The organism is Thermoflexus sp. (assembly GCF_034432235.1).
In the GTDB taxonomy this organism is placed as follows: domain Bacteria; phylum Chloroflexota; class Anaerolineae; order Thermoflexales; family Thermoflexaceae; genus Thermoflexus.
On the sequence record NZ_DAOUCJ010000065.1, the window covers coordinates 57,672 to 101,372 of the forward strand.

36 protein-coding genes (1 of these 36 cut by a window edge) are annotated in these 43,701 nt (G+C 65.9%); 12 read left to right on the forward strand and 24 right to left on the reverse strand.

Annotated features, from left to right (window positions below):
* Nucleotides 1-39: the final stretch of an imidazoleglycerol-phosphate dehydratase HisB gene (hisB, locus tag VAE54_RS07990; RefSeq protein WP_322801425.1), read on the forward strand. It extends 558 nt beyond the left edge of the window; 39 of the gene's 597 nt are visible here — the last part of the coding sequence; its start codon lies beyond the left edge, outside the window; the stop codon is at nt 37-39.
* A gap of 176 nt (nt 40-215) precedes the next feature.
* Entirely contained in the window at nt 216-1,475 is a 1,260-nt protein-coding gene (locus VAE54_RS07995) for an ABC transporter permease (RefSeq protein ID WP_322801426.1), read from the forward strand.
* Here the strand turns inward: VAE54_RS07995 and VAE54_RS08000 are convergent.
* Genes VAE54_RS08000 through VAE54_RS08010 form a run of 3 tightly spaced genes read right to left on the reverse strand, consistent with a single transcriptional unit; the run spans nt 1,461 to nt 3,561 of the window.
* Nucleotides 1,461-2,054: a YkoP family protein gene (locus VAE54_RS08000; RefSeq protein WP_322801427.1), complete on the reverse strand. Its 594-nt coding sequence runs from the start codon at nt 2,052-2,054 to the stop codon at nt 1,461-1,463. The genes VAE54_RS07995 and VAE54_RS08000 overlap by 15 nt on opposite strands.
* A gap of 3 nt (nt 2,055-2,057) precedes the next feature.
* Entirely contained in the window at nt 2,058-2,411 is a 354-nt protein-coding gene (locus tag VAE54_RS08005; RefSeq protein ID WP_322801428.1) for a hypothetical protein, read from the reverse strand.
* Nucleotides 2,412-2,448: 37 nt separating this feature from the next.
* Nucleotides 2,449-3,561, reverse strand: coding sequence for a DUF763 domain-containing protein (locus VAE54_RS08010; protein ID WP_322801429.1), 1,113 nt, complete (start codon nt 3,559-3,561; stop codon nt 2,449-2,451).
* A 356-nt stretch (nt 3,562-3,917) separates the two neighbouring features.
* Here VAE54_RS08010 and rpsO point away from each other — a divergent pair, with 356 nt between their 5' ends.
* Nucleotides 3,918-4,187: a 30S ribosomal protein S15 gene (rpsO, locus tag VAE54_RS08015; RefSeq protein ID WP_322801430.1), complete on the forward strand. Its 270-nt coding sequence runs from the start codon at nt 3,918-3,920 to the stop codon at nt 4,185-4,187.
* Nucleotides 4,188-4,421: 234 nt separating this feature from the next.
* Nucleotides 4,422-6,659, forward strand: coding sequence for a polyribonucleotide nucleotidyltransferase (locus VAE54_RS08020; RefSeq protein ID WP_416223786.1), 2,238 nt, complete (start codon nt 4,422-4,424; stop codon nt 6,657-6,659).
* 70 nt (nt 6,660-6,729) lie between these two features.
* Here the strand turns inward: VAE54_RS08020 and VAE54_RS08025 are convergent, their stop codons facing one another.
* Both VAE54_RS08025 and VAE54_RS08030 read right to left on the reverse strand, forming a co-directional pair.
* On the reverse strand, nt 6,730-7,680 hold the full coding sequence (locus tag VAE54_RS08025; protein ID WP_322801432.1) for a 2-hydroxy-3-oxopropionate reductase: 951 nt from the start codon (nt 7,678-7,680) through the stop codon (nt 6,730-6,732).
* Nucleotides 7,655-8,206, reverse strand: coding sequence for a DUF2726 domain-containing protein (locus VAE54_RS08030; RefSeq protein WP_322801433.1), 552 nt, complete (start codon nt 8,204-8,206; stop codon nt 7,655-7,657). The genes VAE54_RS08025 and VAE54_RS08030 overlap by 26 nt, the downstream gene beginning before the upstream one ends.
* Before the next feature lie 127 nt (nt 8,207-8,333).
* Between VAE54_RS08030 and VAE54_RS08035 the strand changes: the two genes are divergently transcribed.
* The 5 genes from VAE54_RS08035 to VAE54_RS08055 are packed head-to-tail and all read left to right on the forward strand — an operon-like array spanning nt 8,334 to nt 12,690.
* Nucleotides 8,334-9,329: an acetoacetate decarboxylase family protein gene (locus VAE54_RS08035; RefSeq protein WP_322801434.1), complete on the forward strand. Its 996-nt coding sequence runs from the start codon at nt 8,334-8,336 to the stop codon at nt 9,327-9,329.
* Entirely contained in the window at nt 9,319-10,446 is a 1,128-nt protein-coding gene (locus VAE54_RS08040; protein ID WP_322801435.1) for an acyl-CoA dehydrogenase family protein, read from the forward strand. Before VAE54_RS08035 ends, VAE54_RS08040 begins: the two co-directional genes overlap by 11 nt.
* 27 nt (nt 10,447-10,473) lie before the next feature.
* On the forward strand, nt 10,474-11,835 hold the full coding sequence (locus tag VAE54_RS08045; protein ID WP_322801436.1) for an acyl-CoA dehydrogenase family protein: 1,362 nt from the start codon (nt 10,474-10,476) through the stop codon (nt 11,833-11,835).
* A 47-nt stretch (nt 11,836-11,882) separates the two neighbouring features.
* A complete protein-coding gene (locus tag VAE54_RS08050; protein WP_322801437.1) occupies nt 11,883-12,290 on the forward strand; it encodes a HEPN domain-containing protein in 408 nt (135 codons plus the stop codon).
* Nucleotides 12,247-12,690: a nucleotidyltransferase domain-containing protein gene (locus VAE54_RS08055; RefSeq protein WP_322801438.1), complete on the forward strand. Its 444-nt coding sequence runs from the start codon at nt 12,247-12,249 to the stop codon at nt 12,688-12,690. The genes VAE54_RS08050 and VAE54_RS08055 overlap by 44 nt, the downstream gene beginning before the upstream one ends.
* Before the next feature lie 10 nt (nt 12,691-12,700).
* Here VAE54_RS08055 and iolO read toward each other — a convergent pair whose 3' ends face one another.
* The 17 genes from iolO to VAE54_RS08140 form a co-directional block, all read right to left on the reverse strand.
* Complete coding sequence (gene iolO / locus VAE54_RS08060; protein WP_322801439.1) at nt 12,701-13,525, reverse strand: 5-keto-L-gluconate epimerase; 825 nt, start codon at nt 13,523-13,525, stop codon at nt 12,701-12,703.
* A 4-nt stretch (nt 13,526-13,529) separates the two neighbouring features.
* Nucleotides 13,530-14,351 carry an SDR family oxidoreductase gene (locus VAE54_RS08065; RefSeq protein ID WP_322801440.1) on the reverse strand — a complete coding sequence of 274 codons (822 nt, stop codon included), beginning with the start codon at nt 14,349-14,351 and terminating at the stop codon, nt 13,530-13,532.
* Between the two features lie 75 nt (nt 14,352-14,426).
* A complete protein-coding gene (gene gndA, locus VAE54_RS08070; RefSeq protein ID WP_322801441.1) occupies nt 14,427-15,839 on the reverse strand; it encodes an NADP-dependent phosphogluconate dehydrogenase in 1,413 nt (470 codons plus the stop codon).
* Nucleotides 15,840-16,010: 171 nt separating this feature from the next.
* Nucleotides 16,011-17,498 (reverse strand): gluconokinase, encoded by a 1,488-nt coding sequence (locus tag VAE54_RS08075; protein ID WP_322801442.1) that lies wholly within the window; start codon nt 17,496-17,498, stop codon nt 16,011-16,013.
* A gap of 30 nt (nt 17,499-17,528) precedes the next feature.
* Nucleotides 17,529-18,539, reverse strand: coding sequence for a D-isomer specific 2-hydroxyacid dehydrogenase family protein (locus VAE54_RS08080; RefSeq protein WP_322801443.1), 1,011 nt, complete (start codon nt 18,537-18,539; stop codon nt 17,529-17,531).
* Nucleotides 18,540-18,638: 99 nt separating this feature from the next.
* Nucleotides 18,639-20,066, reverse strand: a complete 1,428-nt coding sequence (locus VAE54_RS08085) for a tagaturonate epimerase family protein (RefSeq protein ID WP_322801444.1) — start codon at nt 20,064-20,066, stop codon at nt 18,639-18,641.
* A gap of 47 nt (nt 20,067-20,113) precedes the next feature.
* On the reverse strand, nt 20,114-21,088 hold the full coding sequence (iolN, locus tag VAE54_RS08090; RefSeq protein ID WP_322801445.1) for a 3-dehydro-scyllo-inosose hydrolase: 975 nt from the start codon (nt 21,086-21,088) through the stop codon (nt 20,114-20,116).
* Nucleotides 21,089-21,162: 74 nt separating this feature from the next.
* Nucleotides 21,163-22,188, reverse strand: a complete 1,026-nt coding sequence (locus VAE54_RS08095) for an alcohol dehydrogenase catalytic domain-containing protein (RefSeq protein WP_322801446.1) — start codon at nt 22,186-22,188, stop codon at nt 21,163-21,165.
* 15 nt (nt 22,189-22,203) lie between these two features.
* Nucleotides 22,204-23,406, reverse strand: coding sequence for a scyllo-inosose 3-dehydrogenase (iolM, locus tag VAE54_RS08100; protein ID WP_322801447.1), 1,203 nt, complete (start codon nt 23,404-23,406; stop codon nt 22,204-22,206).
* Nucleotides 23,403-24,173, reverse strand: coding sequence for an ATP-binding cassette domain-containing protein (locus VAE54_RS08105; RefSeq protein WP_322801448.1), 771 nt, complete (start codon nt 24,171-24,173; stop codon nt 23,403-23,405). Before VAE54_RS08105 ends, iolM begins: the two co-directional genes overlap by 4 nt.
* Nucleotides 24,174-24,181: 8 nt before the next feature.
* The gene (locus VAE54_RS08110; protein WP_322801449.1) at nt 24,182-25,186 is read right to left on the reverse strand and encodes an ABC transporter permease; all 1,005 of its coding nucleotides are present in this window, start codon (nt 25,184-25,186) and stop codon (nt 24,182-24,184) included.
* A gap of 238 nt (nt 25,187-25,424) precedes the next feature.
* A complete protein-coding gene (locus tag VAE54_RS08115; RefSeq protein ID WP_322801450.1) occupies nt 25,425-26,405 on the reverse strand; it encodes a sugar ABC transporter substrate-binding protein in 981 nt (326 codons plus the stop codon).
* Entirely contained in the window at nt 26,402-27,472 is a 1,071-nt protein-coding gene (locus VAE54_RS08120) for a LacI family DNA-binding transcriptional regulator (protein WP_322801451.1), read from the reverse strand. Before VAE54_RS08120 ends, VAE54_RS08115 begins: the two co-directional genes overlap by 4 nt.
* A gap of 175 nt (nt 27,473-27,647) precedes the next feature.
* Complete coding sequence (locus VAE54_RS08125; RefSeq protein ID WP_322801452.1) at nt 27,648-29,252, reverse strand: FAD-binding oxidoreductase; 1,605 nt, start codon at nt 29,250-29,252, stop codon at nt 27,648-27,650.
* 114 nt (nt 29,253-29,366) lie between these two features.
* Nucleotides 29,367-30,326: a glycosyltransferase gene (locus VAE54_RS08130; RefSeq protein ID WP_322801453.1), complete on the reverse strand. Its 960-nt coding sequence runs from the start codon at nt 30,324-30,326 to the stop codon at nt 29,367-29,369.
* A 46-nt stretch (nt 30,327-30,372) separates the two neighbouring features.
* Complete coding sequence (locus tag VAE54_RS08135; RefSeq protein WP_322801454.1) at nt 30,373-31,047, reverse strand: hypothetical protein; 675 nt, start codon at nt 31,045-31,047, stop codon at nt 30,373-30,375.
* 205 nt (nt 31,048-31,252) lie between these two features.
* Complete coding sequence (locus VAE54_RS08140) at nt 31,253-35,992, reverse strand: GAF domain-containing protein (protein ID WP_322801455.1); 4,740 nt, start codon at nt 35,990-35,992, stop codon at nt 31,253-31,255.
* A 312-nt stretch (nt 35,993-36,304) separates the two neighbouring features.
* On the opposite strand from VAE54_RS08140, the gene VAE54_RS08145 reads away from it, so the two are divergent.
* Both VAE54_RS08145 and VAE54_RS08150 read left to right on the forward strand, forming a co-directional pair.
* Nucleotides 36,305-37,570 carry an ABC transporter permease gene (locus tag VAE54_RS08145; protein WP_322801456.1) on the forward strand — a complete coding sequence of 422 codons (1,266 nt, stop codon included), beginning with the start codon at nt 36,305-36,307 and terminating at the stop codon, nt 37,568-37,570.
* A 308-nt stretch (nt 37,571-37,878) separates the two neighbouring features.
* On the forward strand, nt 37,879-38,457 hold the full coding sequence (locus VAE54_RS08150) for a hypothetical protein (RefSeq protein WP_322801457.1): 579 nt from the start codon (nt 37,879-37,881) through the stop codon (nt 38,455-38,457).
* A gap of 84 nt (nt 38,458-38,541) precedes the next feature.
* On the opposite strand, the gene lpdA is transcribed toward VAE54_RS08150, so the two are convergent.
* Both lpdA and VAE54_RS08160 read right to left on the reverse strand, forming a co-directional pair.
* Entirely contained in the window at nt 38,542-39,957 is a 1,416-nt protein-coding gene (lpdA, locus tag VAE54_RS08155; protein WP_322801458.1) for a dihydrolipoyl dehydrogenase, read from the reverse strand.
* 123 nt (nt 39,958-40,080) lie between these two features.
* Nucleotides 40,081-41,148, reverse strand: coding sequence for a bifunctional phosphoglucose/phosphomannose isomerase (locus tag VAE54_RS08160; RefSeq protein WP_322801459.1), 1,068 nt, complete (start codon nt 41,146-41,148; stop codon nt 40,081-40,083).
* Between the two features lie 385 nt (nt 41,149-41,533).
* On the opposite strand from VAE54_RS08160, the gene glgP reads away from it, so the two are divergent.
* The coding region (gene glgP, locus VAE54_RS08165; RefSeq protein WP_322801460.1) for an alpha-glucan family phosphorylase at nt 41,534-43,701 on the forward strand (2,168 nt) is incomplete at its 3' end.

A 43,701-nucleotide genomic window follows, 5' to 3' on the forward strand; every position in this document is an offset into this window, starting at 1 on the left:
CACGATGTTCCCTCCACGAAAGGAACCCTGGGTCCATAGAATAGATAAAGGGCCGGTCGGCTTCGCTGAAGGTCGCCGCCGAAGCGGCTCCTACCGGCAGCTTCTGCTCTCAGCCGGTCGGCGAAGGCCATCTACCGAACCCGAATAGAAAAGGGGGAGGGAGCCGCCCGGTCTTCCCGATTAGAACTCGACCCCACGAAGTATGGAGGGTCACATTGCGAGCCGATTTCTGGATGGAGAACATCCGCCAGGCCCTGGATACCTTAGCCTCAAACCGGCTGCGGGCCGCCCTGACGCTGCTGGGCATCCTGATCGGCGTCGCCGCAGTCATCGCCATGGTGGCCATCGGCCGGGGCGTGCAGCATTACATCAATGCCCAGTTCGCCGCCATCGGCACCAATCTCGTTTTCGTGATCCCCCGGGCAGCTGCCGAGGGGAATTCCGCTGGAGCTGCCCTCCGGGACGTCTCATCGCTGACCATGCGGGACGTCCGGGCTATTGAACAGGCGGTGCGAGGGCGAGCCGTCGCGGTGGTCCCGGTCATCCAGCGCTTCGGGCCGGTGGAAAGCGAAGGCCGCGAGGCGGTGACCGTCATCCTGGGCACCACCCCGGGCTATGCCCCGGCCCGCAACTGGCGCCCCCTTTATGGGAGCTTCCTGGAGGAAAGCCATATTCTGAACCGATCCCGGGTGATCGTGCTGGGCCTGACCCCGGCCCGTCGTCTTTTCCCCGATGTGCCCAACCCGATCGGGCGGACCGTCCGCATCAACGGCATCCCCTTCCGGGTGATCGGGGTGATGTCGGATAAAGGGGGAAGCGCCTTCGGCGATTACAACGATCTGGCCTTCATCCCGCTTCCCGTGGCCCAGGAAATGCTCTATGACGCGCGGGATCCGCGCACCGGCGAGCCGCTGGTGACCGGCATCATGCTCCAGGTCGCGCGAGCGGAATACACCGACGGGGTGGTTCGGGCGATCACGGAAACCCTGCGAGAACAGCATCGGATCCGCTTCCAGGACGAGGATGATTTCTCCGTCCTGACCCAGTTCGAGCTGGTCTCGATCTTCGGGCAGATCTCCAGCGTGCTGACCGTGTTCCTGGGGGCGTTAGGGGCCATTTCGCTGCTGGTGGGCGGCATCGGGATTATGAACATCATGCTGGTTTCCGTCACGGAGCGGACGCGGGAGATCGGCCTGCGAAAAGCCGTGGGCGCCCGGCGTCGGGACATCATGATTCAGTTCCTCGCCGAGGCCACGCTGATCACCCTGCTGGGAGGCGGGATGGGCACAGCGGTAGGGGTGGCCCTCGCCTCCCTGATCGGCATCCTCAGCCGGGGGGAAGTCCAGGCCGTCATCGGGGTGGACACGGTGCTCCTGGCGGTTGGGGTGAGCGCAGCCGTGGGGCTCTTCTTCGGTCTCTACCCGGCCTGGCGCGCCGCCCGGTTGGATCCCATCGTCGCGTTACGATACGAATGAAAAGTCGCCGTAGCGTCTGAAGAAAGCCTCCCGCGATATCCAGAATTGAACACGCTCCAGCTGATGGAGAGGTCGGTTCCGCAAGCTAACGGGGTTATATGCGCGAATCAATAGCCACACATAGAGGTCATCCATTCGATAACGCAGCCGCCGCCATCCCCGGGCTTCCTGCTCCAGCCGGATGAGATCAAACCCGAGCGCCTGGATCAGCCTTCGGGCAGGATCCACCATCGAGGTCTCTCCCCGCAGCGCCCGGGCCTGTCGAGCTTCGGGATGTTGCGCCATCCACCGGGCGACCAGCCGGAGCGAGGCCACCAGACGTCGATAAAACCGAAGGCTCCAGATCAGATCCGGCCCCTCCGGAGGCATCCGCGGGATCCGTTCGTTCCACAGATGCAATTCCACGATCGGATCCCCCCGTCGGATCCATGTCCCATCGGAGAGCTGGAGATCCCGATCGGAGAAGCCCAGCGCCACCCGAAGCAAGCATTGTGGGTCCTCCGTGAACTCCCGAACCCGATGAGCTCTCCGAAGGATGGGATCCAGCTGATGGACAAACGCTTCGATGATGGTCTGCATCGCTCAGCGCCCCCTCGCGATCAGGGCGACGCCCAGCACCACCAGCGCGGTCCCGATCCATTTCCAGATCCCGATCGGCTCCCGGAAAATCAGCCATGCCGTGAAGACCTGAATGCTGGCAAACCCCAATCCCATGGTGGGGCTCACTGCGATGTGAACAGGCAGCCAGCGGAGCAGAGCAGTATAGGTCAGCACGCTGAGAAACCCGGAGAGATTGCCCAGGATCTGCCATGCCAGAAAAGTCAGAGCGGTCGTGCTCTCCGCGGACCGCTTGAATCCGAAGTTCGCGATCACCACCAGGCCCTGATAGAGCAGAACCAGCAGAGGAATCCCGAGCGGATGGGGAGGGCGCGACATGGGCCACCTCAAGGCGGAACGAGTTGAGGGCCAGCAGTCAATGGGCTGCCGGTGGATCTTCGGGAAAGCCCGATCGCCGTCGCTGCCATTCCGCCAGGCGACGCAGGGCTTCCAGCCGCTCCCGATCCCCCAGACGAGCCCGCTCCACCGCCTCGTGGAGGATGCGGATGGAACGATCATACAGCGTGCGATCCACCGGGAACGGATAACGGTCCTTCCCACCGTGGGCGAACGCGAAACGCGCTGGATCCCGGAAGGAGAGGGGTGTCCCGTAGAGCAATTCCGCCAGAAGAGCGAGCGCGCGGATGGTTTTAGCGCCAACCTGGGGGAGTCCCAGAAGCTCCGAGAAGGAGGAGGGCTGAGCCTCATAGGTTTTGACGAAGATCGAGGCCAGATGGTCTGGGTGGATATCCTGAATCAGGATCTCATGGTGGGGTGGAAGGCGCAATCGCTGGAGACGCCTCAGCTCCTGGAGCAAGCGCCACGGCTTCTCGCGAGAGAGCTCCGCCACAGCCCGGCGGGCGGCCTCCGCCTCCGCGGCCACCATATTGAGGGGGCGCGTCTGTTCGTCACAGCAAACAGCGGCGTGGGGCTCATGGACAAAATCCGTCAGCGCCTCGCTCAGCCAGTGATAGCGGCGCGCGTAGCGGTTGTCCAGATTCATCCCCTGCTGGATGACCGCCCAGCGCCCCTCCCGATCGAAAACCATCACGTGATGATAAATCTGATAACCGTCCTGGAGCGCATGGTTATCCACCTTCGCTGCCATGCGGCTGGCGTAGATCAGAGCCGCCGGATCGGCATGGAGATAGCGGGAGGCAGCCTCGATCTCCTCGGGGGTTCGACGGGAGGCTTTCCCTTTCCCCCCGGCCACGAAGAGACCCAGATCCCGCCCTGTGTCTTTCAGGGCTTCCTTGAGGGCCCCGCAGACCACCGTGGTCACCCCGCTGGAGTGCCAGTCGTAGCCCAGGAGGCATCCGAAGGCCTGGAACCAGTAGGGATCGCTCAGGCGACGGAGCACCTCCGCCGTCCCGAATTCATCCACCAGGATGGTCACGATCTCCCGGGCCAGGGCGGTCATCCGCACGAACAGCCAGCGCGGGGCCCGGCCGGTATGCAGAGGCAGATCTGCGAAACCAGTGCGGGGCATCCGCTTCGCTCTCCGATCCAGCAAATGACGCGGAGATCCCGCGTTCGATCGCTTCGCAAATCCCCGGCGGCGGTGGAGTAACCGACGGAGCGGCTTACCTCACCACCCCGGAAAGAGGCCCACCTGAGCTCTTCGACAAAATTCTACCGGAACGGATCCCGGGATGCCAGCGCCAGCAGGATGATCCCTCATCCAAACAGACCGGCGGCCTCCGATCATCCCCTCTTCTGGGAACAGGTAGGCATGCCCATCTCATCTCTCGCAGATGGTTTGCGGAACCCATCCGGATTTGTTACAATATAAAACCTGGAAGTCAGCTTCCCAAATCCCACGATCCTGGCCAGGAGGAAGGCGCAGTGAGCCTTTCGAAGGAAGAGAAACAGCAGCTGATCGAGATGTTCCGACGCCACGAGGCCGATACGGGCTCTCCGGAGGTGCAGATCGCGATTTTAACTGAGCGGATCCATCGTCTGACCGAACATCTGAAGCAGCATAAGCATGATGAGCACTCCCGGGTGGGACTGCTCAAGCTGGTCGGTAAACGCCGGCGACAGCTGGAATATCTCGCCCGGGTGGATCCTCAGCGCTATCGCATGGTGCTGGAACGGCTGGGCCTGCGGAAGTGAAGCAGCCCTCCAGGCCACGGAGGGAAAGGACCCTTCTGGGCCTCAAAGGCAGCGAGGTAACCCGCTTGTTTCTCCGCCATGACCATGTCGGAGATCACGGGATTGGCTTCCTTTGTGTAGAGAGCCGCGCGGGGCGCCGAAGGTGCCCCGCGCGGCTTCCCAATCGGGGAAAGGGCCATACTGTCTTCTGGATGGAAGCCGAACGGCGCAAGCCTTAATCCTCTGTCCGAGGGAGTGAAACGAAACGTGAGGCGAGAAAAGCATGTTTTCAAAACTGTTGTAGGCGATAAAGAGATTACAATTGAAACCGGCTACTTCGCCTGGCAGGCCAATGGGGCTGTGATCGTCCGGATCGGAGACACGATGATCCTGGCCACGGCCACGATGGCGAAGGAGCCGCGGGAGGGCATCGATTTCTTCCCCCTGAGCGTGGATTTCGAGGAACGGCTCTACGCCGCCGGCCGGATCCCCGGCAGCTTCCAGCGCCGGGAAGGTAAGCCCTCCGAGAATGCCATCCTCACCGCCCGCCTGGTGGATCGACCCCTCCGCCCGTTGTTCCCGAAAGATCTCCGCAACGACGTCCAGATCATCCTGACCAGCCTCTCCGCCGATCCCGAATATCACCTGGATATCCCTTCCATTATCGCCGCCTCCGCTGCCCTGACCATCTCGGATATCCCATGGTCCGGGCCCATCGGCGCAGTCCGGGTGGGATACATCGATGGGCAGTTCGTGATCAACCCGACGGTCAGCCAGATGGAACACAGCCGGCTGGACCTGCGCCTCGCGGGGACAGCGGATGCGGTGATCATGGTGGAGGCGGGAGCGAACGAGATCCCGGAGGACCTGATGGTGGAGGCGATCCGGCTGGGCCATGAGGCCATGCAGCCGCTGATCGCCCTCCAGGAGGAGATGCGGACGGCGATCGGCAAGCCCAAGGCTCCCTACCGCTCCTTCACCATCTCTGAAGAGGTCCGCCAGGCGGTCCGCGCCCGCCTCGATCATCAGATCGCCGAAATCCTGGACACATACTTTGATAAAGACCGGAGGAACGAGGCGCTGGACGAGCTGGAGGAGGAAATCCTCCATGCGCTCTCGGAGTATGAGCAGGCCCAGGTAAAGGAAAGCTTCCACGAGGCGCTGCGGGAGGAGGTCCGCCGCCGGATCCTGGAGGAGGGCCGCCGGCCGGATGGGCGAGGGCCGAAGGACATCCGGCCGATCTGGTGCGAGGTCGATGTGGCGCCCCGCGCCCATGGCTCCGCCATCTTCACCCGCGGCGATACCCAGGTCCTCTCTGTCGCGACCCTGGCCACGCTGGCGGAGCAACAGGAGCTGGACACCCTCGCCCCGGAGGAGACCAAGCGCTATATCCATCACTACAACTTCCCGCCGTTCTCCACCGGCGAGGTTCGGGTGCTCCGCGGCGCCTCCCGGCGGGAGATCGGCCACGGGGCCCTGGCTGAACGGGCGCTGCTCCCGGTGATCCCGCCGGAAGACGAATTCCCCTATACCATCCGGGTGGTAAGCGAGGTTCTCTCCTCTAACGGCTCCACCTCCATGGCCAGCGTGTGCGGCTCCACCCTGGCCCTGATGGACGCCGGCGTGCCGATCCGCAAGCCGGTATCCGGCGTGGCCATGGGCCTGGTGACGGCGGATGAGACTTGGCAGAAATACGTGATCCTCACCGACATCCAGGGGATGGAAGACCACCTGGGCGATATGGACTTCAAAGTGGCCGGCACGGCGGATGGGATCACCGCCCTGCAGATGGATGTGAAGATCCGGGGGCTGCCTTACCACGTGCTGGCCGAGGCGCTGCACCAGGCCCGCGAGGCTCGCCTCTATATCCTGGAGAAGATGCTGGAGGTCCTGCCCGCGCCGCGGCCCGAGCTCAAGCCGCACGCCCCGCGGATCTTCACCGTCCACATCCCGGTGGAGAAAATCGGCGCCCTGATCGGCCCTGGCGGCAAGACCATCCGCAAGATCCAGGAGGAGACGAACACCCAGATCGATATCGAGGAGGATGGGACCGTTCATATCGCCGCCACCAGCCTGGCGGACGCCGAAAGCGCCCGTCTGAAGATCGAAGCCTACGCCGAGGAGCCTCAGGTGGGCAAGATCTACCTGGGGAAAGTCATCCGGATCACCGACTTCGGGGCCTTTGTGGAGATCCTGCCCGGTGAGGTGGGGATGGTTCACATCTCCCAGATCGCCGATCAGAAGGTGAACCGCATCGAGGACGTGGTGCGGGTGGGAGACCAGATCCTGGTGATGGTCACCCACATCGATGAGGACGGCAAAATCCGCCTCTCCCGCCAGGCGGTCCTGGAGGGGCTCTCGGTGGAAGAGGCGCAACAGCGAGACCGCCTGCTTTCCAGCAAGGCGGCGCCCAAAGGCAAAGGCAAGCCGGGTGAGGAACGCCCCCTGGCCGGCCGGGTGAAAATCGTGAAGCGGATATCCGGCGAGCGTTGAGCAGGGAGACAGGCCGTGGTCCTCCTTCGGAGGACTTTCAGGGCCGGGGCGGATGCCCCGGCCCTGACCTTTACATCGGGCGCACCTCGGTTTGAGCCCATTCCTCAAACAGCGTCACCAGGGCCGAGTGATCCAGCTCCCCATGCCCCCGCGTGACCATGGCCCCCAACCATTCGTGGATCAGGGCCGTGAGGGGAAGGCTGGCCCCGACCGCGCGGCCCAGCCCCAGGGCGATCCGAAGATCCTTGTGGTGCAGGCGGATCCGGAACCCCGGTCGGAAGTTTCGCTCCAGGATCCGCTGGCCGTGAACTTCCAGGACGCGGCTGCTGGCGAAGCCTCCGAGAAGTGCCTGACGCACCCTCGCCGGATCCACGCCCGCTTTGGCCGCCAGGGCCAGCGCCTCACTGACGGCGGCGATGGTGAGCGCTACTACGATCTGATTGGCCGCCTTGGTGACCTGGCCCGCGCCCGGGCCGCCCATATAGACGATATTCCGGCCCATCGCCTGGAGGATCGGAAGACAACGCTCGAAAGCCGATACCTCCCCCCCGACCATGATGGAAAGCGTCCCCTGGATCGCCCCGATCTCCCCTCCCGAGACCGGAGCGTCCAGCATGGCGATCCCCCGCTCCGCCGCCTGGGCGGCGAGGCGCCGCGCGGCGATCGGATCGATGGTGCTCATGTCGATCACGATCAGCCCGGGCCGTCCGCCCTCGAAGACCCCGTTGGGCCCGGCCAGCACCTGCTCCACATCCGGAGTATCGGGAAGCATCGTGATCACCACATCGCTGCGTTGCGCGACCTCTTTCGGGGAGCCCGCCGCCTCCGCCCCTTCCGCGGCCAGCTCTTCCACAGGCGCGCGGCTGCGGTTGTAAACCACCAGCGGGTATCCGGCCTTCATCAGGTTGCGGGCCATGGGCTTCCCCATCACGCCCAGGCCGATGAAACCGATGCGCTCCATGGCGGCCTCCGATCGGTGGAGATGGGATCCCCGCTCAACCCTGGGCTTTTCGAGCCGCATTCAGGGCGGCACTCACCCGTGTGGCGATCTCCTCCACATCCCAGCGTTCGCTCATGCTCCAGCGGAGCAGGGGCAGGCCCGCTGCCCGAAACAGCGCCTCCTTGCGGCGATCCCGTTCCCGCCGGGTGGGACTGTGATGCGTGCTGTCGTCCAGCTCGATCCCGCAGACCGGTTCCCAGGAGCGCGGATGCACCAGGAGGAAATCCACCTCGCCGTTCTCCAGCATGGTATACATCTCCCGGGGCAGATGTTCGATGCGGCGGAACACGCGATGAAGGGGAACCCTGGGGAGGATCACCCACCGATCGCCGACGGCCCGCTTCAGCGCCCAGTAGAAGGCAGCCTCGGCGTCCGAGAGCATCCGTCGGATCTGCAAGGAGCCCTCCCGGAGAGCCTCCGGTCTCTTCACAGCCCGAGCCGGCGTTCCCCTCTGGATAGAGGGATTCAACAGCCATACAACGGCGAGGACCAGGAGGAGGCCCAGCCCGCACGCCGCAGCGATCAGGATCCCTCCCAGCTGCTCCATGATCCGACTCCTTGCTGCGGTTTGCCCCGAGGGCTCCGAAGCGCGGATGCGACGATTTCGGCCAGAATTATAACATAGAGCGTTGCTCCTGAGCTTTCTCCCCTAGCATACCGGAGGGAGGCTGGCGATGGGACGCAGGGGATGGTGGCTTGCGGGGATGGGCGTTGCCGCCCTGGGGTATATGGGCGTGCGAGGCCTTCGGGCGCTCCTCGGCTGGAGGCCGGACGCGGCCGAGGAGTTCCTCCGCTGGACCGGACCCACCGCCACCGGGATCGATGTGGGCTCCGGCCGGGTTGATCTTCCGATTTTCTACTACCGGGATGATAGCTTCCTGGGGATCTTCACCGCCGATCGGGAGGCGGTGCGGGCCTTGCTCCCTTCCGACCGCCTTCACCCGGTGATGACCCCCGGCGGCCGGGCGCTGGTGGGGATCGCCGCTTTCCATTACATCCACACCACCATCGGCCCGTATGGGGAGGTGGCCATCGCCCTCCTGTGCACCTATGGACGGCCCGCCCCGCCCGGGCTCCCGGTGCTCCTGGAAAGCCGCTTCCCGGGGTGGGGGGCTTTCATCCTCCATCTGCCGGTGACCACCCGCATCGCCCGGGACGCCGGGCGAGTGATCTATGGCTACGCCAAGTTCCTCGCCGACATGGACTTCGAGAAAACTCCGGCCTTCCAGCGGGTGCGCCTCAGCGAGGGCGACCGTCATATCCTCACCCTGACGGTCCGTTCCGGCGGGCCGGTGATCCGGGACCTGCGCCCGCTGGTGACCTTCAGCGTCCGCGACGGCGCGCTGATCCGCACCACCATCCCGGTCTACGCGGTCTACCAGCTGGGCCTGCGCCCGGGATCCGGCGCGCTGATCCTGGGCGATCACCCGGTGGCGGATCAGCTCCGGAGCCTGGATCTCTCCCCTGTGGCCGTCGCGACGAAGAACTACCTGGTCCGCTACGCCATCCTCCCAGCTGGGGAGGCCATCGACTCGGCGGCGCGGCCGCACGCGCCGTATCCGGGAGCGGATCGCCCCGTGGCCCGTCTCACGGTTCGCTATGGGGAAGCCGCCACGCCGGTGATCATCCATTCCCCTTCGGAAGATCCGGGAGGGCTCCGTGAGCGTTGAAGAAGAAGCGCAGCTCCTGGAGGTCGCGCTCCGCCGCTTCCTCCAGCGGCTGGAGGCCGAGGATCCGGAGGCGGATCCGGCGCGCCGAGAGGCCCTGCTGAAAGAGGCGGAGGCGATCGGTCTGCTTACGGATCCGGATCCCGAAGCACCGGGCTTCGCGACGGGCATCTGGGGGCGCTGGGTGTGGGCGGAACGCCTCGGCCTCTCCCTGCATGTGCTGGCTCGGCTGGGCGAGGCCTGTGCGGGGTTCGCCCTCGCCCTCCACGCCCAGGGGATCGCCTGCGCCGCCCTGGAGGGCGCTCGGGTCTTCCCCCGGGGCACTCGGCTGGCCCTGGGCGGACTGCTGACCGATGGGATCTCCCCGAGCCCCTTCGCCGGGGAGGAGGAGGATGGGCTGCGCCTCACCGGGCCGCATGACCATCTCCTTCTGGAAGGTCGCTCCTGGTTTCTGATCTCGGCCGGCCCTCCCCAGGGCCTCCTGCTCTTCGCCCGCGCCGCAGAGGATTCTTCCTGGGCGCTGATCGCCCTCCCCGCAGACCTCCCGGGGGTCCGACTCGAACCCCTTCCGGAGCGCCTGGGGCTTCGAGGGGCGTGGATGGGCCATCTGCACGCAGGCGGGGTTCTCATCGCTCGGGAGGGTGTCGCCCGGATCCTCGCTCGGGGGGAGGAAGCCCATCGGCGTCTGCGGCGGCTCCTTGCCCTGGACTGGCTGGGCCATGCGGCCATCGCCCTGGGCGTCGCCCGACGGTCCCTGGATCAAGCGCGGGCATATGCCCGGACCCGTTATCAGGGGGGACGCCGGATCATCGCCCATGGGCCGGTGCGCAGCCTGCTGGGGACGGCGGCCGCGGATGTGATGACCCTGGAGCTCCTGTTGAAGGCCCACGCGGAGCAGCCTCTGGCGGCGCTGTCCGAGGACGTCCTGGAACGCTGGGCCGCCATCGCCAAGCTGGCCATCGCCGAGCACGCCTGGCGGGCGGTCTCGAACAGCCTGCAGGTGATGGGGGGATACGGCTATATGGAGGACCACGGCTTGGCCGGGCGCCTGCGGGATGTCTCCACCCTGCGCGTGCTCCACGGGTCGCCCGACCGGATCCGGTTGCGTTACGCCGAGTGATCTTTTTTCTGAGGAACAGGAGGCGCGATGCATCCGGAGCTGCTCGATGCCATTCAGCGCCTGAAGCCCTTGGGGCGCTGGCTGTATGACCATTCCACGGAAACCATGTGGGAGCGGGACACGCGCACGCTGCCCCGGGATCTGCAGCGGCGTCGCCGGGCCTACCGGCGCTTCGCGGAGCAGTTCATTGCGCCCCTCGCCCGGGAGGCGGATCGAGATCCGGAAGGGGTGGATCTCGGGCCGCTGTATCGAGAGGCCGGCCGTCGGGGTTTCCTCTCCGAGGCCGCGCCGTGGCCCATCGGCACCATGCCCTGGCGGGCGATCTCCGGGCGGCATATCTTCCATTTCGCCTTGAAAGCGGAGGAGTTCTGCGCCGCCTGCGGGGGCATCGGGCTGGCGTTACTGTTCCACGACCTGGGGATGGCCCCGCTGTTGCTCTGCGGCGACCTGGGGGTCTGGCGCCGGTGGCTGTGGCCGATCTGCCGCGCCAACCGGCGCGGGGAGATCCGCTTGGTCGCTTATGCCATCACGGAGCCGGAGGCGGGCTCCGATGTGGAGGAGAGCGAGGGCGCCACCTCCGCCCGCTTCTGCACCGTTGCCCGCAAGGTTCGCGGGGGCTATGTGATCCAGGGCCAGAAGGTCTTCATCTCCGGCGGAAGCCGCGCGGACTACGTGGTGGTGTTCGCGGTGCTGGAGCGGGAGGACGGCCAGCCGCCGCGGGTGGATCGGGATTTCACCGCCTTCATCGTCGAGCGGGGACGGGAAGGGTTCCGGACCGGGCGACGGGAGCGCAAGCTGGGCCAGCGGGCCTGCGATGCCACCCAGTTGTTCTTCGACCAGGTGTTCGTCCCGGAGACCCATCGCATCGGGCCGGAGCGCTCGGGCTGGGCCCTGAACCGGAACGTCCTCAATTACTCGCGGGCGGTGGTGGGGGCCATCGCCCTGGGGATCGCCCGTGGGGCAGTGGAGGCCGCCACCCGCTTCGCCCGGGAAACCCGCCTGGGGAACCGCCCCCTGCTGGCGTATCCGGAGGTGCAGGTCGCCCTGGCCGAGCTGTGGGCCCTGACGATGGCGATGCGGGCGATGGTCTGGCAGAGCGCCCGGTATCGACGCCCCGTTCAGGGGATCGCCGCCGCCACCAAAGCCCTGTGCGCCGATCTCGGGGTTTACATCACCACCCGCGCGCTGGACCTGATGGGGGACTGGGGCTACATGCCAGCCTGGGGGGTGGAGAAGGCCCTGCGGGACGTTCGGCTGAACCCGATCTACGAAGGCACCAACCAGATCAACATGCTGGCCCTGGTGGAATCCTTTTGGGCCTCGGATCTGGCCGGCGTCCCTTACCCCCAGATCCCCTCTGAAGATCGCTCATTCGGCCGGAGCCTCTGATCAAGATTAGAATAAAGCGGAAGATCTTCCGGGGATGTGGCGCAACAATGCAACGAGCGGATGACTGGTTGCGGGAGGCTCAGGCCGAATGGCAGGCAGCCCAGGATCTGTTTCGAAACGGGCATTGGTCCTGGTGCTGTTTCACATGCCAGCAGGCGGCTGAGAAGGCCTTGAAGGCATTGGGGGAGCATTTCCGTCATCCTCTGTTCGGGCATAACCTGAATATATTACTGGACGCCCTGGCCGTTTACGCAGATATCCCTTCTGAGATTCGGGAGGCCTGCGCGCGCCTGAACCGCTTCTATATTCCCACCCGTTATCCGAACGCCTTCGACCGGGGCGCACCCGTCGATCAGTTCCTGGAATCGGACGCCCGGCAAGCCCTCCAGGATGCAGCGGAGGTGATTCGCTTTGCAGAATCTTCCATCCGGCCTTCCGGATCAGGAGCGCTTTGAGCGGACTGTTCAGCGGCTCCTCCGAGAGCGGGGAGAAGAGATCGAGTTCCTGGTTCTGTTCGGCTCCATCGCCCGGGGAGACTGGTCCTGGCGCAGCGATTATGATCTCCTCCTGGGCCTTCGGGGGGCAGATGGCCTGCGCCTGATCGATCGAATCCTCCACTTCACCCCGCTCCTTGAGGGGAACGTGGACCTCTTCCCATATAGCCGCCCGGAATGGGAGCGGATGTTCGAAGAACGCCATCCGCTGCTTCTGGAGGCTCTGGACCATGGCATCGTCCTCTGGGATCGCGGGGCCTTCGCCCGGATGCGATCGATCTTCCAACAATGGAAAGCCCGCGGGGAGGTGGAACGCCTGCCCTCCGGATGGCGGATCCGATGGCCCCGGGAGGGAGAATGAGACTACAGCGCTACTTGGGGGAACGGTTCAGCGCGATACGCGCCCATCGGGCGACCTGCGCCATCGCCTCCTCCAGCGAAGGCTGAGGCAGCACCTCGGCGGAGAGCCACCCCCGGTAGCCCGCCTCTCGAAGCGCCTTCAGGACAGACTCAAAATCCAGATGCCCCCACCCGGGCGCCCGGCGGTTGGAGTCCGCGATATGCACATGGAACAGCCGGTCCCCCGCGCGAGCGATGGCCCTCTCCAGGGAAGCTTCCTCTATGTTGGCGTGGAACGTGTCCAGCAGCACGCCCACCTGGGATCGCCCCACCCGCTCGATGAGGGAAAGCGCCTCCTCGACCGTGTTCAACAGGTCCGTTTCGTAGCGGTTTAAAGGCTCCAGCGCCAGTCGAACGGGGTAGGCGGCCCGGTCCGCCAGGCGGGCGATGGCTTCGCTCAGCCATTCGAGCGCCTGGGCCCGATCGACGCCAGCCATCAGGCGCCCGCGGATCAACCCGATGATCACCAGGCTTCCCCATTCCGCCGCCAGCTCCAGGTGGGCCTCCAGCCGGGCGAGGGCTGCCCGGCGCACGGCGGCATCCGGATGGGTGAGGGATAACCCTTCCTCGACCCACGCCTGACCGGTGCCGATGGCCGGGACCCGCAGTCCATAGCGTTCCAGGAGGGCCCGCAACGGTGAAGCCGGGACGGTCGCCGGATCCCGAACGGCCAGTTCCACCCCGGCGTATCCCAGCGCCCGCAGCTGCGCCAGGGTGGCCTCCAGCTCCTCGATGGCGGCAACGGCTTCAAAGCGGGTAGGTTGCCAGGAAAGCACAAACGCCAGCGGCCATCCCATCCCTTCAAACCCCTGCGTAAGCGTTGAATCCCCCGTCGATCGGCACCACCACCCCGGTCACAAAAGCGCTGGCCGGAGAAGCCAGCCAGATCACCGTGCCGATCAGATCCTCCGGATCCCCGAACCGACCCATGGGCGTATGATCCAGGATCGCCCGGCCTCGAGGGGTCAGGTTCCCATGCTCATCCAGGAGCAGATATCGATTCTGCTGGGTGAGGAAGAACCCCGGGGCAATGGCGTTCACCCGGATCTTTGGGGAGTATTCCTGGGCCAGATGCACCGCCAGCCACTGGGTGAAATTGCTCACTGCCGCCTTGGCCGCGGCATACCCCACCACACGGGTCAGAGGGCGGAAGGCCGCCATGGAGGAGACGTTAATAATGACCCCCTCGCCCGCCTCGACCATCTGTCGGGCGAAAACCTGGCTGGGGAGGATCGCCCCGCCGAAAAGGTTGAGGGCCACCACTTTCTCCAGGGCCTCCAGGGGCAGATCGAAGAACGATCGTTCCGGCCCGACGGTGGCCTCCGGCATATTCCCCCCGGCCAGGTTGATCAGGATGCTCACCGGCCCCGCCTCCTGCCGGACCCGTTCCGCGACCGCCTCGATCTCCGCCCGGTTGAGCACATCCATCCGGTAGCCGCAAGCCTCCAGGCCCTCCGCCTGCAACTCCGCCAGGCGGCCCTCCAGAGGATGGATATCGGTGAGCACCAGGCGGGCCCCCGCCCGGCCCAGGCCGCGAGCGATCGCGCCGGCCAGAACCCCAGCACCCCCCGTCAGCAAGGCGACTTTCCCCTTCAGGGAAAACAAGGTTTCCAGATAGCTCATCAGGTTCCTCCTGAACGCCTCGCCTTCGGAAATTGGAAAGAAGAGAGCTCCCTTCCCCGTCCATGAGATACTTTCTCAATCCAGCCACTCCGTATGGAAAACGCCGGGCCGATCGATCCGCTCGTAGGTATGGGCCCCGAAGGCATCCCGCTGGGCCTGGATGAGGTTGGCCGGCAACCGGGAACGGCGCATGGAGAGCACATAATCCACGGCCGTGCTCAGCGCGGGCATCGGGATCCCCGCCTCGAAAGCCCAGCGCAAGATCCGCCCGGCCGCCGGCAGGCGCTGCTGCAGCTCGGCCCGGAAGCGCGCGCTGAACAGAAGATGCGGATCCTCCGGGTCCTCCCGCACGATCTCCCGAAGGAACCCCAGCCAGCGGGCGCGGATGATACAGCCGGCCCGCCAGATCCGCAGGACCTCCGCTCGATCCGTTCCATAGTGATAGACCTGAGAGGCTTCGCTTAGCAGCCAGAGCCCCTGAGAGAAAGCCGCAAGCAACACCAGATTCAGCGCCGCCTCCAGATCCGCCAGGATGCCTTCTGAGGAAGACCCGGGACGCGGATCCGGCCATGGGAACCCGGCCCCGATTCGCTCCCGATCCGCCTTGAAATGGGAGAGGGTCCGCGCGATCACCGCCGCGGTGAGGGTGGGAACGGGCACGCCCAGCTCCAGCGCGCTCTGGGCCGCCCACCGCCCTGTCCCTTTCTGCTCCGCGCGATCCATGATCCGCTCCACCAGTGGTTCCCCGCTCTCGGGATCCCGGTAGCGCAGGACGCGGGCGGCCAGCTCCGTGAGGAAGGCGTTTAACGTCCCCTCGTTCCAGCGCTCGAAGGTTTCCGCGATCGCTTCGACGGGCATCCCCATGGCCGTCTTCATAAAATCATAGGCCTCGGCGATGCCCTGCATGAAGGCGTATTCGATGGCGTTATGCACCATCTTCACGTAATGCCCGGCCCCGCCCCGACCCATATAGGCGCAGCAGGGGCCCTCCTCGCTCTGCGCGGCGATACCGATGAGCATCCCCTCGACCATGGCATAGGCTTCAGGGGACCCACCCGGCATGATCGAGGGGCCCAGCAAGGCCCCTTTCTCCCCCCCGCTGATCCCCACCCCCAGGAACCGGATCCCATGGGCGGCCAGCTCCTGCATGCGACGTTCGGTATCCGCGTAATGGGAGTTTCCGCCATCCATCACCAGATCCCCCGGCTCCAGGAGGGGAAGCAACGCCTCGATCATCTGATCCACCGCCGACCCGGCCTGGACCATCAGCAGGATCCGGCGGGGGCGTTCCAGGCACTGCACGAATTCCTGCAGGGTGTAGGCGGGGATGATCGGCTCGTCCCGCACGCGATCCCGCAGGAACGCCTCGGTCCGCTCCCGGGTCCGGTTGTAGACGCACACCCGGAATCCGTGCCGCGCGAAATTCAGGGCCAGGTTCTGGCCCATCACCGCCAGACCGACGATCCCGATCTCGCCACTGTTCCGCATGATCGTTTGCTCCGTGGGGGACAAATCTTGGTATTACACCGAATTTACGGACGCTCACCACATGGAGCAAGACTACCGGGAACCCCACCCATGAACGCTCCATCCGGCTGCCAAATATACGAGCAAACACCCACTTGCGCGTTTGGGCGCGAGCGGAACACAACCCGGGCCTCATCGGAGGTCCATGGCCTCCTGATGGCGGCGGAACGCCGCCTCCAGATCCTCCAGCAAAGCCTGAAAGCGCTCGAACTGCCGCTCATATGTGGGAACCCAATCCGCCACCGGTTCGTAGATCCGCACGGGCATCTCCCGGACCGCGGATCGCAGATCCGGGGCCGCGCCGATCGCGAACCGGGCCAGGGCAGCGCTTCCTGTCAGAGCCGGCTCCAGAACCTCCGGGATCTCCACCGGGATCTGGAGCACGGAAGCCAGGATGCGCACCCAGAGGGCCGAACGGGTTCCCCCGCCGCCCGCCCGAAGCCGAAATGGGGGCAAACCGCTGGCCCGCAGCGCCTCCAGGATCAGCCGGAGGGCGAAGGCCACGCCTTCCATAGCGGCCCGGATGAGATGCCCCCGGCTGTGATGAGCCCGCAAGCCGAAGATCACCCCGGAGGCCAGATGGCTGATCCCTGGATACCGCTCGCCAGTTAAAAAGGGAAGAAACAGAAGCCCGGTCGGCCTCCCGACGGCCTCGGCCAGAGCATCCTGTTCCGCATACTCCAGGCCCAGCAATGCCTCCCGCAACCACCGCAGAACGCCTCCCGCGTTGTTAATGGCCCCGCCCGGAAACCAGCGACCTCCGGCCAGATAATACGTCTGCAGGCGCATCTGCGGAAAGCGATCCAGAATCGGGCGATCGGCGACCAGACGGATCATGGCCGTGGTCCCCAGGTTCATCGCCCCGACACCGGACGCCACAGCCCCCAGTCCCAGGCCCACTGCTCCCCCATCATAGACTCCCGCGATCACCTCCACGTCCGGGCGGAGGCCAAGCGCCCTGGCGGCTTCGGGGCGCAAGGGGCCGATCCGGGTTTCTGGAGGGACCACCTCCGGCAGGCGATCTTCCGTCAGCTCCACAAGGGAGAGGATCTCGGGATCCCATCGGAGAGTGTGCACATTCATCAGCTGCGTCGCGGTAGCCAGGGAGGGCTCCGTCAGGAACCTTCCCAGAAGACGGAAGAGGAGGAAATCTTTCGCCCCCACAAACCAGCGGGCCTGATGGAAGATCTCCGGCCGGCGAACCCGAAGCCATTCCAGCTTGGCCAGCGGATATTGAAAGAGGGGCGGGCACCCGGTCCGCTGGTAGATCCTTCCGATATCCATACGGGCCAGCAACCCCGGGAACGTCTCCTGGGGCCGGGTGTCCAGGAGGGTCATCATCCCCATCAAGGGGCGACCCGCCGCATCGACCGGCATCAGGCCGAGCTGATAAGCGGAAAGGACCAGCCACCGGATCTCATCCGAGGCCTCTCCAGCGGCCTCCCGCACGGCCTCCACCCATTGATCCCACAGGATCTCCGGGTCATGCTCTGCCCGTCCGGTCTCGTCCCGGATCAGCGGGAGCTCCCGGACGACCACCTGATGGAGCTGCCCATCCCATCCGAAGCGCCCGGCCTTGAGATGGGTGGTGCCGATATCCACCGCGAGAATCTGGGCCATATCTGCGGTTCCCTCATGACTCCGGGGGGATTACTTCTGAAACGCCCGGGCGCGGGGAAGGACTTCGGGGTTTACCACTTCCTCCGGGATCTCCCCTCGCAGCACCCGCTCCACATCGGCGATCACCTTCTCCCCCATACGCCGGAGCGTCTCGTGGGTATAAGCGGCGATGTGGGGGACGATCAGCACATTGGGGAAACGGAGAAGGGGATGATCCGGGCCGATGGGTTCCCCTTCCACCACATCCAGGGCGGCCCCGGCCACGCGCCCGGATTCCAGGGCCGCCATCAGCGCGGTCTCATCGATGAGCTCCCCCCGCGCCGTGTTCACCAGGATCACCCCCGGCTTCATCGCTGCGAAGGCCTCGTGGGAGAGCATATGGAAGTTTTCCTCGGTGAGGTCCGCATGCAGCGAGATGATGTCGGCCTCCCGGAGCAGTTCCTCCAGAGCCACAGGCTCTGCCCCCGCCTCTCGAATCGCTTCGGAGGGCACGCCGGGATCGAAGGCCAGAACCCGGGCGTGGAAGCCCCGCGCCAGGATCTCCCCTACCCGGCTTCCGATGTTCCCGAAGCCGATGAGCCCTACGGTCTTGCCCCGAAGCTCCCATCCGACAAAGGCCGCCCGCTCGGCCCAGCGTCCCTCCCGCACGGCGGCGGCGGCCTCCGGGATCCGACGGAGGACGGCGAGCAGCAGGGCGATCGTCAGCTCCGCCACAGCGTCCCGCTCCATCCAGGGGGTGACCCGGGTCACCAGCACTCCGTGGGCGGTTGCGGAAGGAAGGTGGATGTTATCCACCCCGATGCCGTGGCGAGCGATCAGCCAGGTCTCATCCTTGTGGGCGAAGAACTCAGGGCCGAACCGTGGGGTGACGCTCACGATGAGGATCTGGAAGCCGCGGAGCCCCGCCGCCAGGGACCGGCCGTCGATCTGCGAGGGGAAGTCCAGCCGATGAACCTCTCCCATGGCGGCCAGGCGCTCCAGGTGTTCCGGGAAGTGTCGACCGAAGCTGCTGGAGTTCACGACGGCGATGCGCGGTCGCACCGCGGGCGCTCTCCTCACAGAGGATGGGAAGGTCTCGTGTCTTCTGCCGATGCGCACCCGGGCGAGGGCAGGCGATAAAACGCTCCCTTGACCTCCGGGCTATTTTAGCAGGGTTTCCAGATGGCGCTCCAGGTTCTCCCGGACGGCGGCATCGTGTTCCGCCTCGTGGCTTTCCAGGAGCTCCCGGATCGCCATCCCACGCTCGCGCAGCAATACGCCATAAGAGATATGGAAGAGCTGTCGCACCGCGCGATCGGCCAGCGCAGCTTCCGGATCGCCGGGAAGAGCGGTGGGGAGGTCCTCCGGCCGCAACGCGATCGGGTAATCCCGGCGGCTTTCCTCCAGATGCGCGCGGGCGATGGCGTAGAGCTCAGCGAAGAGCTCCGGGCGCACACGGGCAATGACCCGCACCGCCTGCAGCCATGTGGTCCCCGAGGTTTTCACATGGAAACATCCACCCGTCGCCTCCCGGAAGATGGAGAGGATACGGAACTTCTCGCTTCCGGAGTGGAGGCTCAAGCGATGGCCGCCGAAGGCCCGGGCCACCGCCGCATGCAGGGTCACGGCGCGGGCAAAGCGCGCCACGTCTCCTTCATAATCGACCGCCTTCTCGAAGATCCCCGGGAACCGGGGGGCCAGGCTCCAGAGAGCGGCTCCTCGCCGTTGCAGATACACGGCGATGAAGGCGTGGGCTTCCGGAGGGGTTTCCTCCTCCGTCTCGTCCACCGACACCTCCAGGTCGGCCTCGATCCCCTGATCGCGGAGGATCCCGGCCCAGCGAACCACGTCCTCGAGGGCCGGCGTATACCGGCAGGCCGCCTCATGCAGGGCAGATTCCTGGAGGATCCAGGAGCCCCTCGGCGTCTCGATCCGACGTCCGGCCAGCTCGGCAACCACGGATCGGGCACGGGCGGGGAGCTCCTCCCAGGGGTGGGGGCCCCGGGCCAGAGCCCGGCGGAGGTCGAAGGTGTAAAGAGAGTAACCGGCGGCGGCCGCCGCGTGGAGCTGCTCCTCCTCCTGCAGGTGATCGGCATCCGCTCCGAAAGGACCCGTGTAGCCGGCCTCCAGCACCCCCCATGCGGCATCCAGCAGGACGGACTGGAAATCCCGGCCGGTGCGGGCCAGCTCCCGGGGCGACTGCTGGGCCAGCACGGGGAAGACCGGGTATCGTCGCATGGCCGCGATCTGAGCAGCGGTCGCTATCCCCAGGCGATCCCCAGCCCCGAAGGACGCCGGCCGGTCGCAGCGCTGGGGGGTCAGCGACAGCACATGCCGAAGCGCGAGATAGTTCTCCCATATCCAGGGATAGAGATTCACCCGATAGCGGCCCACGGGGATCGGCTCAGGGAGCAGCGGGGCGACCAGGGGCGGAAATCCCACCTCGCTCGCCCACCCTACCGCCCTCCTCCCAGGACCGCGCGCGGCGAACACCCAGCCCCGTCCGGGGATCTCCCGAAGCGAGCCGGGCAGGAGACGAAATCCGCGCTCCCGCAGCGCGTCGCTGAGCATCTCTGCGCAGGGGTTCACCCATCCTCCATGCAACGATATTTCGATCCGCTCAGCGCAAGCCGCCTTCACATCGGATAATGCAGCTCATACAGGCTCCGCCAGCCGGGCTCGAAGGGCATCTTGAGGTAGGGCTCCAGCATCTCCCGTTCCCGCTCGGTCACCCCCTCCAGCGGCGGAAGCTTCCCCGGTGGGAAGGCCTCCAGGATGTCCCGCACCAGCTTCTCCAGGTAATTTAGCAGTTGCTCCACCCCCGGCTTCGCCTTCTCCGCGCTGGCCAGGGTTGCCTTCCCCACCACGCCCGGCTGGTAGGCCTTGACCTCGATCGGCCGCAGGCCCACCTGCGCATACCAGGCGATGGGTTTGCGCAGCAGATTCCCCGCCTTATCGATGTGCTCGCTGTCCGTGGGCAGGAAGCTGTAAGGCTCCGTGTCCACCGCATCCTCCATGCGAATGAACTCGGGGAACAGGGCCAGGCTCCAGCTGGTCTCCACCTCATCCCCGTGAATGAAATGGGTCTCGTAGGGGCCGCCCTCGGATTTCAGTTTGAAGTGATCAGGGATGGCGTGATACCAGTTGACGTTGACGATGATCGCCGGCACCTTGTAGATCTTGGCGAAACGGTGGATGGCGATAGGGATCACATATTCCTGCCCATGGCCGTTCAGGATGATCTGCTTGCGGAAGCCCGCGTTCCAGAACCCGGCGATGATCGCCGTCAGCATCCCGACGAACACATCCTCGGGCACCACGATGGTCCCCGGCATTCCCATGTGGTGATAAGGGTGGGAGCCGAACCACAACGGCTGGCTCACCGTGCACCCGGTGCGCAGGGCCACCTGTTCGGCCATCCGGGTGACCAAGAAGACGTCCTCCCCGTAGGGCGCGTGGGGGCCGTGGGCCTCCGTCGCGCCCACCGGGATGATGATCAGGTCGTTCTGCTTCAGGCGCTCCATGACCTGCTTGCCGGTCATGTTCTGGAAGTAAATCCCCGTTGGCCGATCCATATGGCCGCCTTCCGGCGGGATCTGCCACTTGCTCATCGCGAGAACCTCCGCCTGTTGGTGTTGGGATATCCGCCGCTGGTCTTCATTCAGGGGGGCAGGATGGCCGCCCCTCACCCGGGCACCATCATCACCTTCACCGCCTCTCCCCGGCGCAAATGCTCCAGCCCCTCCCCGAAGCGGGAGAGCGGCAGGCGGTGGGTGACCAGCGCCTCGGGATGGATCACCCCACGCTCCAGCATCTGGATGGCCAGAGGGAAAGTGTGGCGGCCGACATAGCTGCCCACCACCCGGATCTCCCGACGGGTAATGTCATACTGGGCGATCTCCGCCCGGGCCCGGGCGTTCATCCCGAAGAGGATCACCGTCCCCCCCGGCCGCACCAGGCGCAGGGCGGTCCCGATCAACGATCCCACCGCATCCACCACCACATCCGCCCCGATCCTGGTGACCTCCCGAACCAGCCCCTCCAGATCCTGCTCCCGGGGGTCCACCGCCCAATCCGCCCCCGCCCGCCGCGCGAACTCCCGGCGGAACGGCGCGACGTCCGCCGCGACCACGCTCGCGGCCCCGCCCGCCCGGAGGACCTGAATGAACAGCAGACCGACCGGCCCGCAACCCAGCACCACCGCATGCTCCCCCGGATGCAAACGGGCCTGAAGGGTTCCGCCTACCACCGTGGAAAGCACTTCGGTGAAGATTGCTCGCTCCAGGGGGACCTCCGGGGAGATCGGAAAGAGGGCCCGCGCGGGGGCCACCTCATAAGGGGCCAGGCCTCCGTCCAGGAAAATCCCCAGCGTGGTGAACCGTTCGCAATGGTTGAAGAGACCCCGCTGGCAGAAAGGGCAAACCCCGCAATACAGATTCGGCGCCACCGCCACCCGATCCCCCGGCCGCAGATGGGCCGCCGCCGGACCGACCTCCACGACCCGGCCGATCACCTCGTGGCCCAGGATCACCCCCGGGGTCGCGGGATGGCCCGGCGGCACCTCCAGGATGTGCAGATCGGTGCCGCAGATCCCGCAGGCCTCCACCTGAAGGAGGACGTCATCCGGGTTGCGCAGGGAAGGGACCGGCCGCTCCTCCAGCGCCCACCGTCCTTCTCCGAGGAACACCACCGCCGGCATCCGTTCGGCCATGCCGGTATCCTCCGATCAGGCGGTCGCGGCGGCCGCCGGCTCGGCTTCCGGCACCGCCCGCAGATCCGGCTTGATCGTGATCTTCGCGTCAATCCGCTGGCTCAGCCGCTCCACCGCTTCCACCGCCCGATCCAGGGGATAGCGGGCGGTGATGATGCGGGTCATATCGATCAACCCGGCGGCCATCATCCGGATCACGCTGGGGAAGATCGCATCGCCCGAATGGCCCTGGGAGCCGAAGATCTGCCCCCGTCGCACCTGCAGGACCTCCAGATAGAGCGGCACCCGTTCGGCGGCTCGACCGATGATCACGATCCGCCCGTTGATGGCCATGGCTTTCTCCATCTCTGGCAACGTCCGCAGGGGCGCCCCCGCCGCCTCCACCAGCACATCCGCCCCTTCCCCGCGGGTCACTTCCCGGATCGCCTCGCGGGGCGCCACCTCGCGGGGGTCGAAGGCCGCATCCGCGCCCATCCGCAGCGCCATCTCCCGCCGCGAAGGGCTCACGTCAAACGCGATCACCTTCCCGGCGCCCGCCGCCCGGGAGAGGGCGATCGCCGCCAGGCCGATGGGCCCTGCCCCGAAGACCGCCACATAGGCTCCGGGGCGGAACCCGCCCGCGCGGACGAAGATCCCGTTGTAGGCCACACTGGTCGGCTCCACCAGGGAACCCGCTTCGTAAGCCCTGTCGACATCTCCATAACGCTCGGCAATGGCGTCGATCTTCCAGCAGTATTTGGCCTGGACCGCCACATACTCGGCCATGGCTCCGGGCACCGTGAACCCCAGCTCCTCCAGGTTGGTGCAGTGGTTGAAGAAGCCGCTGCGGCACGGCGTGCACACCCCGCACCACAACATCTCTTCGGAAGTCACCATGTCCCCCGGCCGCAGATCCCGCACCTCCTTCCCCACCGCGACCACTTCCCCGGAGAACTCATGGCCTGGGATCACCGGGAACCTCACCAGGCCGGGATACAGGATGTAGCCCTCGGCATCGGTCTCATAGAAATGGAGATCCGACCCGCACACCCCACAGGCCTTCACGCGGATCACCACCTCCTCCGGGCCCGGCGTGGGGTCCGGGACCTCCTGGATGGAGAAACGAGGATACCGCCAGACGCTGGCCCCGGTGATCGCCTTGCCGGTCTCCCGCTCCCAGTCCGAGAGCGGATAACCCGGACGCGGGTCCCACTGGGCCTCCACCACCACGGCTTTCATGGCTTTCCCTCCTCAGGAAGGGTGATCCCGCCGGCGATGAGCTCGGCGACCATCTCCGGCGAGATATCCGTTTTGCGGAAATCCCCGATCTTGCGGCCATGGCTTAAGATGACCAGGCGATCCGCCACGGGATAGACGTGATAGATGTTATGGGTGATGAAGATCACCGAGAGGCCCCGCCGGCGGACCTCCTCCACATACCCCAGCACCTTGCGGGTCTCTTTGATCGAGAGGGCGGAAGTGGGTTCGTCGAGGATCAGCAAGCGCACGCCGAAGTGAAGGGCGCGGCCGATGGCGATCGATTGCCGTTCCCCGCCCGATAGCACGGAGACGGGCTCCCACACCGAACGGACCCGGATGCCGATCTCCTCCAGCACCCGGCGGGTGACCGCTTCCATCTCCCGCATATTCAGGAACGAGAAAGGCCCGACCCGCTGCACGGGCTCCCGGCCCAGGAAGAAATTCCGGGCGATGCTCATCATCTCCACCAGGGCCAGATCCTGGTAAACCGTCTCAATGCCCAGCGCCCGCGCCTCGCGAGGCGAGCGGAAGCGAACCGGACGGCCCTCGAAATAGATCTCGCCGGCATCCGGCGGATAGACCCCGGTGAGGATCTTGATCAGCGTGGATTTCCCGGCCCCGTTATCCCCCAGGAGGCCCACCACCTCCTGATAGCCCACCGCGAAATCCACCCCGGCCAGGGCCTCCACACCGTCGAACCGCTTGACGATCCCCCGCATCTCCACCAGCCAGCGTCCTTCGCTCATCAGCGCCCTCACCCCGATCGCCGGATCCGCAGATTGATGATCACCGCTCCGACCAGGACCAGCCCGATGAACGCCCGATACCAGTAGGCCGGCGCGCCCGCCAGCACCAGGCCGTTGCGGACCATCCCTACGATCAGCGCCCCGAGCACTGTGCCGATCACACTGCCATAGCCCCCCGTGAGCAGGGTCCCGCCCGTCACCGTGGCCGCGATGGCTTCCAACTCCACCCCCTCCCCCCGCAGGGGATCTACCGACCCGAAGCGGCTGAACTGGATGATGCCCGTCAGGCCCGCCAGAACCGCCGTCAGGATGAACCCGACCTGTTTCACCCTTGCCACCTCCACCCCCAGGGCCCGGGCCGCCTGGGGGTTGCCCCCCGAAGCGAAGATCGCGTTGCCGAAGGGCGTGCGGGTGAGCACCAGGGTGGCGATCAGGGCCACACCCAGGAACCAGAGGGCCGAGGCGTGGAAACCGCCGGGGAGCCGGCCGGAGAGGACAAACATCAGCAGGGATTGCTCTTCGTAGGCGATGGGGAACCCCCCGGTCACCGCCAGCAGCACCCCTCGCCAGAACATCATGGATCCCAGGGTGACGATGAACGAGGGCAGCCGGCCGCGGGTCACCACCCAGCCGTTCAGCGCGCCGATCGCCGCGGCCAGAGCCAGGGCCGCGAGAAACGCGAGGAGATGCGGGATCCCCGCCCGGGCCATCAATGCGAACACCATCGCCGAGACCCCCAGCACGGATCCCACCGAGAGATCGAACTCCCCGGCGATCATCAACAGCGTGACGCCCACCGCCACCAGCCCCAGCTCGGCGGCGATGGTCATAATCCCGGCCAGGGAGCCCAGGGTGAGGAAGTGAGGGGCCACAATGGCAAAGCCGAAAAAGACCGCGAGGAAACCGGCCAGCGCCCCCACCTCCGGGTATCGCCGCAGCTCCGCCAGCGTAATCCCTCGCGCCCACAGACGGGTCCGCGCCTGCCCGCGCGCCTCAACGGCTTGTGGGTCCATTGCGGAAGCGCTCCGCCATCCTTTCATTCGGATCTGCGCCATCAGGCCCCGATCGGGAAGACCGGAGGCCTCCCCTCGTTCCCTATCCTCTCCTCATTCCTCGCCCTTCCGGCCACAGAGGGAAAGCCGGAAACATCCATGCGGGCCGGGCCGGCGTCCGAAGGCGATCGGCCCGGCCCACTAAGCCGTTCGAGAGGTCCGACAGATGCGCGCTTCGCCCCACGCCCAGGACCGGGGTTTAACGGATGCCCTGCTTGATCAGCGCCTCCACCAGGCTCACATTGTCCTTATCCACAAAGCCCGGCCCGGTCAGCACGTCGTTGGCCGGGCGCAGCCCGTATTTCTTGTAAAGATAGAGCCAGGTGATGGCCATGTAGCCCTGCAGGTATTGCTGCTGATCGATGGCGAACAACGTCACCCCCTCCTTGATCGCCGACAGCGTCCCGGGGTGCAGATCAAACGTTCCGTGGAGCACCTTGCCGACCAGGTTGTTTTCCTTCAGGAACTTCACCGCCGGGTCCGTGCCCAGGGGGCCGAGGGTGAGGAGGGCATCCGTATCCGGGTTGCGGGTGAAGTAAGCCTTCAGGGCCTCCACCGCCTTGGTGGGATCCGTGCCGATATCCAGCTTCTCCACCGGCACGTTCTTCCCTTTCATCCCATCCAGGAAGCCCTGGCAGCGGGCCTCCAGGCCCACGTGGCCGACCTCATGAATGGCGCAAACGGCCCGCGTGGGTGTGCGCACAGCCAGCATCCGCTGGGCCGCCCGGAGCCCCCCTAGATACTCATCCATGCCGATGTAGAACATATAGGGGATGCGCTCGCCCTCCGGGCGCGGATCCGCGACATTGATGGCCACCACCGGGATGCCCTGCTGGATCGCCCGGCGCAGCGGCTCATCCAGGGCCTTGGGGTCCGTGATCGTCACCGCCAGTCCGTCCGGCTTGGCGGCGATGGCGCTGTTGAGGAGGTTCACCAGTTCCTGAACGGAGAACTTCTCCGGTCCGAAGTATTTGGCCTCCACCGGGTAGACCTTGGCGGCGTCGTTCATCCCTTTGATCACTACCCCCCAGAAGGGATCCGCGGGGCCCCCATGGGAGACGATATAGAACGTGAACTCTTTCTTCGGAGGGGTGGCGGCGGGCGTGGCCGGAGCACAAGCGCCCAGCAACAGACCCAGAATCAGGAAGAGAGGGATCCATCGGCGGACGACGCGAATCATGGCAACCTCCTTTCAGCCAGAAGATGGGGGGCGATCGGAACAGCGCTTTCCAGGGGCGGGCCGCAGGAGGCGCGCTCCACCAGGCGGCAGGGCAGCCGCAGATGGGCCGGCGTTCGCTCCCCTTGAAGCAACCGCAACAGCACGCTCATAGCGGTCCGCCCCATCTCATACTTGGGCTGGGCGACAGTGGTCAAAGGGGGCTCCGTGTAGGCGGCGAAGAGGATATCATCGAAGCCGATGATGGAAAGATCCTCGGGGACGCGCAGGCCGGCCGCGCGGGCAGCCCGCAGAGCCCCAATGGCCGTCATATCGTTGTAGCAGAACACGGCGGTCGGCCGGCGCGGGACCTCCAGCAGGCGCCGGATCCCCCATTCACCCCCTTCCGGCCGGCCGTTCCCCTCCACGATCCAGGCGGGATCTACGGAGAGGCCGGCCTGCGCCATCGCCTCCTGATAGCCGGCCAGACGCTCCCGATTGGAGCGCGCTGTCGGCGGGCCGGCGATGTAGGCGATGCGGGTGTGGCCCAGCCGCACCAGGTAGGAAACCGCCTCCACGGCCCCCTGACGGCTGTCCGAGGCCACGGAATAGATAAAGGGCTCCTCCCGCTGGTTGTTGATCAGCACGATGGGAACGCCCAGGGCCTCCAGGTGGGGAAGGTAAAGGTCTCCGACCCGGGAGGAAGCCACGATCACCCCCTCCACCCGGCTCTCGGCCAGGGCCCGCACCGCCGCCATCTCCCGCTCGGGATCCGCATTGGAGGTGGCCAGGAACAGGCGATAGCCCGCCTCCAGGGCCACCTCCTCCACCCCACGGACGATCTCCGCCAGGAAGGGATCCGCCAGGGTGGTGATGACCAGGCCGATGATGGAGGTGCGGGTGGTGACCAGGCTCCGCGCCGCGGCGTTGGGCACATAGCCCATCCGCGCCGCCAGCCGGCGGATCCGCTCGGCGGTGCGCGGATTGACCAGGGGGCTCCCCCGCAACGCTCGCGAGACCGTGGAATGGGAGACGCCGGCCTTTCGAGCGATATCCTTGATCGAAACCCGCCGGGAAGCGCGTCGACCCATCGAGGGGCTTGCACACGTGTGCAATTTGCTTCCAATGATATCCAGGGCGGCCGATTCTGTCAAGGGGTTGCGGCGTCATGGCTTCCCGGTCTTCCAGGAGAGCCCGCTGTCAGAGGGCGGGGGAAAAGCCCGGAGGAGATATATAGGGAAGCGATATCGTTCGGCGCCGCGCGGACTACCCGTGCGGCGCGGGGGCCACCAGCACGCCCGGGTTCATGATCCCGGCCGGATCCAGGGCCGTCTTCACGCGCCGCAGGAGATCCAGAGCCAGGGGGCCATGCTCGGCGACCAGGAACGATCGGAAATCCCGTCCCGTTCCATGGTGATGGGTGATGGTCCCCCCGCACCCCAGAAACGCCTCCAGGGCCGTCTGCTGGAGATCCCGCCACGCCTCGTGTAGCGCTTCCCGGGGTGGACGGGCGAAGAAAGTAAAATACAGGGCGCATCCGTCCGGATAGCCATGCGTCACCCGACACATCACCCCACCGACCGGCGACCAGCGATCGATCCGCTGGAGCAATCGCTCCCGCACGGTCCGCACGGTTTCCTCCACCCGGGGCCACGGCACAGCGGTCTCCACCGTATCCAGGAGCAGGCCGAAATCGATCATGACATCGCGCCAGTAAGGCTGTTCGAAGTAGGCCCGTTTCCACGTCTCCACGGCCTCGGGCGCTGGAATGCCCCCCGCCCGTTCGATCCATCGGAGGGCCGAACGCCATTCCGCCTCCGCCCGATGCACATCCTCGGGATCTTCGATCTCCAGGCTGATGTGCAGCAAGGCGCCCGGTTCCAGCGGACGACCGGCGAGGACGGCGCTGATCGCTACCTCATATTCATCGAGCAGACGGAGGACGGCCGGCATCAAGCCCGCCTGCAGAATCCGCCGCATGGCCTCCAGACCGGCCGAGAACTCCGGGAAACGAAAACCGCCCGCCCGCTTGGCGACCGGCGGCCGCACCGCCCGCACCACCGCCTCGGTGATGAATCCAAACGCCCCCTCGCTCCCCATCATCCACGACCGCACATCCGGCCCCGAGGCCGAGGCGGGCACCTCCCGGGTCTCCAGAACCCCGCGGGGGGTGAGCACGCGCAGGCTTTCCACGCGATGCTCGATCCTTCCCCACGCGGTGGAGAAATGCCCCGCCGCCCGCGTCGCGATCCAGCCCCCCAGCGTCGACATCGCGAAGGACTGGGGATAATGCCGGAAGGCCAGGCCATGCGCCCGCAGCGCTTCCTCCAGATCCGGCCCGCGAATCCCCGCCTGCACCCGAACCCGACGGCCGGAGGGATCAAGGAATCGAATTCGATTCATCCGGGCGAGATCCACCGAGAGGACCCCCTGGAAGCCAGGGGGAACAGCGGGCTCCACCCCGCCAACGACCGAGGTCCCGCCTCCATAGGGAATGAGCGCAATGGATCGGCGCTCGGCAACCTCCATCAGGCGGAGGAGATCCGCTTCATCCTCTGGATAGGCCACCGCGTCGGGGAAACCGAGATCCCGCCCGGTCCGCAACCGCACCAGATCCCCGAAACTCCGCCCGGCTGCGTGCAGCGCCCGCTCATCATCCGTGGCCAGGAGGGTGCCCTGAAAACCCGGGATCTCCAGGGCGATGCGGGATGGAGGAACCTGAAGGGACTCCAGGGGGACGGGCGGCTGGTAATCCTCCGGGGAGACCCGCAGCCATGGCTCCACCGCTTTCAACCAGCGGGCGACCCGCTCCGCCGGGATCCCTTCCCCTTCATACCCCCAGCCGTTCCATTTCCGCAGGCGATCCGGCATGCCAGGCCCTCCGAGCTGGCGCTTCGCCCGTGTAAATGATCAATGGGTGAGGATACAGGCCGCATCGATAGAATCCGCTTCAGCGGCGACTACAGGTTAGAGCGAAAGCTCCTCCTACCGGTCTCCAGAGGAGGGGGGTGAGGGCAGCAGGCGGCCCCCGGCAGATGACTCGAGTCGCCCCTCATGGGCCTTCGGCCGGGAGGCCCGCAGAGGCCGATCTCCCGAAAGAAGCCTCCACCTCCAGGGCACTGGAAGGGGTCCCGAGCGGCTTCCGATCCTTCGCATCATGGATCGAGGATGGAGGACGGGCGGCCAAGCCAGCCATGTCCCCTTCCCCTCTTCTTCCCCTTCCGCGTATCCACCTGGACGTGCGGATGGGCGGTGATGCCCGAACGCGTAATCGAAGGGAAGCGATCGGATGGGCCGCCCGGCCCATACATGGGCCTCCGCCCAGAGATATTTCAGCAGCAAGGGGAAGACGCCCTCCTCCTCCAGCCGCCGAGTGGATACCGGGATCCGAACCGTAGTGAGGACCCCGAACCGGCCGTAACGGGACGCCCGTCGCACGTAATCGTGGTCTTCCGCCAGGAGCAGCGTTTCATCGAACCCACCGATGGTCTCGTGCAGATCCCGGCGGACCAGAATGCAGAACCCGGGGGCGCGGGGGGAGATCCACTGCAACGCCAGGAGGTATCCGTTGGCCACTTCATGGAACACCCGATCCGTCGGTCGGGGGCTCAGGGGCTCCATCAGGCAGGTGGCGATGTCCAGACGCCGGGCCTCGATCTCCCGCATGGCCTTCTCCAGGAAATCCGGCCGGGGAACCACATCGGCATCCAGAAACACCAGCCATGTTCCCCGGGCGACGCGCGCCCCGGCGTTCCGACCGACGGCCGGCCGCCCCCCAGGGACCACCCGGGCGCCCCAGGCCCGGGCGATCTCCGGCGTCCCGTCCCTCGAGCCTGCGTCGGCCACGATCACCTCGTCCGGCTGTCGCGTCTGGCGCGCCAGCGCTTCCAGCAGATGCGGAAGATAGGCCGCCTCGTTCAGGGTCGGGATAATCACACTGATCATCATCCGCCACCTCCCGCAGGGATGCACGGCCGTGCGCCCCGACACTTCATCCGATTCCCCCTGTCTCTCGCAGGATCTGATGCGCGAACCGGGATAACCGACGTCGATCGAGGGGATCCAGGCGATCCCACTGTTCCTGGAACCATCGGACCCGCGCCATCAGCGCCTGGACCTGATGGGGCTCTGCGTGGCTCAGGGCGACCAGGGCGGCGCTGAGGCCGGCCAGAGCCCCCAGGTCCAGCGCCCGACCCCGAAGGAAAATCCGCCCCTCATTCCTTCCCTGCTGCAGCAGGCGGAAGACCAGCATCAACCCAGCGGCCATACGGGCCATCCCTTCAGATACCGGTCCCTCCATCGGAATGGAAAGCAACCACTGAAGCAGCGTGGCGGGATCCATCCGGGCCTGCAGCTCCCGCAGCTCACCCCACAACCGGGTCCGCGTATCCCGCCAGATCCGGGCCTCCCAGATGTCGCTCAGAACGCGGCGGGCTTGAACGGTCGGGCGGAACATCACCCGGGGCCGGCCCGGGCCGGTTGGGTGGGCATATTGCCGTTCCACCAGGCCGACGCGCTCGAACAGCGCCAGCATCTCATAGGCGGTGGCCTGTCCGATGCGCAACGCGCGAGCGACTGCCCCGTAATGAAGGGGCTTCCGCCACCGCCGATACAACCGGAGGAAGGCCGCCAGGAACTCCCGTTGACGTCGGGTCAGCGCGCGCATCGCCGCTGCCTATCCGGTGATGAAGGGATTTTCCGAAAATTCCAGAAAAATTTTACACGCGCGGAAGCGGGAGCGCCAGTGGCCGATGAGGCGGAACGACGGGGGCATCCCGTGGGGATCCGGTGAGGAACAGGGGCCCTGCCGGTCGAGCAGCGGACTCTGGAAGGGGAGCACTCTTCGGGGCTGGGCCGGCCCTCCCCAGCCATCAGGGGAGCGATGGTTCCAGATTTTGGATCCCAGGTGTTTCCTCCCCAGACACCGCGGGCAGCGTAAACACAAAGGCGGCTCCGCCCCCCGGGCGATCCTCTACCCAGATGCGGCCGCCATGGGCCTCCACCGCCAGTTTGCAGAACGCCAGCCCCAGGCCCACACCGCGCCCTTTCGTCATCCCGGTGACAAAGGGCTTGAAGATCGCCTCCCGCATCTCCGGAGGCACCCCTGGCCCGGAATCCGCCACCATCACTTTCACCCACGGCGTTCCATCTGTCCGCTCCAGAGCCGCCCGGATGTGGATCTCCCCTCCGGAGGGCGTGAACTTGATGGCGTTGTCCAGCAGGTTCTGGAAAACCCGCATGATGAACAGCTCATCACCCCATACCTTGGGCAACTCCCCTGCCCCCCCACTGGGCGATGAGAAGTCCACATGCACCTCCAGCGATTTTTCGCGAATTAATATGGAAAGCTCCCGGAGAATGCCGGCCACCAGCTCCGGGAGGGAGATCGCCCTCCGATGAAGAACCACCTCCCCGGATTGCAGGCGACGCAACTCCAGGATCGTGTTGACCATCCGCAGCATACGCCCCATGTTGTCCCGGGCGATGGTCAGCACCTCCCGCTGCTCCTGGGAAAGCGGGCCCAGGCCCTCGCTCAGCAAGAAGTTCAGCGCCGTCTGAACAGAAGCCGCCGGGTTGCGCAGATCGTGGACCACCATATGGAACAGCTCCTCCCGCAACCGTTCCAGGGTCCGGGCAGGAGTCATATCGTAGATCATCGCCAGCCAACCCATCGCCGCGCCCTCGCTCTGGATTCCAACGATCTGCATGCGCAGGCTCCGCGTCTCCGTGTCGAACTCCATTGTCCAGGCGCCCGAGGGATCCCGGCGCCACTTCCTGAGCTGGCGGATCAGCGCGCGGGCCAGCGCCGGCCGGACCTTCCGCAGATCGCGGATCCCATCGGCGACCGGCCGGCCGATCCACGCCCCGGGCTCCCATTTCAGATCGAGGAGGTTCACGGCGGCCGGATTGAGCTCCAGGATCCGACCGTCGGTGCCGATCAGGATGATGCCATCCACCGCGGCGTTGATCAACGTCCGCAGACGGCGACGCTCCTCCTCCAGGAGCTCCAGCAGCCGGACGTGCTCCAGCGCCACCGCCGCATGGTTGACGATGGCCTGGCTCAGGGCGATCTGATTCAACGAGAAGCCGTGATCGCCACGCGGATCCCACACTTCTGCCAGGCCCAGCACATGGCCCCCCATGGCCAGCGGCAGAATCATCAGACGCCGCACCCCCAGCCGCTCCAGCACCCGCCCATCTTCCTTCTGGATCCATGGCGGCAGAGGCGTTCCCTCGAAACGGCCTGGCTCGGGGAGCCACAGCGCATACGGCTTGCGCTCCCGGAGCGCCGCGTTCCGGATGGAGAGCGAAACATCGCGGACCTGCTCGAGCCAGGAGAGCCACTGCCCGGAAGCGGCGTCCGAGACGACATACTCGGAAAGCAGCTCCAGCGTATCCGCTTCCGATCGATACCGGTAAAAGCGCGCGTAGATGCCTCCCGTGATCTCCGAGAGGAATCGCCCCAGGAACTTGACCACGGATCCAACATCATGGGCGGCCAGCAAATTGGCGCTGGCTTCGTATAGAAGCGAGACCTCGCGGATCTGCTCGGCCATTCGCTCCACCAGCATCGCGCGCTCCACGGCCAGGGCGAGATGATCGGCCAGCGTCTGGACAAGGGTCAGCTCATCCTCTGCGAACAGATGGGGGGCCGGATCGTAAAGGCTGAGAACGCCCACCCGGCGGGAGCCCGCCCGGAGCGGGACGCTCACCCAGGCGCGTGCGGATAGAAAGGGGATCCGCCGATGGAGCTCCGGTGCCTCGCGGGGGAGATCGCTGTAAACAACCGGCTGCTCGATCAGCGGGCCGGCTGCTTCCTCTCCCGGGTGACACTCCTCCAGCAGCCCCCGCGCTTCCTCGGGGATCCCGATCGCCGCCCGAAGGCGCAGGCAGTTCTGACCCTCATCCCACAGGTGGACCATTCCCATCTGGAATCCCGTGATCGCCTGCGCCTGTTCCAGACCGATGCGCAAAACATCATCCAGATCCTCCGCCTGGAGGATCGCAGCCACCACCCGATTCAGGGCGGCCTCATGGCGGGCCCGCCGCCGGGTTTCCTCGAACAGATAGGCGTTCGCCAGCGCCTGGGCGGCTGCGTTGGCGAACGCCTGCCCGACCAGCAATTCCTCCGCTTCCAGCTTCCACACGGTATCCCAGTAGACGGTCAACACGCCCCGAAAGGGGAACTGGCCGGAGGTCATCACGGGTGCCCACAGAGGGAACACCACGTAGGCGCGGAATCCCTCCTGAACCAGCCGGTCCCGGACGCCCTCCGTGCGGGGATCGCGCTGGACGTCCGATATGTGGATCACCGTGGGGATCTCGATGGCACGGACCCCGGGAACCCGCTGGTAGCTTTCCAGGAGCCACCGGACGTAGGCCTCCGAGAGCCCTTCCACGCCGGCGCAGGCCACTTGCTCCCGGATCGGCTCATAAAACCACAGGCCCGCCCGATCGCCCCGCAGCAACCGCCGCGCCGCCCGCAGGATGGTTTGCACCCGGGCCTGGAACTCCGGCGGGCTGTCCAGGATCTCCTGCAACGCTCCGGCCATGGCCTCCCATATCCAGGCTTCCCGACGCCGCCGCAGCGCCGCCGCCACGACATCCGCCAGGGCCCGCGTTAGGCGCAACGTTTCCTCATCCGGATCCCGGGGCCGATCATAATACAGCATCAGCTTGCCCAGGGCCTGCCCCCCACTCTGGATGGGGACGAAGGCCAGGGCGCGGATCCCTTCTCGAAGCACCGCCTCGCGGACCTCTCCCAGTTCCGGGGCTTGCTCGACATTCGGGATCCACAGGATCTGCGGATCCGGATCCGAGGGATCCCAGGGCCAGTGTCCCTCCACGGCCTGACGGTATGATTCGGAGAGATTTCGCCATGCCTTGAACCGGACCACCCCATCCGGGTCCCGCAGCAGGATGGCCGCGCGATCCGCTCCCAGGATCTCCAAGATCCCCTGGAGAACCCGATCATAGAAGCGCTCCAGATCAACCGTCTGAAAGAGCTCCTGGGTGAGCTGCTGGAGCAGCTGGAGCTGCCCGGCATACCGCTGGGCCCGCGCCTCAGCCGCCCGACGCTCGGCGTTCGTCCAAACCAGGGCGATCAGGTCTGCCAGCTCAGCGGCAAAAGCGATCTCCTCAGGGGTCCAGCGACGGATCTCGCCCACCTGCTCATGGCAGATGACCCCCACAACCTGTCCTTCCCGGCGGATCGGCGCGTCCAGCATGGAGAAAATCCCCAGGGGTTCCAGATACGACTCCCGCAGCTCCCGGGTTCGGGGATCCTGACGCGCGTCCGTCGCATCCACAGCCCGGCCCTGCCGCAGCGCCTCGAAGTAAGCGGGATAATCCGCAGCCCGCAGGACCGCTCCCTTGTGGAAGGTGCCGGACGGCCATTCGACATGGACCAGGCATTCGAGCCATCCGCTCCGTTCATTCAGGCGCCAGATATTCACCCGGCTGACTTGAAGGGTTTCCGCCGCCACCCATGCGATCCGCGACAGCGCTTCCTCCAGATCCCCGGTCTGGACATGGGGGTCGGTCGCCAAGCGGATCAGGGCTTCCTGCTGTCGGGCGCGCTGGAGGGATTGCCGCTTGTATTCTGTGATATCGCTGGCCCGCACCAGCCATCCCGCTCGCTCCTGGAATTGCAGAATGGGCTGGAAGGAGATCAGAAACCAGCGATCCTCCTCCGGATGGCGGAATTCCCCGATCCCTCCTTGTCCCTCCCGCGACCACAGCCGCAGCGCCTCGCGGAGATCCGGCCACGCAGCCAGCGCCTCTTCCATCGATGCCCTGATCAGGGCAGCGGGAGCGCGGTGGAGCCAGCGTGCCATCGGGGGATTGACATCGACCACCCGCCCCTGCGGATCGAGAACCATCATGCCTTCCGACATGGTCTCCACGATCAGACTTCGGGCAATCGGGATCGGGTGGAAAGAGGGGAGGGTCTGGAATACCAAGCCCAGCAGCACCGCTGCCAGCCCCAGCATCACGGCGCTCGCCCCTCGCCATGGAGCGGATCGATACGCATAGGAGGGATCATAGAGGCTCAGGAGGAAGGCAGCGAAGATCAGGGCCGTGGCCAGGAACAATCCAGCGATCACCGGGAGCGATTCGCGGGAGACATGGATGAGAACAGGAAACATAAACGCCAGGGCGACCAGAAAGGCCATGATCGCGAACAGCGTATGGAGCCAGAACCACGGCCCGTAAGCGATCTGCAGCGCTCCATCGGGGCGCAACTCCAGCGTGGACCAGATCAGATGATGGCGATCGTTCGAGAAAGCGAGAAGGACGGTAAGGGCGGGGATCAGGAAGATCCCGATCCGATAGCGGAGACGGAGCCGCAGGACCGTGCCGGAATACTGAATAGCGCCCAGCAGGAGAAACGGGGCGATCCCAACAACCCCTATCACCTGAGCCCGGACCCCGAGGAGCCGGATCTTCGGATCCACCGGCGCGACGATGAGGCTCTCGCTGATCCCCCACCAGGCCAGCGCTGCCAGGGCCAGCGTCCACAGGTGAGCCTCCGGGGTTCGCGTTCGCCGCCCGCCCACATAGGCGAGGATCAGGCCTGCCAGTCCCAAAATCCCACCCAATAGGGCCATCCCATCGGATCCTTTCGTTTGGCCGGAGTTCCATAGCGGGTTCTTCAGTCTTTGATCCTTTCTGCCATAGATGCGTGAAGAAAGCCAAAAGAGGCGGTCCTGCCATCCGGAGTGCAAGCCTTCAGCGCAATGGGCGCGATGATATCACTGATGTTAGAATAATGCAACCCTCCGGAGCTGTCAATACTGACGATCGACAGGCGCGGTAGGGGCCGCTTCAGCAGCGACACCCCTGTAGATGGCTGGAACGAGAAGTAGAATATAGGGGCATCCATCATAACAGAACGGCGAGATCCGCGGGAGTCTTTCCTGATGCTGGCCCGTCTACAGGAGAGCTTGCAGACTGCAATCCAGAGCTTAATGGCCAACAAACTTCGCACGGCCCTCAGTCTCCTGGGGATCCTGATCGGGGTCGGCGCGGTGATCGCCCTGCTGGCGGCGGGCCAGGGGGTGCAGGATTACATCCAGCGCCAGGTCCAGGCGATTGGACCCAACGTCCTGTTCGTCTTCCCCGGGGGATTCTCTCAGAGCGGGTTCACACGGGCCGCCGCCCAGCAATCCGGTCTGATGCGTCCTATCCTGACGCTGGGCGATGCCCGGGCCCTGCAGGATCCGACCCGGGCGCCCGATATCCTCATGGTCGCCCCCGTGGTGGCCCAAACCTTTCCGGTCGCCTCAGAAAAAGAGCGCGCCATCGTGACGGTGCGCGGGGTGACCCCCGAGTATCGCATCGCCCGGAACTGGCAGGTGGATCGCGGGCGGTTCATCGAACCCGAAGACGAAGGAACCCGCGCCCGGGTCGCCCTGCTGGGCGCGGAGACCGCTCGGACCCTTTTCGGGGAAGGGGACCCGATCGGACAGCTGATTCGGATCCGGGATGTCCCCTTCCGGGTGATCGGCCTGTTGAGCCGGAAAGGTGGGACCTCCTTCGGGAACGATGACGAGGTGGTGCTGATCCCCCTCAGCACCATGCATCAGTATCTTTACAGCGTGCGGGGGCGTGGGGGGGAGCCAGGCCTCACCGCCATTGTGCTGGTTGCCCGCTCCCATGAGCGGATCCGGATAGCCCAAGAGCAGGCGATCACGATCCTGCGGGAACGCCATGGGGTCCGCTTTCGGGAAGATGAGGATTTCACCGTTGTCTCCCAGGAAGAGATCCTGAGCCTCTTCGGCAACCTCACCGCGATCCTCACTGCCTTTCTTTCCGCGATCGCCGGGATCTCTCTGCTGGTCGGAGGGATCGGGATCATGAACATCACCCTGGTCTCGGTGCGGGAGCGCACCCGGGAGATCGGCCTGCGCAAAGCGGTAGGGGCCCGGCGGCGGGATATCATGCTCCAGTTTCTGGTCGAGACGGTGCTGCTTTCGCTAACCGGGGGCGCGCTGGGGGTCCTGCTGGGGATCGGGGTGGCGCAGTTGATTTCCGCCCTGGCGGGAGGCGCGTTTCGGGCGATGGTGACCCCCGGGGCGGTGATGCTGGCGGTGGGCATCAGTTCAGCCGTCGGTCTCTTCTTCGGTCTCTACCCCGCCTGGAGGGCCGCCCGCCTGGACCCGATTATCGCGTTACGGTATGAATAGCGGGTTCTGCGCCGATTTCCAATTCAGCAAGGAGACCGAACATGCGAGCGGTGATCGAGGTGGAAGGGTTGCGGAAAGCCTACGGATCCTATGTCGAGGTCGGAAGATCCTCTCAGCATGGCTTCCCATCACCCACCTCGTCGTCCTAATGCGCGGATTGTGGGCCGGGGGGTCGCTGGGAAGCCACCTCGGGGACCTCGCCTTCCTGGCGGCGACGGGAGCGATCGGCGGGGTGCTCGCCGCGAGGTTCTTCCGATGGGAGTGAGCGTCCCCTGGGCCGGCCTGAAACCAAATGAGAGGAGGAGCCTATGAAGAAGTGGAAGATCGGTTTGATAGGGCTTAGTGCCGTGCTGACCGTGGCATGCCAGCGGCCCACCCCCACACCCACCCGAATCGAAGAGGAAGCGGGCCCGCGGGCACCGGCCCCGGCCACGCCGACGACGGTTCCGTCGCCCACCCCGCGCCTGACGCCGACGGTGCCTCCGTCGCCCACCCCGCGCCCGATCCCGACGGCCGCCCTTGGCCCTTCATGCGCGGCCCCTCCGATCCCGGGGCCCCAACCTCCTTTCACGACCCGGGCGGCCCAGCAGTGTCTCCATCTGCATCTAGAAGCGAACGAGGAATGGGCCCACGATGGATACGAGATCGCGGCGATGATCGGCTACCCGCAGCAGCCGCCGTGCGCCGCCTTCGGCCTCGCGATCTCCTGGCAAGTCACCGCGGGAAACGGCGAAGGGATCGTGTGGATCCTGAACACCCAAGGCGTCGAACGAATGTGGAAAGGACCGCAGGGAGCCGTGCTCGCCGGCTGCAGCCACATCACGCTCAGGAACACCGGGGCGGGCCCGGTGGATCTCGATGTGCGGGTGGTCGTCGACACCCCCTGACGACAGCCGCTGGATCTCGATCCGGGAGCTCCGGGCCTCTGCGATCCCCCCTGTAAAATAAAGGCCCGCGAGCATCCCGATCGATCAGATATGGAGAGCCGCCCCCAGGGCGGCATGGGCGGCCTCGGCCAGGACCTCGCTGAGGGTGGGGTGGGCATGGACCGCCCGCACGATCTCCTCCGGGGTGAGCTCGGCCGTCCGGGCCAGGACCATCTCGGGCAGCAGCTCGGTGACTTCAGGGCCGATGAGATGCACCCCCAGGATCTCCCCATATTTGGCGTCCACGACCAGTTTGATAAACCCCGCGTGCTCGCCGAAGGCCAGGGCCTTCCCGTTGGCCTGGAAGGGGAACTTCCCCACTTTCACGGTGTAGCCCTGCTCCTTCGCCTGCTTCTCGGTCAACCCCATGGAGGCGATCTGAGGGCGGCAGTAGGTGCAGCGCGGCATGGCCAGGTAGTCCAGGGCCGGGGGCATCGGGCCCTTCTCCTCGCGGGCGGCGATGTGTTCCACCGCCACGATCCCCTGGGCCGAGGCCACATGGGCCAGGGCCAGCTTCCCGGTGACATCGCCGATGGCATAAATGCTGGGCACCGAGGTCTGAAGGAATTCATTCACGACGATCGCCCCCCGCTCCGTCTGCACCCCCACAGCCTCCAGGCCCAGGTTCTCGATGTTGGGCTGGACGCCGATGGCCACCAGCACGGTCTCCGCCTGAAGGGTCTGCCCGCCGGCTTCCACGGCCACCCCATCGCCCGCCGCCCGCACCGCCTCCACCCGGGTGTTCGTCATGAAGCGGATCCCCAGGCGGGTGAACTGCTTCTCCAGCTCGACGCTGATCTCCTCATCCTCCAGCGGCGCCAGATGGGGAAGCATCTCGATCAGTGTCACCTCCGCGCCGTAAACCCGGAAGAGATAGGCGAACTCCAGCCCGATCGGGCCCGCGCCGATGATGACGATGGAACGGGGGACCTGTTTCAGCTCCAGGGCCTGGCGGTAAGTGATCACCCGGGGTGGATCCAGGGAGAGGCCCGGCAGCAGCCGCGGCCGGGCGCCGGTGGCCAGGATGATGTATTTCGCCTCCAGCACCCCCTCGAACTTCTGGCCGCCGACGGCTGCCCCCTGCGTCGGATGCACCTCGACCTCCCGGGCCGAGCGAAGGCGCCCCTCCCCCTCGTAGACGTCAATCCGGTTCTTGCGCATCAGGAACTGAACGCCCCGCACCAGCCGATCAGCCACCTGACGGCTGCGGCGGTAGGCCGCCTCGTAATCGACCTTCAGGTTCTCGAAGGAGAACCCGAACTCATCCCCCCGGCGCAGGAGCTCGATCACTTCGGCGTTGCGCAGCAACGCCTTGGTGGGGATGCAACCCCAGTTCAGACACACCCCGCCCAGATGCTCCCGCTCGACCAGGGCCGTCTTCAGGCCCAGCTGGGCCGCCCGGATGGCCGCCACATACCCGCCCGGCCCGCCTCCGATGATGACCACGTCATACTGCGGCATGGGATCCTCCCTATGTGGAACTCCTCCCGGCTTTCTGGATCCGGCGAGGGCAACGGATGGATCTGCCAGCAGAGCTCGCGCGATCCGGCCATGGATTCCCGCTCCATCGGCGGACAGCCCGCCTCACCCGCTCAGGCGGGCCTTCAGCTCCGCGATCACCCGAACCGGCGTGGGATCGATTTCATACGCCAGCGCCAGATACACGCTGATGAAATCGCCCAGGAAGATCAGGGAGAACGCCTGAGCGATCGGGCTCTCCCCACGCCCGATGAAGAGATCGGTGTTCACCCCCTGACGCATGAACAGCTCGCGGGTGATCCGCACCCGCAGGGCGTTGCGCGGATGATCCGAAGGGGCAGTCAGGAAAAGGGTTATCAGATGGGGCAACAGCTCAGGGGGAAACTCCGTGCCGACCACTGTGTTGTGATCGGCTTCCGGCAGGGCCTCGAAGACCGCCGCCGCCTTCGCGTTCTCATTGATCTGGGTCTTCCAGCGGCGGGCCACCTCGGCCAGGGGCCCTGCTCCGAAGATCACCGGAAGGCGCCCGATCAGCTGCCCGGCCATCCGCTTGGCCGGGTTCTGGACAGCCGGGACCTCCGGGGCCATGCGGGGGAGATCCTCCTGCATGATGGCGACCGCCTCATCGATAGCCGGCCGCTGATCCGGGATCAGCCCCAGCCGGTGGAGCAGGCCGAGGAGGATGGCGAAGGAATACCCCAGAGCGGCCCGGGGTTGCCCAACCGGCTCGAACAGGAACAGCGGGACCCCCCACGTCCGGGCCCATTCCGCCAGCCGGCCTCCCGTTGCCACCGCCGCCAGGGCGCATCCACGCTTCCGGGCGGTTTCGAAGACCTCCAGCGTCTCCTCGGTCTCCCCCGAATAACTGGAGGCGACCACCAGAACCCGTGGTCCCCGCGCGAAGGCCGGCAGGGTGTAATCCCGCACCACCACGAGCGGGATCGGGCATTCCCCCCCAGTCAGGGCAGCGACCAGAGAGGCCCCAATGGCCGACCCGCCCATCCCGGCGATCACAACAGCGTGGAAAGCCGAAGCATCCCATTCGCGGGGCAGCGGCGTGGCCATCGCCAGCTCCCAACCAGCCCGCAACTGCCGCGGAAGATCCGCCACCAGGTCCAGCATCCGGCCTGTGTCCAGCGCCCGAAGGCGCGCCACGTCGTCCAGATGAAGCATCGGGATCCCTCCTGCAGGGAACGAAATCGCCGGCCAGGACAAACCGGGCCATCTATCCTCGCATCCGGCTCAACCCGGAGGCACGGAGCGAAAGCAATCGCATTATAGCATGCTCAATGGGCAAGTTTTCGCAACCGGATCCTGGGTTTTCTTAAGAGATGGCCTCCGCGTTCGGATGGCTTCTCCGTTCAATCAGCAGTGGAGCTCTCCCGGCGGGGGAGTTTTGCACTCATACCCGTTACCGATAAAATGATAAAGCGCTTTACTCAAGGGGGCTGGAAATCCCTGCATGGGTGTCCTGGCGGATCCCGGAAGGGAACAGCCGTCTGGAGAAGCTCGATGGGGATCCCGGCGCCCTAACCTCCATTCTTCAAAGGAGGGATGGATGAGCGCTCTTCGGAACGAGGGGCTGATTCCCAAGCGCCTTGCCCGTCTGAGCGATCTGGCCAGCAATCTCTGGTGGACCTGGCAGCCGGACGCCCAGCGGTTGTTTCAACGCCTGGACCCGGTGCTCTGGGAGGAGGTGCGGCATAACCCGGTGGCCCTGCTCCGACGGATCGAGCGGATCCGCCTCAACGCGGCGGCCCAGAGCCCGGTTTACCTGGAGCTTTACGATCGGGTTCTGGCGGAGTTCGATCGGGCGGTCGCTGGGGAGACCTGGTTTGAACGGTCCTTCCCGGAGCACGCGGGGACTACCATTGCGTATTTCTCCACCGAGTTCGGCATCCACGAAGCGTTCCCGGCTTACGCGGGCGGCCTGGGAGTGCTGGCCGGAGATTCCCTGAAGGAAGCCAGCGATCTCGGGCTCCCCATGGTGGGGATCGGCTTGCTGTATCAGCACGGCTATTTCACCCAGCGCATCACCGAGGACGGCTGGCAGGAGGCGCTGTATGAAGATCTGGATCTCGAAAACCTCCCCCTCGCACGGGTGACCGGTCCCGATGGACAGCCCCTGCAGGTGGAAGTCTCCATCGCAGGCCGCCCGGTTCGGGCTCAGATCTGGCGCCTGCAGATCGGGCGGATCCCCCTTTATCTCCTGGATACGGCCCTTCCTGAGAACCTCCCTGCGGACCAGGAGCTTTCCGCCCGGCTCTACGATGGGGATCCCGAACGACGCATCGCCCAGGAGATGATCCTGGGGATCGGAGGGGTGCGGGCGCTGCGCGCCCTGGGGATACGCCCCGCCGTCTGGCATCTGAACGAAGGACATTCCGCGTTCTCCATCCTGGAACGGCTGCGGGAGTATATCGCCGAAGGGATCCCCTTTGAGGAAGCCGCCGCATGGGTCCGGGAGACCACGGTGTTCACCACCCACACCCCCGTCCCCGCGGGCCACGATCGATTCTCCCTGACGCTGATCGAGAAGGCGTTCGCCGGCTACTGGGAGCAGCTCAAGCTCTCCTTCGAGGAATTCTGCGAGCTGGCCCGCCAGGACGAACCATGGGGGCCGACGTTCAACATGACCGCCCTGGCCCTTCGCTTCTCGAACCACCGGAACGCGGTGAGCGAGCTACATGGCCGGGTGACCCGTCGGATGTGGGCGCACCTGTGGCCGGACCGCGCGGTGGAGGAGGTCCCCATCCGTCACATCACCAACGGTGTGCACATCGGAACCTGGCTGGCGCGCCGGATGCGAGCGCTGTATCAGCGCTACCTGGGGCCGGACTGGATGGAACGGGTGGACGATCCCGCCCTCTGGGAGCGGGTTCTGGAGATCCCGGACGAGGAACTGTGGACGGTCCGGCGCCATCTCAAGCGCAAGCTGGTCGCCTTCATGCGCGAGCGGGCGCGGCGGCGCTGGCAACGCAACCATGTTTCTCCCATCCAGATTGTGGCCTCGGGGGTGCTCCTGGATCCCTACGCTCTCACCATTGGTTTCGCCCGACGGTTCGCCCTCTATAAGCGGGCTTACCTGCTGTTTCGAGATCCCGACCGCCTACGGCGGCTGGTGAACGATCCGCACCGCCCTGTCCAGATCATCCTGGCCGGGAAAGCGCATCCGGCCGACGAGCCGGCCAAGCGGATGATCCAGGAGATCTACCGCATGATCAAAGACCCTTCCTTCGGCGGGCGGATCGTTTTCATTGAGGACTACGATATGGAAGTGGCTCGCTATCTGGTGCAGGGGGTGGATGTCTGGCTGAACACCCCGCGGCGGCCGCTGGAGGCCAGCGGCACCAGCGGCCAGAAGGCCGCCCTCAACGGCGTGTTGAACCTGAGCGTCCTCGACGGCTGGTGGCGGGAAGGATACAACGGAGCCAACGGCTGGGCCATCGGGGAAGATCGGGATTATGAGGATCCGGAGGCCCAGGATATCGCCGACGCCGCCTCGCTCTACGAGCTGCTGGAGAACGCCGTGGTGCCCCTTTATTACGATGTGGAAGCCGATGGCATTCCCCATCGCTGGCTGCGCATGGTGAAGGAATCCATCCGCTCCCTGGCCCCCTTTTTTAACACGCGTCGGATGATGAAGGAATATCTCCACGAGATGTATCTTCCCGCCATGGAAGCGGCCCGCCGCCGGACGGCCATCCCCCGGGAGCCGGTTCTTTA

Coding starts and splice junctions, on each gene's coding strand:
- VAE54_RS08105 (WP_322801448.1), bottom strand. CDS start 24,173: ATGAGCGAAGGACGCTGGCTGGTGGAGATGCGGGGGATCGTCAAGCGG.
- VAE54_RS08110 (WP_322801449.1), bottom strand. CDS start 25,186: ATGGACCCACAAGCCGTTGAGGCGCGCGGGCAGGCGCGGACCCGTCTG.
- VAE54_RS08145 (WP_322801456.1), top strand. CDS start 36,305: ATGCTGGCCCGTCTACAGGAGAGCTTGCAGACTGCAATCCAGAGCTTA.
- VAE54_RS08025 (WP_322801432.1), bottom strand. CDS start 7,680: ATGCGGCTCGAAAAGCCCAGGGTTGAGCGGGGATCCCATCTCCACCGA.
- VAE54_RS08115 (WP_322801450.1), bottom strand. CDS start 26,405: ATGATTCGCGTCGTCCGCCGATGGATCCCTCTCTTCCTGATTCTGGGT.
- VAE54_RS08150 (WP_322801457.1), top strand. CDS start 37,879: ATGAAGAAGTGGAAGATCGGTTTGATAGGGCTTAGTGCCGTGCTGACC.
- VAE54_RS08000 (WP_322801427.1), bottom strand. CDS start 2,054: ATGCAGACCATCATCGAAGCGTTTGTCCATCAGCTGGATCCCATCCTT.
- iolM (WP_322801447.1), bottom strand. CDS start 23,406: ATGAAAGCCGTGGTGGTGGAGGCCCAGTGGGACCCGCGTCCGGGTTAT.
- VAE54_RS08050 (WP_322801437.1), top strand. CDS start 11,883: ATGCAACGAGCGGATGACTGGTTGCGGGAGGCTCAGGCCGAATGGCAG.
- VAE54_RS08065 (WP_322801440.1), bottom strand. CDS start 14,351: ATGAGCTATCTGGAAACCTTGTTTTCCCTGAAGGGGAAAGTCGCCTTG.
- VAE54_RS08005 (WP_322801428.1), bottom strand. CDS start 2,411: ATGTCGCGCCCTCCCCATCCGCTCGGGATTCCTCTGCTGGTTCTGCTC.
- VAE54_RS08120 (WP_322801451.1), bottom strand. CDS start 27,472: ATGGGTCGACGCGCTTCCCGGCGGGTTTCGATCAAGGATATCGCTCGA.
- iolO (WP_322801439.1), bottom strand. CDS start 13,525: ATGGGATGGCCGCTGGCGTTTGTGCTTTCCTGGCAACCTACCCGCTTT.
- VAE54_RS08160 (WP_322801459.1), bottom strand. CDS start 41,148: ATGCTTCATCTGGACGACGTGGCGCGCCTTCGGGCGCTGGACACAGGC.
- VAE54_RS08140 (WP_322801455.1), bottom strand. CDS start 35,992: ATGGCCCTATTGGGTGGGATTTTGGGACTGGCAGGCCTGATCCTCGCC.
- VAE54_RS08095 (WP_322801446.1), bottom strand. CDS start 22,188: ATGGCCGAACGGATGCCGGCGGTGGTGTTCCTCGGAGAAGGACGGTGG.
- lpdA (WP_322801458.1), bottom strand. CDS start 39,957: ATGCCGCAGTATGACGTGGTCATCATCGGAGGCGGGCCGGGCGGGTAT.
- VAE54_RS08035 (WP_322801434.1), top strand. CDS start 8,334: ATGGGACGCAGGGGATGGTGGCTTGCGGGGATGGGCGTTGCCGCCCTG.
- VAE54_RS08075 (WP_322801442.1), bottom strand. CDS start 17,498: ATGGCCCAGATTCTCGCGGTGGATATCGGCACCACCCATCTCAAGGCC.
- gndA (WP_322801441.1), bottom strand. CDS start 15,839: ATGCGGAACAGTGGCGAGATCGGGATCGTCGGTCTGGCGGTGATGGGC.
- VAE54_RS08030 (WP_322801433.1), bottom strand. CDS start 8,206: ATGGAGCAGCTGGGAGGGATCCTGATCGCTGCGGCGTGCGGGCTGGGC.
- VAE54_RS08135 (WP_322801454.1), bottom strand. CDS start 31,047: ATGCGCGCGCTGACCCGACGTCAACGGGAGTTCCTGGCGGCCTTCCTC.
- iolN (WP_322801445.1), bottom strand. CDS start 21,088: ATGAGCAAGTGGCAGATCCCGCCGGAAGGCGGCCATATGGATCGGCCA.
- VAE54_RS08130 (WP_322801453.1), bottom strand. CDS start 30,326: ATGATCAGTGTGATTATCCCGACCCTGAACGAGGCGGCCTATCTTCCG.
- VAE54_RS08045 (WP_322801436.1), top strand. CDS start 10,474: ATGCATCCGGAGCTGCTCGATGCCATTCAGCGCCTGAAGCCCTTGGGG.
- VAE54_RS08010 (WP_322801429.1), bottom strand. CDS start 3,561: ATGCCCCGCACTGGTTTCGCAGATCTGCCTCTGCATACCGGCCGGGCC.
- VAE54_RS08125 (WP_322801452.1), bottom strand. CDS start 29,252: ATGCCGGATCGCCTGCGGAAATGGAACGGCTGGGGGTATGAAGGGGAA.